This window comes from Saccharibacillus sp. JS10, assembly GCF_024436065.1.
Classification (GTDB): Bacteria; Bacillota; Bacilli; order Paenibacillales; family Paenibacillaceae; genus Saccharibacillus.
Genome location: NZ_JANFNS010000005.1, coordinates 285,894 through 343,564 on the forward strand (window position 1 = coordinate 285,894; position 57,671 = coordinate 343,564).

At 43.2% G+C, this 57,671-nt stretch carries 58 protein-coding genes (2 of these 58 cut by a window edge); 9 read left to right on the forward strand and 49 right to left on the reverse strand.

The genetic code is table 11. From position 1 onward, the window contains the following. The 27 genes from NOM90_RS16320 to NOM90_RS16450 form a co-directional block, all read right to left on the reverse strand. A protein-coding gene (locus NOM90_RS16320) for a hypothetical protein (protein ID WP_255943441.1) crosses the window boundary here: on the reverse strand, positions 1–327 show its 5' portion. The gene continues 36 nt to the left of window position 1, outside the view; only the first 327 of its 363 coding nucleotides appear in the window; the start codon lies at positions 325–327; the stop codon falls past the left edge of the window. 204 nt (positions 328–531) lie between these two features. Continuing rightward, a complete protein-coding gene (locus NOM90_RS16325) occupies positions 532–918 on the reverse strand; it encodes a hypothetical protein (RefSeq protein ID WP_255943442.1) in 387 nt (128 codons plus the stop codon). 108 nt (positions 919–1,026) lie between these two features. Beyond that, on the reverse strand, positions 1,027–1,983 hold the full coding sequence (locus NOM90_RS16330; RefSeq protein ID WP_255943587.1) for an aminoglycoside phosphotransferase family protein: 957 nt from the start codon (positions 1,981–1,983) through the stop codon (positions 1,027–1,029). A 53-nt stretch (positions 1,984–2,036) separates the two neighbouring features. Then, positions 2,037–2,717, reverse strand: coding sequence for a GNAT family N-acetyltransferase (locus NOM90_RS16335; protein ID WP_255943443.1), 681 nt, complete (start codon positions 2,715–2,717; stop codon positions 2,037–2,039). 132 nt (positions 2,718–2,849) lie between these two features. Then, on the reverse strand, positions 2,850–3,413 hold the full coding sequence (locus NOM90_RS16340) for an ATP-binding protein (protein ID WP_255943445.1): 564 nt from the start codon (positions 3,411–3,413) through the stop codon (positions 2,850–2,852). Positions 3,414–3,560: 147 nt separating this feature from the next. Continuing rightward, positions 3,561–4,172, reverse strand: a complete 612-nt coding sequence (locus NOM90_RS16345; protein ID WP_255943447.1) for a histidine phosphatase family protein — start codon at positions 4,170–4,172, stop codon at positions 3,561–3,563. A 221-nt stretch (positions 4,173–4,393) separates the two neighbouring features. Continuing rightward, positions 4,394–4,723, reverse strand: a complete 330-nt coding sequence (locus NOM90_RS16350; RefSeq protein ID WP_255943589.1) for a low molecular weight protein tyrosine phosphatase family protein — start codon at positions 4,721–4,723, stop codon at positions 4,394–4,396. Positions 4,724–4,820: 97 nt separating this feature from the next. Next, positions 4,821–5,258 (reverse strand): hypothetical protein, encoded by a 438-nt coding sequence (locus tag NOM90_RS16355; protein ID WP_255943449.1) that lies wholly within the window; start codon positions 5,256–5,258, stop codon positions 4,821–4,823. A 173-nt stretch (positions 5,259–5,431) separates the two neighbouring features. Beyond that, positions 5,432–6,502 (reverse strand): CHAP domain-containing protein, encoded by a 1,071-nt coding sequence (locus NOM90_RS16360; protein ID WP_255943451.1) that lies wholly within the window; start codon positions 6,500–6,502, stop codon positions 5,432–5,434. A 165-nt stretch (positions 6,503–6,667) separates the two neighbouring features. After that, positions 6,668–7,276: a histidine phosphatase family protein gene (locus NOM90_RS16365; RefSeq protein WP_255943453.1), complete on the reverse strand. Its 609-nt coding sequence runs from the start codon at positions 7,274–7,276 to the stop codon at positions 6,668–6,670. 194 nt (positions 7,277–7,470) lie between these two features. Then, positions 7,471–7,992 (reverse strand): GNAT family N-acetyltransferase, encoded by a 522-nt coding sequence (locus NOM90_RS16370; RefSeq protein ID WP_255943454.1) that lies wholly within the window; start codon positions 7,990–7,992, stop codon positions 7,471–7,473. A 156-nt stretch (positions 7,993–8,148) separates the two neighbouring features. Beyond that, entirely contained in the window at positions 8,149–8,439 is a 291-nt protein-coding gene (locus NOM90_RS16375) for a hypothetical protein (RefSeq protein ID WP_255943455.1), read from the reverse strand. 210 nt (positions 8,440–8,649) lie between these two features. Continuing rightward, positions 8,650–9,081 carry a hypothetical protein gene (locus tag NOM90_RS16380; protein ID WP_255943457.1) on the reverse strand — a complete coding sequence of 144 codons (432 nt, stop codon included), beginning with the start codon at positions 9,079–9,081 and terminating at the stop codon, positions 8,650–8,652. 271 nt (positions 9,082–9,352) lie between these two features. Beyond that, positions 9,353–10,027, reverse strand: coding sequence for a class I SAM-dependent methyltransferase (locus NOM90_RS16385; protein WP_255943460.1), 675 nt, complete (start codon positions 10,025–10,027; stop codon positions 9,353–9,355). A gap of 231 nt (positions 10,028–10,258) precedes the next feature. Next, positions 10,259–10,654 (reverse strand): hypothetical protein, encoded by a 396-nt coding sequence (locus NOM90_RS16390; RefSeq protein WP_255943461.1) that lies wholly within the window; start codon positions 10,652–10,654, stop codon positions 10,259–10,261. 169 nt (positions 10,655–10,823) lie between these two features. After that, positions 10,824–11,201 (reverse strand): retropepsin-like aspartic protease, encoded by a 378-nt coding sequence (locus NOM90_RS16395; protein WP_255943463.1) that lies wholly within the window; start codon positions 11,199–11,201, stop codon positions 10,824–10,826. Continuing rightward, positions 11,202–11,444, reverse strand: coding sequence for a hypothetical protein (locus NOM90_RS16400; RefSeq protein ID WP_255943464.1), 243 nt, complete (start codon positions 11,442–11,444; stop codon positions 11,202–11,204). It lies immediately after the preceding gene. A gap of 191 nt (positions 11,445–11,635) precedes the next feature. Next, entirely contained in the window at positions 11,636–12,145 is a 510-nt protein-coding gene (locus NOM90_RS16405; protein ID WP_255943466.1) for a hypothetical protein, read from the reverse strand. 202 nt (positions 12,146–12,347) lie between these two features. Then, on the reverse strand, positions 12,348–13,325 hold the full coding sequence (locus NOM90_RS16410; RefSeq protein ID WP_255943467.1) for a HEPN domain-containing protein: 978 nt from the start codon (positions 13,323–13,325) through the stop codon (positions 12,348–12,350). Between the two features lie 230 nt (positions 13,326–13,555). Next, complete coding sequence (locus NOM90_RS16415) at positions 13,556–14,404, reverse strand: hypothetical protein (protein ID WP_255943469.1); 849 nt, start codon at positions 14,402–14,404, stop codon at positions 13,556–13,558. A gap of 161 nt (positions 14,405–14,565) precedes the next feature. Then, on the reverse strand, positions 14,566–15,693 hold the full coding sequence (locus tag NOM90_RS16420; protein WP_255943471.1) for a DUF6602 domain-containing protein: 1,128 nt from the start codon (positions 15,691–15,693) through the stop codon (positions 14,566–14,568). A gap of 167 nt (positions 15,694–15,860) precedes the next feature. Then, positions 15,861–16,484, reverse strand: coding sequence for a hypothetical protein (locus NOM90_RS16425; protein WP_255943474.1), 624 nt, complete (start codon positions 16,482–16,484; stop codon positions 15,861–15,863). Between the two features lie 163 nt (positions 16,485–16,647). Beyond that, positions 16,648–17,733 (reverse strand): GTP pyrophosphokinase, encoded by a 1,086-nt coding sequence (locus NOM90_RS16430; protein ID WP_255943476.1) that lies wholly within the window; start codon positions 17,731–17,733, stop codon positions 16,648–16,650. A 488-nt stretch (positions 17,734–18,221) separates the two neighbouring features. After that, entirely contained in the window at positions 18,222–19,082 is an 861-nt protein-coding gene (locus NOM90_RS16435; protein ID WP_255943479.1) for an aminoglycoside phosphotransferase family protein, read from the reverse strand. Positions 19,083–19,232: 150 nt separating this feature from the next. Further along, the gene (locus tag NOM90_RS16440) at positions 19,233–19,739 is read right to left on the reverse strand and encodes a hypothetical protein (RefSeq protein ID WP_255943481.1); all 507 of its coding nucleotides are present in this window, start codon (positions 19,737–19,739) and stop codon (positions 19,233–19,235) included. A 158-nt stretch (positions 19,740–19,897) separates the two neighbouring features. Next, entirely contained in the window at positions 19,898–20,353 is a 456-nt protein-coding gene (locus NOM90_RS16445; protein WP_255943484.1) for an NUDIX hydrolase, read from the reverse strand. Between the two features lie 160 nt (positions 20,354–20,513). Further along, the gene (locus NOM90_RS16450; RefSeq protein ID WP_255943486.1) at positions 20,514–21,674 is read right to left on the reverse strand and encodes a tyrosine-type recombinase/integrase; all 1,161 of its coding nucleotides are present in this window, start codon (positions 21,672–21,674) and stop codon (positions 20,514–20,516) included. A 279-nt stretch (positions 21,675–21,953) separates the two neighbouring features. Between NOM90_RS16450 and NOM90_RS16455 the strand changes: the two genes are divergently transcribed. After that, positions 21,954–22,703 carry an alpha/beta hydrolase gene (locus NOM90_RS16455; protein WP_255943488.1) on the forward strand — a complete coding sequence of 250 codons (750 nt, stop codon included), beginning with the start codon at positions 21,954–21,956 and terminating at the stop codon, positions 22,701–22,703. A gap of 44 nt (positions 22,704–22,747) precedes the next feature. Here the strand turns inward: NOM90_RS16455 and NOM90_RS16460 are convergent, their stop codons facing one another. Then, positions 22,748–25,852, reverse strand: coding sequence for an alpha-mannosidase (locus NOM90_RS16460; RefSeq protein ID WP_255943489.1), 3,105 nt, complete (start codon positions 25,850–25,852; stop codon positions 22,748–22,750). A gap of 150 nt (positions 25,853–26,002) precedes the next feature. After that, a complete protein-coding gene (locus NOM90_RS16465) occupies positions 26,003–26,599 on the reverse strand; it encodes a YdeI/OmpD-associated family protein (protein ID WP_255943491.1) in 597 nt (198 codons plus the stop codon). Positions 26,600–26,780: 181 nt separating this feature from the next. Here NOM90_RS16465 and NOM90_RS16470 point away from each other — a divergent pair, with 181 nt between their 5' ends. From NOM90_RS16470 to nagA, 3 genes are read left to right on the forward strand one after another with little or no spacing between them, the layout of a single operon-like run. Then, a complete protein-coding gene (locus tag NOM90_RS16470; protein ID WP_255943493.1) occupies positions 26,781–27,647 on the forward strand; it encodes a MurR/RpiR family transcriptional regulator in 867 nt (288 codons plus the stop codon). Then, positions 27,644–28,369 (forward strand): glucosamine-6-phosphate deaminase, encoded by a 726-nt coding sequence (gene nagB, locus NOM90_RS16475; protein WP_255943495.1) that lies wholly within the window; start codon positions 27,644–27,646, stop codon positions 28,367–28,369. The genes NOM90_RS16470 and nagB overlap by 4 nt, the downstream gene beginning before the upstream one ends. Next, positions 28,366–29,592, forward strand: a complete 1,227-nt coding sequence (gene nagA / locus NOM90_RS16480; protein WP_255943497.1) for an N-acetylglucosamine-6-phosphate deacetylase — start codon at positions 28,366–28,368, stop codon at positions 29,590–29,592. Before nagB ends, nagA begins: the two co-directional genes overlap by 4 nt. Before the next feature lie 100 nt (positions 29,593–29,692). Here the strand turns inward: nagA and NOM90_RS16485 are convergent, their stop codons facing one another. Further along, positions 29,693–30,181 carry a VOC family protein gene (locus NOM90_RS16485; RefSeq protein ID WP_255943591.1) on the reverse strand — a complete coding sequence of 163 codons (489 nt, stop codon included), beginning with the start codon at positions 30,179–30,181 and terminating at the stop codon, positions 29,693–29,695. A gap of 125 nt (positions 30,182–30,306) precedes the next feature. Between NOM90_RS16485 and NOM90_RS16490 the strand changes: the two genes are divergently transcribed. After that, on the forward strand, positions 30,307–31,287 hold the full coding sequence (locus NOM90_RS16490; protein ID WP_255943499.1) for a helix-turn-helix transcriptional regulator: 981 nt from the start codon (positions 30,307–30,309) through the stop codon (positions 31,285–31,287). 83 nt (positions 31,288–31,370) lie between these two features. Here the strand turns inward: NOM90_RS16490 and NOM90_RS16495 are convergent, their stop codons facing one another. The 8 genes from NOM90_RS16495 to NOM90_RS16530 form a co-directional block, all read right to left on the reverse strand. After that, entirely contained in the window at positions 31,371–31,688 is a 318-nt protein-coding gene (locus NOM90_RS16495; protein WP_255943500.1) for a spore coat protein, read from the reverse strand. 13 nt (positions 31,689–31,701) lie between these two features. Continuing rightward, on the reverse strand, positions 31,702–31,896 hold the full coding sequence (locus NOM90_RS16500) for a spore coat protein (RefSeq protein WP_255943501.1): 195 nt from the start codon (positions 31,894–31,896) through the stop codon (positions 31,702–31,704). A 461-nt stretch (positions 31,897–32,357) separates the two neighbouring features. Then, positions 32,358–33,182, reverse strand: coding sequence for a carbohydrate ABC transporter permease (locus tag NOM90_RS16505; RefSeq protein WP_255943503.1), 825 nt, complete (start codon positions 33,180–33,182; stop codon positions 32,358–32,360). After that, positions 33,175–34,107 (reverse strand): carbohydrate ABC transporter permease, encoded by a 933-nt coding sequence (locus NOM90_RS16510; protein ID WP_255943505.1) that lies wholly within the window; start codon positions 34,105–34,107, stop codon positions 33,175–33,177. Before NOM90_RS16510 ends, NOM90_RS16505 begins: the two co-directional genes overlap by 8 nt. Before the next feature lie 233 nt (positions 34,108–34,340). Next, positions 34,341–35,654, reverse strand: coding sequence for an ABC transporter substrate-binding protein (locus NOM90_RS16515; RefSeq protein ID WP_255943507.1), 1,314 nt, complete (start codon positions 35,652–35,654; stop codon positions 34,341–34,343). A 273-nt stretch (positions 35,655–35,927) separates the two neighbouring features. Beyond that, on the reverse strand, positions 35,928–37,733 hold the full coding sequence (locus NOM90_RS16520; RefSeq protein WP_255943509.1) for a sensor histidine kinase: 1,806 nt from the start codon (positions 37,731–37,733) through the stop codon (positions 35,928–35,930). Between the two features lie 12 nt (positions 37,734–37,745). Further along, the gene (locus tag NOM90_RS16525) at positions 37,746–39,347 is read right to left on the reverse strand and encodes a response regulator transcription factor (RefSeq protein WP_255943510.1); all 1,602 of its coding nucleotides are present in this window, start codon (positions 39,345–39,347) and stop codon (positions 37,746–37,748) included. A 208-nt stretch (positions 39,348–39,555) separates the two neighbouring features. After that, complete coding sequence (locus NOM90_RS16530) at positions 39,556–40,128, reverse strand: AAA family ATPase (protein ID WP_255943513.1); 573 nt, start codon at positions 40,126–40,128, stop codon at positions 39,556–39,558. Between the two features lie 130 nt (positions 40,129–40,258). Here NOM90_RS16530 and NOM90_RS16535 point away from each other — a divergent pair, with 130 nt between their 5' ends. Next, positions 40,259–41,077 carry a class I SAM-dependent methyltransferase gene (locus NOM90_RS16535; RefSeq protein ID WP_255943514.1) on the forward strand — a complete coding sequence of 273 codons (819 nt, stop codon included), beginning with the start codon at positions 40,259–40,261 and terminating at the stop codon, positions 41,075–41,077. A gap of 38 nt (positions 41,078–41,115) precedes the next feature. Here NOM90_RS16535 and NOM90_RS16540 read toward each other — a convergent pair whose 3' ends face one another. The 4 genes from NOM90_RS16540 to NOM90_RS16555 form a co-directional block, all read right to left on the reverse strand. Next, positions 41,116–41,715 carry a restriction endonuclease gene (locus tag NOM90_RS16540; protein WP_370866630.1) on the reverse strand — a complete coding sequence of 200 codons (600 nt, stop codon included), beginning with the start codon at positions 41,713–41,715 and terminating at the stop codon, positions 41,116–41,118. Further along, positions 41,712–42,386 (reverse strand): TetR family transcriptional regulator, encoded by a 675-nt coding sequence (locus NOM90_RS16545; protein ID WP_255943515.1) that lies wholly within the window; start codon positions 42,384–42,386, stop codon positions 41,712–41,714. The genes NOM90_RS16540 and NOM90_RS16545 overlap by 4 nt, the downstream gene beginning before the upstream one ends. A gap of 94 nt (positions 42,387–42,480) precedes the next feature. Continuing rightward, a complete protein-coding gene (locus tag NOM90_RS16550; protein ID WP_255943517.1) occupies positions 42,481–43,638 on the reverse strand; it encodes a YhgE/Pip domain-containing protein in 1,158 nt (385 codons plus the stop codon). A gap of 290 nt (positions 43,639–43,928) precedes the next feature. Then, complete coding sequence (locus tag NOM90_RS16555) at positions 43,929–44,813, reverse strand: S-layer homology domain-containing protein (RefSeq protein WP_255943519.1); 885 nt, start codon at positions 44,811–44,813, stop codon at positions 43,929–43,931. Positions 44,814–44,981: 168 nt separating this feature from the next. Here NOM90_RS16555 and ytxJ point away from each other — a divergent pair, with 168 nt between their 5' ends. Together ytxJ and NOM90_RS16565 are read left to right on the forward strand one after the other, a co-directional pair. Beyond that, the gene (gene ytxJ / locus NOM90_RS16560; RefSeq protein ID WP_255943521.1) at positions 44,982–45,341 is read left to right on the forward strand and encodes a bacillithiol system redox-active protein YtxJ; all 360 of its coding nucleotides are present in this window, start codon (positions 44,982–44,984) and stop codon (positions 45,339–45,341) included. Position 45,342: 1 nt separating this feature from the next. Then, the gene (locus NOM90_RS16565) at positions 45,343–45,666 is read left to right on the forward strand and encodes an MGMT family protein (RefSeq protein WP_255943523.1); all 324 of its coding nucleotides are present in this window, start codon (positions 45,343–45,345) and stop codon (positions 45,664–45,666) included. Positions 45,667–45,672: 6 nt separating this feature from the next. Here NOM90_RS16565 and NOM90_RS16570 read toward each other — a convergent pair whose 3' ends face one another. Then, on the reverse strand, positions 45,673–46,578 hold the full coding sequence (locus tag NOM90_RS16570; RefSeq protein WP_255943525.1) for a leucine-rich repeat domain-containing protein: 906 nt from the start codon (positions 46,576–46,578) through the stop codon (positions 45,673–45,675). A 236-nt stretch (positions 46,579–46,814) separates the two neighbouring features. Here NOM90_RS16570 and NOM90_RS16575 point away from each other — a divergent pair, with 236 nt between their 5' ends. Continuing rightward, positions 46,815–47,570: a DeoR/GlpR family DNA-binding transcription regulator gene (locus NOM90_RS16575; protein ID WP_255943526.1), complete on the forward strand. Its 756-nt coding sequence runs from the start codon at positions 46,815–46,817 to the stop codon at positions 47,568–47,570. Between the two features lie 37 nt (positions 47,571–47,607). On the opposite strand, the gene NOM90_RS16580 is transcribed toward NOM90_RS16575, so the two are convergent. The 6 genes from NOM90_RS16580 to iolA all read right to left on the reverse strand — a co-directional run. Further along, on the reverse strand, positions 47,608–50,373 hold the full coding sequence (locus NOM90_RS16580) for a DUF5704 domain-containing protein (protein ID WP_255943528.1): 2,766 nt from the start codon (positions 50,371–50,373) through the stop codon (positions 47,608–47,610). A gap of 671 nt (positions 50,374–51,044) precedes the next feature. Beyond that, positions 51,045–52,265 carry an S-layer homology domain-containing protein gene (locus NOM90_RS16585; protein WP_255943530.1) on the reverse strand — a complete coding sequence of 407 codons (1,221 nt, stop codon included), beginning with the start codon at positions 52,263–52,265 and terminating at the stop codon, positions 51,045–51,047. A 294-nt stretch (positions 52,266–52,559) separates the two neighbouring features. Beyond that, entirely contained in the window at positions 52,560–54,473 is a 1,914-nt protein-coding gene (gene iolD / locus NOM90_RS16590; protein WP_255943532.1) for a 3D-(3,5/4)-trihydroxycyclohexane-1,2-dione acylhydrolase (decyclizing), read from the reverse strand. Between the two features lie 93 nt (positions 54,474–54,566). Beyond that, positions 54,567–55,550: a 5-dehydro-2-deoxygluconokinase gene (gene iolC / locus NOM90_RS16595; RefSeq protein ID WP_255943533.1), complete on the reverse strand. Its 984-nt coding sequence runs from the start codon at positions 55,548–55,550 to the stop codon at positions 54,567–54,569. 38 nt (positions 55,551–55,588) lie between these two features. Then, the gene (gene iolB / locus NOM90_RS16600) at positions 55,589–56,407 is read right to left on the reverse strand and encodes a 5-deoxy-glucuronate isomerase (RefSeq protein ID WP_255943534.1); all 819 of its coding nucleotides are present in this window, start codon (positions 56,405–56,407) and stop codon (positions 55,589–55,591) included. Positions 56,408–56,465: 58 nt separating this feature from the next. Beyond that, positions 56,466–57,671, reverse strand: partial view of a methylmalonate-semialdehyde dehydrogenase gene (gene iolA, locus NOM90_RS16605; RefSeq protein ID WP_255943536.1) — the 3' portion only. Its footprint extends 264 nt past the window's final position; the window shows 1,206 of its 1,470 coding nt (coding positions 265–1,470); the start codon falls outside the window, past its right edge; its stop codon occupies positions 56,466–56,468.

Genomic DNA, 57,671 nt, shown 5'->3' on the forward strand with positions numbered 1-57,671 from the left:
TTCCAATGATTTTATTCTTCTTTGCAGAAGTGTCTTTTGCGGGCTACCTTCTTTTGCCTTATCATAACTGGAGTTGACCGATGGTAATAATCCAGCAAGAACATTGCGAGCCGCTGTTATTTCTTCTTGGTTATAAGAATGGGGTGTTTTATTCCAAACCAATTCCAGTACGGATAGACCCACATATAGAGCTTGAAGTCTTTTCGTGACTAAAGTAATATTTGCTCCTTTCTCCGTCATCTGAGCCTTGGCATTTTCTAATTTACGGATTGTAGAATGAAAGGACTGGATAGACTCTAACTTCTCTGCATCAGTGACGTTTTCCATTCTAAGTAGTCCTTTCTTGAGTGAATCGATACATGTAGCATATCTAATGGATGTTTGAATACTTAAAAATACAGAGAATAAGACACCGAGGTTCATTTTCGATGACTTATGATTTATTACGCTGTATCTTTTTCATTTGGCGAGTTCTTTAAGTGCTTTTTTGTTCCAGGCTCGTTATAAGTGTAATGCTGTTCTAACTTTGAGCTATTCAGATGTAAGATAGGTTAATTTTCTGATCAATTCATCGATATAACTCATCTCTGTTCGCAAATAAAAATTAGCTTTATACTGATCTACTCCGCTTGTCTTCTCTATCATTTCAATTTCCAGAGCAATGTGCATACTCTTGTTATAAAAATAAGGCCTCAAAAAAAAGTAATTCGAAGTTTGATCGCTTTTATCGCTTACTATCCATTCAAATGTTTGTTGATGATTCACAAAACAAGAAAGACCTTCAATAAGATCATTAATCATCGTACTATCTACATAAACATCTATATTACAAGATATATTCTTTGATATCGCCCTGATCGATAGCTCAATAAGGTGTTCATCTTCCCAAATCTTCTGAAAAGATAAGACTGACTCCATATGCTCACCTTCTTAATTATTGATTTGAAAAGTTTATTTAAGTACCGCTTCTTTGAAATATTGCCAAACTGTATTGGTATTGGTCTGCCGTCCTCGTATACGGCTAAGTCAAAACGAAGAGTTCAAAAAATGATCTTTAAAGTTCCAATACATTTCATTATTCAAATTCTTTACACACCATTGATAATGACCGTCGCTACAATCTTCAGAATAGAAATTCGCAGAAATCAGACTGAAGATCAATACATAAAAATAAAGTTTGCCTCTGACTTCTTCACCGAGCGTACTAATCATTACGTCTAAATACCTTTCCAAAATATTCGCCTTCAATTCATCGTACATATCAAAAAATACCCAACCTGTCGCAATATCGAATAAGTAATCGCCATACATCGTCATTAATCCAAAATCGATCAAGCCGGTAATTTTGCCTTCTTGATTAACAAGTAAATTCCCTGGATAGAAATCTCCATGGATCAACGAATAGTTACCTTGATATTCAGACGATAAATTCGCCAGTATTATTTTTAGTTTTTCTTCATAATGCACAACATCCTTTGAAAAATATCTATTGACCTCATTTTGTTTTTTCATGACATATTGCTTTAACAGATCATGCCAGTCCTTTTGATGAGATGCTGGAATTCTGTAGTCATCGAATAACTTGTATCCTTCAAACTTCGGATTTAATTTCACCGCTTGCATTTCCAAACTTGCCGAAAGGTAAGTCTTCATCATAGAATCTATCTGTTTGTCATTTAGTCGGGATAACACATTCTGCATATTTTCCCCTGCGATTCGTTTTTCAATAGTGACCACTAGGTTATCTTCATCCGCAATATCGTAGATATAGGGAAATTCAAAACTAACATCGCTAGATTGAATAGAATCGTAAAGATGTTTTAAACGTTCCTGTTTTTCGTAATTGGATGTGCCATTATATATTTTTAATACTTTATTTTCACCATAACGATAGACTTCGGCTTCCATTCCGGAACCTATTAAATCGGTTTCGTTAATGTTGTATGTTCTCAGTACTTTTGATTTTGCGTCTGTATTAGGCATCACCGGGAAGCACCTCTTATCTTTTTAAAATAGGATGAGTGTAAATAAAGCTCTCATTCGGCACTTATACTAAAATCTATTCCATATTGAACAAATCCTAATTTTTGAGCTACTCTTTGAGAATGTAGATTGTCCCATGACGTACTATATAAAGGAATGTAGCCACGGCTTCTCACATCATCACTCCAAAATGACACCAATTGAGTTGCAATTCCTTTTCCTCGATAAGGTTCAATCGTATGTAAGCTGGCTTCAATCGCTTTATTTGTTTTTCTTGCGCTGCAACAAACTGAAACGGCATGATGTTGATCTACAAAAGCGATTATTGGACTTCTATATTCATATTCTTCGTTCACATCATTGAAATATCGATTTAAATAATGTCTATTCGATTCCGTAATGACGCAAATATTTTCATCTCGGATAGGGATGTTAAGTTCAGGAATTCTGTAGGCCGGTCCGGTCCATATACTTTTTAAACTTTTATATTTACTTAAAGCGTTGTATAGCAGAACGATGTTTAGATCCTTCTGAATGATTTGGTCAACCTCTTCTATCACTGTTTGAGGAAGATCGACGCTTGAGTATTTAAAAATTGCAGTTGAAGTCTTGCCCAAAAATAGAAGCGGAGCATTGGTGTGCTGCTTAGGTTCGTTGATACCAATGATTTGGTTGCCATTAAGCAGATATAAGGTTTCCGCTTGAATCTGCATTAAGTCATTGTCATTTAACAAAATCAGTATTAGCTCCTGTCTGTTTGTTTTTGTCTTGACGCTAATTTTTTGTGTTGTTCCTGTATTCGCTGCAGGACGTTTGCGGGATATGTAGCATATGTCCGCAACGTGAATATGATGTGATTGGATGAATTATTCTTCTTCGGATGCTCTAAATTCACTTATTTCTTTTATATGTTGAATAATTTTCGAAGTCTCACTAGGATCTTTAATTTCAAATACATAATTAGCTTCATTTTTAGCAGGTTGAACTTCTTCTATGTTTGTCTGTCTCTCTAACACTTCTAAAAAGTTTGAAGCATTTCTAAATATAGCTTTACTTCTTTGAGATCTTCCAATGCGTTCTTCCAATAAATCATTAGGCAAATTAAAGTAAACGATTACACTTTCAAATCCATTGTCGTGAAAGTTCTGGAGTATGTCGCTTCTTACTGTTTTATTTAAATTAGCGTTACTTAAGATCATATGCATATCGCTTTGCTCCATTGCGTAACGAACAACCGTATTTGTTATCGAAAATTTCAAAGTATTAGCGCCTTCTGTGGCTAGAAGTTTTTTATAGTGACTATTAATAAATTCGGCATGATTATCCTGATCGATGACTATGGCTTGTTGTAGGATGGACTCTAACTCTTTGGCAAACGTGGTTTTTCCACTATGAGTTTTTCCGATCGTCATAATTATTAGACGGTTCATCAAATATTCTCCAATCAGTATTTTGAAAATCTTTCAGATGGCGTTACTATGTTCATCGCTTGAAGGATATCGAGTATCCGACGATTACCGGATCAAAAGTATATGTACGGAGCACAAATTGTTCACTAACGTAAAAATCTACTGAACTTATACGTGTTCTAGAGAATTTTCTAAAGAGATTGTCCAGTGTCCGTCGATATTTTCGATTTTATGTATCCCTGTATTTGAAGCTGGGAAAGATTTATTTTTATTTGTCCATTCTAAACCTTTTAGAATATGATAGATTACGCTTATAACTCCACCGTGAGTAACAACAACTACATTCTCAAGAGGATTCTTCAATGATTGTTCTTCACATAAATGTCTGAAGGTCTTCTTAATCCGTAAATAAAAATCCTGTGGACTCTCTCCGCCAGGGTACTTCTCGTCCATGCGCAAGCTTGAAAAATATAAACCTGGGAACCGCTCATCAACGATTTCATTAGGCATTCCTGCAATTACGCCGTTATTTGTTTCTCTCCAGACATTGTTAGTTTCAATAGGCAAATCCAGAAAATTAGCAATTTCGTTTGCCGTATCCAGTGCTCGTTGCAAGTCACTACTTACAATACGATTTATTTGAAAAGAACTTTGATTATCCTTAAGATAACGACCTAGTTTTTCTGATTGCCTGTAACCTTCAGTATTAAGTCCTCTTTGACTCCATCCCCCACGATAACCTTCATCGTCCACACCATGTCTGACAAAATAAATAGCCAAGTTTCTTTCCTCCTAAGTATATTGTTATCTGGATTTAGTTGATTCGGATTTTAATCAGACTTGATTGTCATTGATTTCTTATAACGTTTTTACATTTATGAATCGACATATGTCTGGTGTCCAGCGACTGCCGAACCAATGAAGATTACAAGATATCGGGGTCTCCCTGAGGCTACTTACAACATGCTCTTTTACCTATTTCGTTACTCTTGTTTTAACTATTATTCTGGGACTTCAATGTATTCCGACACTCTTGATTTCAATACCTCTATTAATTCTTCATCCATATATTCATAATCATCCGGTATATTCAAGCATATCAAGCGTTTGTTTATTAGTTTATCTGAGAATTTATCTTTAAGCCTTCTTACGTGTTTTTTCTCCATTACAAAAATCATTTCTGCCCATCCAATGTGTCCTTCTGTGACTCTAATTCTAGCTCCCTCTTCTGTTCCAGCAGATCGTACTTGATATTCATTGTATGCATCAAAAATCTTCTCTGCTGTTAAGCTGCGCCATTTGTTTCGACTGCAAATAAATAGTAATTTAATGCTTCGTCACCTGTCTCTTATCTATTATTTTGGTTTATTGTATTTAGCTATTAACCGGATTTCTTATAAAATCTAATAAAATCAATCTTCCATATTCTCATTCAAGTAATTTTATATATCTAAACTCTTGCCTGCTTTTTCTTTCTACCCGTTCTCTTTCTGTCAGTTGATCTATTCGATCCTTCGAAGTTAATCCTGTTTCCTTAAAAAGATGTATTTCTACATCCACACTCCAATCTTGTATATTTACTTGTTGACTAGAGACTTTCCCCGGCTCTTCTTCTGCATTGACTCTTATCACTTTCCCCTTCTCAAGAAAAAACGAATATTCTAACGCTTCAGTTACTATTCCTTTTATTGGCCCTAAGATTTGATGAGAAATACTTAAAATCTTGGCTTCTACCTCGCGATCCTCTGTTGATGCAGGACCATTAGCGAAAGCCGGTTGTTCTCTTTGTAAATAAAAATAGTCAGTATCACCGACTACGATAGACTGATCTAGTTCATACCAACATGGACTCCATTTAGTCATCATAAAAGAGCTTCTTTCTTGAATTTGGTTTTATTGATTTCTGATAATGTCCCTGTATTGACGACTCGACGAATGCCAAAATGTCCGATCAAGCACGTATTCACGCAGCGTGATATTATGTATCGATTCCTTCTTCGTTTCAGCCAACATAAGATTAACGAATATCGCAAAAGCAGCTAAAGGATAGGGTTATAAACACCATCGAAATTAAATCGGTATTCATTGTCGATACGAATATAACCAAGAATACAGTCCTTTTTATTCCTTCTCAAAATACTAGAATAGTTCTCGTTATCTCTATTTCCCTCAGCAACTAAAATTTCATGTTCTTCGCACGAAAGTACGATTCCTATATGATCATGCGGGTGATCGGATAACAGCTTGTTATAGACAACGATATCTCCGCGTTCCGGCATAAAACCTTCCTCATTCTCAAGATGGAAAAATCCAGTCTCGGGTAGTTTCGCCCATTCTAATATTGCACCAACCCCCGCTAACCGATAACTTGCATTCGGATAACGGATAGGAAGAATAAATCCAGCTACCATGCAACAATGATAAACAAATGCGGCGCACCAATTGTTTTGGAGTACTTGATAGATTTCAGAGTCAGGCCAGTATTGGCAAATTTCACGGTATCGTTTATCCTCTGGAATCCCTATAATCTTTTTCCCAGCTAGATCTTCCGAAATGTCAGCCAACAATTGGCGCCTGTTTTCAACGTCACTAGAAGCATCAGACCTTTCAATTTTGCCCTCTACAAAATCTGCTTGGATTGCAAATTCGTCTAGTAATCTTGAAAGTCTTTTAGCATCCAGATGGACTACAGCTTGCTCCGTGTTCTGTAAGAAGTTATGCAGCACAATAGCATCTTTGATTAATTCATCGTATGGACCATGAGTTTGTCTTCTCTGATCTTGATAAAATATTGCCCGCAAAATAATAAGTTGCTCTTCAGTGGAGAAAACCCCGAAATCTCTTAGGATGGGCCTAACCGCCTCAGCGCTATTGATTCCAGGATAATGATGAATACCCGTTTTATAATTGTAAAAGCAATGAAGTAAACCTGCGATTGCGGCAATTTCCGGTTCAAGCCCTCTTTTCATTGCGATCATCGAGGCAAGAGAGGACACTCCATATAGTCGAACAGTAGCTTCCTGATTTTTTAGCGCACTGTTATCCGTAGTACATATCGTTTCCTTGATAAATGTACGAATACTTTCTAATCGTGATTGTAAAATAGTCAAAACGATCCCTGCTTTCTTGACTTGGTAATGTGTGACTATACTATTAGTAATGCAGCTCATTTGTGATTGGATTATGTATATGGATTTCCGATAACGTTCCTGTATTCACCTGATGTATATCGATTCCCTGATGAATGCTGTAAAAAATCTTTTGACGAAATCAGGTTAGTTTTTGTTCAAATGTTCGACTGATGCAAATTCTTGAAGATTCAAAAAGTCTATTCCGTAATTGATTTTAGTAATGGAACACTCAGAGACCAAGCTACTTTGTTCGACTACGAAGTTCGGGTAAAATTCATTTAGTATACTTTGATCAAAAGTATTAGTGAGGTAATCAGTTATTAGGCCGCCGTGAGTAACGAGAACGATATGACTACCTGATGGAAATTGATGTGCGAAGTCTTTTAAAAGAGACGAAAGTCTCTCGGAAGCCTGTCTTGCAGAGTCACCTATAGGTGGCAAAAAATCAGGATCGCGTGTACATCTTTCCCACATTTCTACAAACTCATCAAAGCTTTGCCCCGGTAAATCTCCCCAATTCGCACGTTCCCGAAGCCGATCATCAGTCAGGACTTTTGTGTTGGTTTCTGATGCAATATAATGTGCGGTTTCTTGCGCTCTTCTGAGGGGACTTGATAGGATGGCTTCTATTGGTATTTTTGAAAAGTATTTGGCTGTTTCTTGTGCTTGTTTGATTCCTGCCGGAGTAATTGAAACATCACCGATTGCTTTCTCCTTTATGCCATGTCTGACAAGATAAAAACATAAGTTCACAAACAATCCCTCCCAGAATAGATGAAGTTATTTATTGGTTTTCAAAAGTTTTTATGCTGATTTCTTGTAACGTTCCGGTATTCAAGGCCCGGCGCATGTCGGGTGTTTGGCGAATGTCAGATTAAGGGCGAATACACAAAGCGTGCATATTATGTTATGCGAAGTACCCTCTTCTCTGAATGATCCTTCATACACTAATTTTTTATCCAATATCTTTTTATTACGTTGCCATCATCTTCTATGAAATCCTCATCTGGTGTACCGCCATTTTTTATGATTGTTTTTTCGGATGCTACATTGACCGCGTCACAAACGACTAAAACTTTACTTATCCCTAATTTCTTTGCTTCCTTTAGAGCAAGTTTCAATAAAAGAGTGGCATAACCTTTTTGCCTTTCTGTTGGACGAATACCGTACCCAATATGTCCGCCCGCATGATTTAAATATTCCGACAATCTGTGCCTTATATTCACTGCACCTAACACTTTGTTGTCTTGATTAATCAGCCAATAGGTTGAATCTGGAACCCATCCTTCGGGCAATCCATAACCCTGTTCATTGTCCGATAAGGACTTCAACATACCTTGAAAGTCGCTTGGATCTTTACTAACGACCCAAGGGACGGTGTTCTCACCCGATTTGATCCATTCTTGATAGAATGATAAATATTCATTTTTCAATTCTATTTGCGGTTTTACTAATTTTAATTCGCTCATGATCATGGATTCCTTTTGGTTTATATTTTTAGGGCATTGCGTATGACGTGTTCAGCTTTTTATTAATCGTAGTTTCTTCGATTGAATATGCTTCCTTTTTAACTTAATAATAACCTCCTCTTCTAATTCATCAATATTCTTAAAATATTTTGTGAATTAAAGACAATCATATGGCTTATTAGTTATCCAGACCTTGTAGATAATTGATTTTTCAAGATATTCCTCATCGCAATGCACATCATATCTATGCCCAAAAATCGTGTTTGATCTTACTAGTTCAAATAATAGTGCATAAGCTAATTTTGAATCTTTGGTTTTATAACCATCAAACAAGTTACCTATTTCATTGTAAGCACCACTATAAACCCATTCGTGCGCCTCACGAATTGTCTCAAACTGCATTTCTTCAACAAACCAGGATATTAAGTCTTGATCATTCTGATTCATCTATTAATCAATCCCTTCTGGTTTTATGGCTATATAATTTTATAATCTTCTAGGGCTAGCAATAATTTTGGATAACGTTCCCGTATTCTGGATTCGACGTATGTCGAGTGTCTGGCATATGCCGGACTAAAGACGGATATCCGCAACTTGAATGTATTGTTATCAGATGTCTAAACCCTCATTGAATTAACTTTCATTCTTTGAATACTACTACTCCTGTTTAAATTCGTTCCAATAGTCTTGAGCCATTTGTTTGAGTTCGTTCAGTTCTAAATCCTTATGCTCTTGATCAAAGATTTGAATATCTTTTGCTTCAATTATCAAAAAACCATAATTATTATTTTCTTCATTCCCACAGAAAATGCTTATTCTCTCTTCTTTCACCTCTGTATGTAAGAATTCTAATTCCATTTCGTTAATCTGACTCACATCGTCTATAACACGATCTGATTCGCTATCTTTAAAGAAAATTGCATGAGTTTGTGTTAATTGAATATAAAATAAATCAAATCCTAATTTGACTCGCTCAGCTAAGTACTGGATTTCAATCTTAATTAAATAATCTTTACCATCTTTAATGATTTCAAATAGCGTTCCATCATGGAAAATGTTAAATAGCACTTTCTGATCTTCTAAATTCAATGTCTTTATTCTCCCTTATGAGATGGATGACATTTCTTTGTGTAGATTTCTGATAACGTTCCTCTATTCACGAACCTTCACTGCCTTAAGTAACCAGGGGGAACGGCCGCGACGCGGTTAAGCAGTTCAAGGTTGTTCGGCTGAAAAGACTTCCCTGCTGTTGAATTACTCCAATCTAATCCGCTTCTTACTGCTTCGGCCGGACCAAAGAGCCATAGCGACGCAGAGTGAATACGGTGTTAGATAATGTGGTTGGCTTCTTGAATTACTTTCAAGGCTTTAGTGCTTTCCAAATGTATTTATATTCTTTTATTTGAATTATTCCATTAGTCGTATTTTCTATAATCATTTTTTCCACTTCATCCTTATATCGATCTTCACTGTAATCTGGGTTTCCAGGAATATCAGAAACAAATTTTACATACTCATTTCGATTAGGAAATATAATTCTTGAGTCCTTATATTCTCTAATCTCAACATTTATAAAACCATTTTGTTGAAGTCGCTCTTTAACAAGTTCTAGTGCGCCTGAATGGATCCCAAACACTGTCCCTCCAGATCGAAGAATTCGACTATGATTTAGGATTGATGTTGGCCCTCTTCTATCGTATATAAAATCGAATTGTTCATCTTTAAATGGTAAATCTTCTTTTGTTGAGGTAAATACAAATTCAATGTTATCCCTTTTCAGTTGATTTGATTTAGCAATCTTTATTAATTCAATCGAATTATCAAATCCTACAATTGATTTTGCAAATTGTGACATTCTGATTGTAAAATCACCATGACCACAACCTGCGTCTAACACCTGATTAAAGTTAGGAAGAAGTTCAATTAATTCTTGTTCATAAATATTTTCCGCATTAATGCCTTCTATTAGAAATTTAGCATTTGTTTTATATCCGCCATTACGTATAGCGATAGAGTTATACCAATCTACTCCCATAAGCGACCTCCAAAGGTTTTTAAGTTTTCAGCCATTTCATCTAACGTTTCCGTGTTCACGACGTCCCTCCACCTTAAGCCACGAAGTGGCAGCCGCGATGCGGTTAGGTGGTGCGGATGTGTCCCGGCAATCACTTCTTCGACTTATCTTCCGGGACCAAGGCGGCTTGTCCGCCGATGCGTGAACATAGTGTTAGATGATGTTCGGGGCTTCGGAGCTTTACATTCAATTTCACTCATTAATCTTTAGTTCATAATTGTTTGCAGCTACCTCAAAGACGTCGTCATAGGTTTGAAGAATAAAGTGTCTTAAACTCCACCCTCGTTTACATTGTATATGTTTAATTAAATCCGAATCTAAGATCTCAAAGAAAGATGTTGAATTTGAAATATCATAGTTTATATATTTATCACTTATATCTAATTCGACCATATTAAAATACTTTACACCTTTAAACTTTAGAGAATATTTGATCCAATCCACGCTATCAATTTGAGTTAACCTTCCATTTATTTCACCAATAAGCTCAACATTATTTTCAATGTAATTATGATTAATTTTATCTAGAAATATACAATCTCTTCCTATTAGATCGCCGAGGCAAGTCTCAATCGGCTGTATTCTCATATTTATCTCTCCCGAATTTTATCTAACGTTCTTGTATTCATGACTCGACGTATGTCGAGTGTTCGGCGAATGCTGGGTCAAGGATGTATGTCCGCAGCGTAAATATATTGTTAAGTTATGTTCCAGTCTTCATCGAATTACTCACTCAATTTCCTATGTTCTTTATCTGTTATGAACGAAGTAATTTAAATGCCTTTAGATCAATATCGAATTCTCCTTTAGTTAGTACATCGAGTCCTAAAAGTCTGTTAATATTGTGATATTTGAATGAGGTAAAGTCTATGTATACATCTCTTAAAACGAAATCCCCTACCTGTATACCCTCGATTCGTTTACTGAAGGCATGCTCTTTGCCTCCAATTCCGTAACTGGTTATGATCTCATCTTCAATTCCTACATGAATTCCAATCTCATCGACTTCATCTTGTGAAATCAAGCTATGACTAGCTCCGGTATCGATCACAATGTTAGATATGATTTTCTTCTGCTTATTAAAATGGACCGTTATTTCTGTAAATAACAGTCCATCTCTATATTCAATGTTCATTTAAAGACTTCTCCTTAACCCTATATTTTTTCGCACCTTCACAATGACCTGGTCTTTAGAAGTATGATAGACCAAAGTCTTATCTCGACTGTTCAGTAATTCTCGGGTGGCTTCTTCATCACTGATCGGTCCAATCACAGCCACATCATCAATGATTTCTTGATGGTCCGTTTCTTCCGAATGAAGAACTTCAAACTTTAAGAACTGGTTCGGGAAAATCTGTTGAACTTCTTCCCATTTCATTATTATCACTCCTGTCTTTTGATGGTTATATTATACCATTTCATAAGCTTGTAACTCTCACTGGAATTTCACTTAACGTTCCCGTATTCACGACTCGACGCATGTCGAGTGTCCAGCGAATGCCGGTCCAAGGACGTATGCCCGCAACGTGAATATTATGTTATACGACGATTCGGACTTCTTCGAAATGGCTACAAAATTCTATTGAATTCTACTTCTTCACATATAATAAAAGACTTCCCCATAATTGCCACTAGAGATTTTTTAAGTTTTAGATCGAATTTTATCACAGATGGATGGAGTTGATTGATTTCTAACACTTTTTTATAAGTAGTAATAATTGACTCTGGACCTTTTGCTAAAAGTCCCTGGCTTTGCTTAAGTAACCATTCAAGATCTCCATTAAAATAATGTTGAAAATCAATCCAGTTATCCATTATCTTCTGATGCTGTATTAATAATTCTCCTATGATCTTAAACACATTTTTTGACTCGCCTTTAAAATATAATTCCTGAGTGGGTTCAAGATACTCCAGTAATAAAGGATGGTTTGTTTCAAGTTCAATATCATTAAAAAAATCTAATGTAATTTTATAATCTCTAACTTGTTTATACTCAACTTCCCACTTTTGAATAACGGTTTCGGTGGAATATAAAAAAACATGGAATTCTACGATCAGATCTGTATTCATCTCTTTCATAAAGATTGGACGAAGATAGACATCATCTTCAAATATTGCATCTTTAAACTCAGTTTGAAATTTTTCAAAAATAGTCCTTCACCTTCTTTACCGAATTGTCGTATAACGTTCCTGTATTCACGACTCGACGCATGTCGAGTATCCGGCGACTGCCGGATCAAGGACGAATGTCCGCAGCGTGAATATTATGTTATACGAAGGATCAGTCTCCTTTGAATTTATTATCAAATACCAAATCAAGAAAATACTTTTCCATATCCTTTTCCTCTTTATCAAAGATATCGTTTTGGGTAGTTAGTAATTCCCTTAAAGCTTGATCTAGATCTTCAGATATATTTTTTAATTCTTCACTGTTACCCTTCAAGCTTGATCCGTGAACTATGGTTGATCTGACATCATAAGTTTTCTTAATAAGATCAAAGTATTTCCTTTTGTCAGATTTATTATTCCCCAACATCAATGCGACTCTTTCAGCAATTCTATAATTCATTTCAGTTTTTGCAGTTGAAAACAAACATTCTAATGCTGTGCAATAATAAACTATTTTCATAGGAAAAATAGAACTACCCCTAGCAGATAAAACAAAATAATGTGCGCGGTCTATTCTAGTTGACTTTTTATTTTTAAAAAATACTTCATCAGTAGGAATTTTATAATCGGTATTTTCATTAAATAAATTTTCTTTTTCGTTTTTTTTGAATTTCTCAATAGCTACATTTAATTCACTGTCTTTATACAATGTTTTATCATTACATAAAGTAGATTTACTAAAAATTGCTGATAAAGAGGCTTTATAAGTAAATCCATTTTCAATATCATTCTCATACGCAATTAGAAAACCGTCTCTAACATAAATATTATTATCTTTGACTTCCCAAAGTTCTGTAAGAAAACTTTGTACAATTCTCAAAAGGTGAAATGTCAGGTTAGAACCCACTTGATCCATATCTTCTTTAGTTTTTATATACTCTATTTCATTTTTAACATAACAATAGACTACTCCTTCAAATTCATCTACTGAATGAACACCAACATTATATTTAACTAAATCAGAATTTAATAATTTTTGTATTACTCCTGTTCTATTAGAGAAACGAGCTCTGGAAAAAAATTCAACTCCTTTATTCTTAACGCTCTCAAATTCCAGATTGTGCAGAATTGTTATAAATGTATATTTCAATTTAATTCCTCCTTAAATTTATTTATTATCTATAATTTTTATGTTTTCGATATTGCGTATAACGTTCCTGTATTCACGACTCGACGCATGTCGAGTGTCCGGCGTATGCCGGACCAAGGACGTATGTCCGCAGCGTGAATATTATGTTAAGCGTTGCTTCTGTCTTCTTGAACTAAAGACAAATTTCACGCATGTGAACTTATGTTTTTATCTAAAAAAGGATTTCTAAATTACTCCTTTGATTTTCCTTTCATTTTCAAAGCGTCTTTTATAATTTTGTTCTTCTGTGATTCTGACATACTTTCTGCTGCTGCATTAATTGAGTTAAATCCAAATTGCATAGTTTGTACTATTAGTTCAGGTACTTTAAAAGGTTCTCCAAATAAAATTCCGCTCACTTTTGAGATTATTGGAACTTCCATATCTTCAACATTTGAATTTTTAAAGTTTATACATCCTGCTACAAACGGCATCTTTACATAAACAAACCCCCAAGATCCGTTATTTTCAATAGTTTTATTTAATTCAATAGTTCTCGAAAAATAGTTTTTCGTAAGTTCATCCGGATATATTTTTGAATTTATATATTTAGTTGTAAATGGCAGTAAAGTTATCATTTCTTCACATTCTTTTTCCTCGCCATTTAGATATGCTCTCCACTGCTCTACTTTTTTCTTTATATCTCCTATTTCATTTTCATGAAAATCTTCGAATTCATTTTTCATAATACATTGATATAAATATCTCCAAGCAATTGAAAGGTAAAATTTATAAAGCCAATCACCTTTATATTCAAGAACAAAATTGTTATCATTTTTTCTGATTGCGTGAAATACTTTTTTAGCAAACAAAGTTTCTAACTCACCAAATTTTAATTCACATGTTTTACATAACATATACTCCTTGTGTCCATCTTGAACTCTTTGATCAGGTTTATTTGCATTTCTCATATTTTTTGTTACACCAGAGTTTTTTAGATACTTAAATACGAATTTCGGCATAATATGACTGTTTTGTAGAGTCTTTTGTGTATTACAAAGTGCGCATTTTCCGGTTCTTATTTCTTGTTTTATTGTCATTTCATCACCCCTAATTTATTTTATTGTTTACAGAAATTTCGCTTAACGTTCCTGTATTCACGACCCGACGTATGTCGGGTGTCTGGCGAATGCCGGACCCAGGGCATATGCCCGCAGCGTGAATATTTTGTTAAGCGATGCCGCTCTCTATTTTAAATTTATTATAAATCTTTAGATTTTACTCCTTCTCTAATTTGCATGTCTTCTTCATTGAAATATGCTCTAGGAATGATGAAATTTTCTCCATCAATAGTAATTGTATGACTAGGAACATTTGATTTGACTTGCATTATATAAGTATCACCATCTTTTCTAACTGGGTTCTCTACTTCATGGTAACCAGGTAGGTTATCTGGATTATAATAATATACTTTGTATGCAACATCTTTTTCTTCTACTCCTTGAGGTAGGGAACCAAATTGTAATAACAGTACTTGCTTGTATTCTATATTTCCTAGAGAGGTGCAATGGTTATATACTTTCTCAATGAATTCTTCTTTCAATTCAAATACGTTCCCTGAACCCCTATCAACAAACTTATCATGACCTATTACGTAATGGTTTCCTACTTGCTTTGGTAATTCTTTATACTTTCTTAAGTTCAACTTCCCTAATCTGCTATTTGTAAGTAAGTCAAACAATGATAAATAGAATTCAAATAAAGTATCCTCCTTAAAATGAATTGAAATTAATCGAGTATTTATATTGAATTCTTCGCTTCTCAAACTATTCTTGAGTCGGTTCATATGAAATATGATTCCTTCATTAAGTACTACGACCATATTAGGCCATAAATCACAATCTACTTTAGATTCATATTCTTTAAGATTTTTTTCAAGGGATTCTAATGAATTTCCTCCCAGGCTATATGCAAATATTATTCCAAAAGGACGTGTAGCTGAATTGTTTTTCGGTACAAGCTTCTTATAAGAAGCTATATTCTCAAGCCCCTCTATTAGTTTTTGCTTTGAAAGTTTTGATTTGACTTCAATTACTCCATAAACCGACTCGCTCGGAAAAACTTGAATGGATTCGCCAAATACGATCACTGGACAATTTTCTTTATCATAAAATATTAAATCTGCTTGTTTTGAAGTATCACTATTCGATCCCACGATTTCCCCAAACCCTATAGAATATTTGCGAGGTACCCTTCCATCCTCAAGAAATCTTTTGAGTGATCCTTCTCTATAAGTTCCAGTAGACCCTGAATGGTTTATCTGTGCAGAAATATTAAAATCTGATATTAATTTTTTTGAGGCTTCTCTAAATATTAATTTTACGTTCATAAATTAATCTTCCTTAATTTATTATTTGTGTTAACGGTTTCGCTTAACGTTCCTGTATTCACGACCCAACGAATGTTGGGTGTCCGGCGAATGCCGGACCGAGGACATATGTCCGAAGCGTGAATATTATGTTATCCGAAGTTATCTACTTCTACGAATCACATTCATTATTTACTATCTAATTTTAATTCTTCTTCTAATTTTCTCGTCTCAAAAAAACCATTACTCTCAACTTCACGCCATACGACTGTATCAAATTCTCTCCATTTAGGCTCTTTCAGGTCATTATATTCAATTACTGCGACCTCATTATTATTGATCCATAATCTAATATTCAAGAAAAATTCATTTCCGAAGATATCTTCATAAATAATTGTCGTTACATAGGTGGCATAACTATATTCAATCTCATCAGCTCTAGCCACTCTTATGACAAAAGGAATTGAAATACCTTCTGGAATACGTATGCTATTTGAACCTACTCTAAAAATATGTGGCTCTTGATCTTGGCTATAAAACTTCAATACTCTTACATTATTTGCAGATCCCTTTCCTATATTTTTTATACCGAAGAAGACTAACTTTGGCTCTCCTAAACAGTCTTCAGTAATAGGGTATTCAAAATTACAAGCAAAAAGATTATCATCATTTACAAACTCTTTGATTCTACTAGGAATAAATAAAGGTTTAACTGATGTTCTTCTAGTAATAATAAGATTACGAAGGGTGATTATTGAAACACCGAACGCAAGGATTGGAATTCCACTTGTAATTAATGTTGTGATTATCATTATTGTTCCCTATCCCTTTGTTTTGATAATTTCGGATAACGTTCCTGTATTCACGACCCGGCGCATGCCGGGTGTCCGACGAATGTCGGACCCAGGGCGTATGCCTGCAGCGTGAATATTATGTTATCTGATGCTAGTATCACCTTCGAGTATGCTTAATAACTCAAGAAGCATTAGGATCATAATTACCAATCTCAATACCAGCTTCTTCAAGCTTTTTAAATCTACTATCCCAAAAAGAGTACCACTCTTCTCTGTTCTCCCTTTGTGCATATGGGTGCAATCTTTTAAAGTTTTCACCCATTCCAGTTAGAAGTGCATCTTCGAATCTAGAAAGCTGTCCTTGTCTCTGACCCCAAATTGTTCTGCTAATAGAAATTGAATCAAGGCCATTAATGCAATCATCTATTTGTTTGAAATCACTAAATCCCATTTCGATAAGATGTGAAGCAAAATACTTATAGGAAAAATCAGTCATTCGACCATCAATTCCGAACTTTTTATTTAGATATTCCTTTAACGCATCTGGAGTAATCTCCACTTCTGCTAATCGACCTTCTCGAACATTTGCACGAGATTCATTTCGAGATTTCTCGTCTTCTTCTTGAATAGATTGAAATTCTCTATCCGCTATTTCTAGTAAGCCTGCTAGGTCCGTAAAACGTCTCCTTATTGATTTTGTAATTGCGACTTCCGATTTATATTGGATGTCATGTTCAATTTCTGCCCACGCATGTTGCAGTATAGTTCTAACTTGTATCTCAGCTATTAGCTGGTTAAACCTTGAATACTCAAGCAAATTATTTCTATTATGATTGAGTGTTACAAGATAATGAATACTCAAGTAGCCCAACTTTTCATCAAGCAATTCGCTTTTGTCACTTCGTTCCAACACAACAAATTCTCTTTTTATTATTTCGTCTACCTGTTGAAGAGTACTTGTAAAAAATGTGATGATTCTTACCCCTGCTAAATCAGTAATTTCTTTTAGTGGTTCAGTATACCTCGGTCTATTAGGATCACTTTTAGATGGCCTGGCTGATTTTTCTCCAACACTTTGAATTGATTTTGCACGTGCCTCTATTGAATGGTAATAAACTCCACTTTGTTCTAGACAATGTTCTAGAATACTTTTTAATGACGAACTAAAAGCTTCATATTGAGGTTGCAGTTGTAAATATTCCAAAATAGTTTTTTGTTTATGTTCTTCAAAATCAAATTCTATTTCAGAAGTTAAATATTCACTCATATCTTTATTCTCCTCGTTTTTAAACTAGTTTCAGATAACGTTCCCGTATTCACGACTCGACGCATGTCGAGTGTCTGGCGACTGCCAGACCCAGAGCCGTATGGCTCGCCGCGTGAATATTATGTTATATGTCGTGAAATCGACGGGCTTCTCTGCTTTCTCCCGCAAACTCACATCCCGTCTGCTTCCGGATGGAAGCGCACCTTCTTCCCTCAGTCAATCCGCATTCCTTCTTCATGGATCAGTTTCCGTATGGAAACGTTCCTTCTTTGGCGCTCCTAAACTTCCAATCCAAGATTCGCGTGAATCCACTTCCCGTTTTCTTCGTTCTTTCCCTATACTTGTTCTTCCGTCGAATTTCATGCTCGTATAACGTTCCTGTATTCACGACTCGACGCATGTCGAGTGTCCGGTGTATGCCGGACCCAGGACGTATGTCCGCAGCGTAAATATTCTGTTATAAGATGTCCCCGCCTTCTTCGAGTTACTTAAAGCAAGCTTTCATTTATATATTTATTGTTCTTCAATATGTTTCTCACTCTATTAATTGTATCCTTCTCTTTTGGTAAATCATCAATCCTATTCAGTAATACCCATCGTAGACTAGCTATTGCTTCATATAATTCCATTTCTTCAAATGTGTATTTGTTCTTCGATAAAAAAGATTGAAGATAAATAGAACCCCATCTTTCACTAGCATAAATCTTCATTAAACTTACCGACCAAGCAATATCGTACCTTGGATCTCCGAGCTGGAAGTTCGTCCAATCAATTACTGTATATTTCCCATCATCCAATAGAACATTACCTAAATTAAAATCACCGTGAATTATTCTATCTTGTTTCATATCACATAGCTTAACCAGTTCCCTTAGTATTTTCTTGATATCATGGTGTTCTTCAATAGAAGGGTAAAAGTAACTGAAAAACTCATGTCTACGAAGCAAAGAAGAATCAATCTCTTCTATAGGTAGCCTATGTATTTCAGACAATATCTTAGATAACGTAGTTATTGTAGGCTTATTAACCCTCATAATCGGAACGCCGTCAAAACTAGTCAGCAATACCGAGTTCATTTCTTTATCTAACCCCCATCCCAATGGACGTGATACAGATAAACCTCGAAAATAAAGCTCTTTAAGTAACTTATATTGAAGTTCAACATTTGGCTTTGAAGTTCTATTCCAAATCTTAAGTACAAAACTGGAGTCGGAAAGCTTTATCTTATGCACCTCTGCTTCAAGCCCAGATTCTAAGGATTCCACAGCTAATACGACTTTAATATCGGATAAAGCAGCTATCGCTTCATTACCTTCCATCCAAATAATATCTCTGATTAGATTGCTCATGTTTTTCAGCCTTTCGCGGGGATTTCTTATAACGTTCCTGTATTCACGACCCGACGCATGTCGGGTGTCTGGCGAATGCCAGACCAAGGACGCATGTCCGCAGCGTTAATATTATGTTAAGTGAAGTTACTAGCCTCTCTGAAATTCTAACTAGGTATTTATCAGCTTTATATATCTCTTTGCTACAATGGGTAAAATGTCTTCTGATTCCGATTCGATCTGTTCTTCATCAGTCTCATTCTCTATAATTTCTAATCCATTAAAACAAGCATTTTCTTTATACCAATCAATCAGTTCAGTCAAGGAGCTGCTTTCTTTTAAATCCTGATCTCCATAATAAGAAACCAATGTCATTGTAAATGCCGGTACTAAGGCATCTGCATTCAAATAGAATATAAATTCCTTATCTTTATAATGTTTTTTGAGATATTCCACGATTTCTTCCTCAAGGTATGAAAAAGCTTCAATCAATTTCTCCGAAGATATTCGATTATTCTTAATCAATCTGTTGAACCCATGTATGTATAAGTAGTTATAATTAGCTTCATTTTGAATAAGCTTAGGGTCATTGGAAAATAAGAAATGTGGAGAGGTCGTTATCGTGTGAATTTCTCTGTATGCCTTCTGGGCATACTTCTTTAAATAATCTAGGATCAAGAACTCACTCCTCTTTAGTAATTTCACTTAACGTTCCTGTATTTACGACCCGATGCATATCGGGTGTCTGGCGTATGCCAGACCAAGGACGAATGTCCGCAGCGTAAATATTATGTTAAGTGATGTCGGGAGCATCTTTGATTGACTATAAAATGCTTTTATGATCTTACTTCATTTAAAAATCTTGTTACAACGGGTAGGTCTGGAGGGTTTATTTGGTCGGGTAGCTTGTTTAATTCAAAAAATTGTATATCTCGTACTTCAACTTCATCCCCTTTGATTGTTCCATTGAATTCTTTACATACGTAAGCTGCTACAACGTTATATACTTCATCACCATGTGGATACTGATAATAAAGTTCTGATCCTGAAAATATATCAAGTAATTTTAATTCTTTAGCTTCTAATCCGATCTCTTCAAAGAGTTCTCGTCTTGCCACTTCTTTCATTTCTTCTCCCGGCTCCATTGAACCTCCGGGTAAGCCCCAAAAACCATTATCCGTTCTTTGTTGCAATAATAATCGACCGGCTTCATCTATAAGGACGACACATGCTCCTGCCATAATAATAGGACGAGTCCCTACGAGCTCTCTTAATTCTTTTATGTACGTCAATATTTTCACGTCCTTTTAGTCTTAATAGGTTTGACACTGTTTTTATTCAGATCTTTCCCGATTTCACTTAACGTCTTATTCCTGAACTTCCCTTATACCCCTCTCAACCCGATATTCCCGAACTTCCCAATACCCACTCCTACCGGGTTATTCACGAACTCTATTCCTCTCCATCCTCCTCCACCCCACCCATCCGATCCAGCGGACTCTGAATCCGTCCAATATCTCTCCGACTCACATGCGTGTATCTCTCCGTCGTCCGAACGCTCTGGTGCCCGAGCAGCTCCTGGATATAACGCAGATCGATCCCGTTCTCCAGCAAATGCGTCGCAAACGAATGTCTCAGCGAATGGATACTCACTTCTTTTGTAATCCCCGATTGTAACAACGCTTTTTCAAATACTTTTTGCGCGGATCGTTCAGTCAGATGGCGTCCTTCTCGCTGACCGGGGAATAACCAACCTTCCGGCTTTTCCTGCTCCATGTAAGGCTTCAATACCGCACTTGCCGTCTCGGATAGCAACGTCTGGCGGTCTTTACGCCCCTTGCCTTGACGGACTTTCACCACGTTGCGCTCCCAATCGCAGTCTTCTGGACGTAGCCGGACGACTTCGCCGACGCGCAGCCCGGACGTATACGTAATCACTAGCATCGCTCGATGCTTTAAGTTATTCACACTTTTCAGAAGTCTCGCCACTTCTCCAAGCGACAACACATCCGGCAATTTGCTTTCTTTTTTCGGACGCACATATCCATTCGTATTCGACCGTTTTAACACATAGCGAAAATAGAACTTGAGCGCGCTGATCGCTTGATTCACATACGCATGAGATAACTCTTTTTCCAGTAGCTTTAACGAATACTTTTGCACCACAGCATCGTCAATTCCGCCCTCGTTAACCATCGTTTCGGCAAAAAACCGCTGCACTTGAAGCGTATACGCTTTGATCGTTTTCCCGCTGTATCCTCTTGCTCGAAGCGCATCTTCCAACTGCTTTTTCCGAGCTGGACTCCATAACTCCGCTTCTTCAATCGGCACAATCGCCTGCTTCCTCTGACGCTGCTGTCGATGGCTCTCCAATTGCTCGCACAAGTACAAGTCTTCATTTTTCAAATGTTCATCACAGACGAAAAAGTCTTTCGGATAAGCCTTCAGCAACGCCTCCACGCTCAAAATCGTATACGGAATTGTCCAGATTTTCTCGTCTGCCACATACCCTCTACCCGGCACGCTACGAATCCCTTTCAATTGCTCCGGTCCGTACCGTTCCAGCTTCACTCCCACAGTCTGCGCATCGCGATAAACCAACTCAATCTTCATCTTGCTTGCCTCCTCATATTATCATCATCTGGAAATTTTGGAAGACGTATTTTTACGCAAAAAAGGGCCTCAAGATGGAAATCCATCTCAAGGCCCCGATTCTTTCGGCGCTGATCAATACTTATACAATAATCCTATCACAAAGCTTTGTTTTTCTCACGGAATGAATCTTTTATCGCTCACTACAATGAACTTTATTCTGTTTTTCAATACCGTTCAACGTTCACAGTCTCCTCGAAATATGATTAGATAGAACCAGCAACCCACACAGGAGTGAATATGATGAAAATGATCCCGCCGCAGTCTTTTACTTACGAAGCTGGCAAGCGCGCGGTACTGCTGCTGCACGGTTTTACCGGAAATCCCGCCGATGTGCGTAAGTTAGGTCGATATTTGCACGAAAAAGGTTATACCTGCCATGCTCCGCTATACACCGGTCACGGTCATCCCGCCGAAGAACTGTTGGAGCTACACCCGGAAAATTGGTGGCGCGACGCGGAAGAAGGCTACCGACTACTGATCGCAAAAGGATACACCCAGATCGCAGTCGTCGGCGTATCGCTCGGCGCAGTATTTGCGCTACGACTCGGCGTAGAATATCCCGTAACCGGCGTAGTCTCCATGTGCGCTCCGATTCAAGGCAAAAGCGCAAACGAATTATACGAACGTGTCGTAAGCTACGCGAAGTCATACAAAACATTCGAAGGCAAATCACCGGATATCCTGCAAAAAGAACTGCAAGAACTAGACCAACGCCCGCGCGAGCAACTTTCGCATCTCCAAGACCTGATCTCGGACGTCGGCAACCAACTTCAATACCTCCAAGCTCCGGTAGCCGTGATGCAAGGCGCGTTAGATCAACCTTTATATGTAGAAAGCGCTGCCGTAATCTACGAAAAAGTTCCCGATCCCCGCAAAACATACACTCTCTACCCGAACTCCGGTCATATCCTGACACTCAGCCCCGAGCAACAGACCGTTTTCGAAGATACCGAACATTTTCTAAACACATTAGATTGGAAAAGTTAAAAAGACGCAAAGCTCTAAGCTTCGCGTCTTTCCCCTGACCTATTTCACTTCACTTGCACACGCAACGTTTTAATTTCAAAAGGCGTAAACGCAAGCTCTATTTGCGAAGTCTCACGTCGTACAGCCGCTTCCCTACTATCCGGCTCCAACGGCTGCTCCATCAGATCCGTCTCCGTAATCTCCGCGCAAGGCGTAGCGAATTTCAACTGCGCCTTCGCATCCGTACCCGACGTCTCATACAGCCGCACAATCAGATGATTGGAATCTTCCGCCTTTTTTACTGCTTCAATCATGACATTCGGATGTTCCACTTCGATCCAAGAAAATGCAGTTCTACCTGCTCCGTTAACCGCCGTACCTTCTCCGAACACCGCAATCGGCGTATTCAATTCATATCCTTTGCGGTAAACGCCGCTTTGCACCATATCTCCCGCGTGCGGGTATAGCGCATACACAAATTCATGCTCCGCGCGATCCGCGACCGGGTCGGGATAACTTGGGCTGCGCAGCAGATTGATATCCAGCGTATGCCCTTCCGCGCTATAGCCGTATTTACTGTCGGATAACAGCGCAATGCCATAATCCGGCTGCGACAGATCGATATACTGATGCGCGCAAATCTCGTCTCTTGCAAACTCAATCGCATTGTTGCGCGTCGTCGGACGTTTGAGCATTCCGAACTGAATCTCGCAATTCACATGATCGCTCATGATCTGCACCGGGAACGAAGCACGCAGCATTTTAGAATCTTCATTCCAATTCACCACCGTCTCAAAACGCAGGACATCACTACCCGCTTCCAAAATAATTTTTTGCGTCAACGAGGATTGTCCGAAAACATACTTCTGCTCCAACACCGCACCATTTCCTTCAATATAAGCCTGACTTTCCTCAAGTTCCATCACACCCGCGACCGTATCCCGGTAATCCCGCGCGAAATCCCAGGCATCGCCGCGATCATGGTACACCGTCAACACATTTGCTTTTGCGCCAGGCGCAATCATTTCGCGTTCGCGAACCAACTCCGAACCCAAAGCCCCCTGCGAACGATGAACCAGCGAAGTGATCGCGCCACTCTCATCGAACACGACCCGAAGCTTTTTATTCTCCAAAAGCTGCTCCTGCGCAACTAACCCCACAGTCAATTCTGCCCCCGCTTCCACATCCACCCGATCTTCGGCAGACAGCACCGCATAGCCCATCGACGGAACCGATACCCGGTAATACTCGCCGCCATGCTCAATCACTTCTTCGCGCGTCCACGGCAATGAATTCAGCAGCAACGTCCCGCCTTCTGCCAAGACATCTTCGCCATCGCCGCCACCTTGTAACTCCAACACTTTACGCTGCGCCGATTCCAATAGCTCCATCGTCTCCGCATATAACGCCGCATACCGCTCAAGCGATTCATCGAATACCCGCGTAATCGACGAACCCGGCAAAATATCATGGAATTGATACAGCAACATCTCTTTCCAGATTCGATCCAGCGCTTCGGTCGGATACTGATCATTTTCTGCCGAAGCATCTAGAGCAAGAACCATAGAAGCCGTAAACTCCAATTCGCGCAGCGCTTTTTCCATTTTGCGATTATAGCGTTTGTTCCGGGCTTGCGACGTCAGCGTTCCTTGATGCTTTTCCAAATACAATTCGCCGCGGTACGTCTCGAACTTTTCGCTTTCGGATTCGAGCTTATGGAAAAAATCCACCGAATACTCTTGCACGACAGGCGGCAATCCAAGCAGATTATGTTCACGCGTTAGCCGCTCCAAATGTTCTTCGCCCGGACCGCCTCCGCCGTCGCCGATCCCGAACAACATGAGCGCATGTTCCGAGACGTTTTTGTCCAGATACGATTGTTCGATCTTCGCGAGAGAACGCGGCGCAGCCGGGCCGTTGTACGTATCTTCCGGCGGCAAATGCGTCAAAATCCGGCTTCCGTCGATCCCTTCCCAAAAGAAACTATGATGCGGATGGGTATTGTACACGCTCCACGACAACTTTTGCGTCATCATGTAATCCACGCCGGATTTGCGTAACAACTGCGGCAGACTGCCGCTATATCCGAATACATCCGGTAACCACAGCGTCCGTACGTCTTGACCGAACTCTTGCCGGAAAAAGCGTTTGCCGTACAAAATCTGCCGTACCAAAGCTTCCCCGCCCGAAATATTCGTGTCCGGTTCGACCCACATCGCGCCTTGCAATTCCCAGCGTCCTTCGCGCACCCGCTCGCCGATCTGCGCATACAACTTCGGATCATATTCTTTCATCCATTGGTAGAGCTGCGGCTGGCTGGCACCGAAGATATAATCCGGGTATTTCTCCATATTGCGCAGCACCGTCGAGAACGTTCGAGCGCCTTTGCGAATCGTTTCCCGAATCGGCCACAGCCACGCAAGATCGATATGCGCATGACCGATCGCACTGACGGTAAGCATGGCATCGCCGCCGCGTTTGTCCAATTGAGGTTGCAAAAGTTCATGGGCTGCGTTTACCGAATGGTCGTCGATGATCGAGAGCTTGAGCGACGCTTCGTACAGCGCTTGGATCACGCGGGCGCGCCGGGCACTTTTAATATCGATCTGCTCCGCAAGTTCAATCAACACTTCAAAGTCGTAATACAACTTGCGTACCCATTCGCGGCAGATCGCTATCTGAGCTTCTTTGAGCGTGCCGCTGCGGTAACTTCCGAACAGATCGTTACATCCGGCGTCTGCCCATAGATCGATTTTTTGCCCGGTTTCGGCGGATTGCAGATCCACGACCCTTTTGCCCGGCAGACCAAGCGCCAACTCGAACTCCGAATTGATATTGGTCAATCCTTGACGCGGCGAACCTTCTTCGTCCACTAAACATAATTCGCCGTTCACATCGATCAGCAGCACGATCCGGTTACCCGGTTCTACAGCATACGCAGGAATTTCTCCTTCAAAATGAAACCATGCGCAATCCCATAATTCGCCCCATTGATCGCCCGGCTGTAAAGATTTGCGAACGCCAGACATTCGATTTTCGTAAGCCACGGGCTCCTTGGTCACCCAAGCGGTAGTGCGCAAAGAACCGATCGATTCATAGATGGCGTCACGTAGCCGATTTAGCGTATTTTTAGCTCGATCCAGCATGATTTTCGTATTTTCGTAAGGCATATCTTCAACTCCTATTCACTTTGGATAAAAAAGCCCCACCTTTTTGGCGAATAGTATCAGTTCGTGTTCGGAGTTGTCGATCCTGCCTACAAAGTAAAGAAAACCTGTTTATTTTAAAGAAACATTATAATCTTTGCTTTTACCCTCTATTTAGCGATCGTTTAACCCAAGACCGGATAAAATTCGCGGCGTATGTTTGTCGATTCGAGCTTCGCGCGTTTTGGATTGCTTCGGTTCGGTAAAATGGATCAAATACGCGCGTTGCCGTCCAGGCGTAAGGGATTCGAAAGCTTTTTGCAGCTCCTTGTCTTGATCCAAACGGGTTTGAAATTCAATCGGCACCGCGTATTCTTGCACGGGTTTCAACTCTACTTTTTGCCCCGACTTCTCGATCTGGATCGCTTCTTGCAAATATGCCGCAATCATAGCCGATTGTTCTTCGATCTCGTTCATATCTTTAAAACGTAGCTGACGTGCCGCTTGAACTTTATCCGTTTGCTGGATCAGAGCCGCTTGCGGATCGGTCATCAAAGCACCTTTCATAAACAAAATCGCGCAATATTCTTTGAATCCATGAATCAGAAATACATTATGACCGTCAATGGTGTAGCAAGGCTGACCCCACTTCAAATCTTCTGTCGCGCCGCTCTGCAAAGCCAAATCTCGAAGCGCTACAAATTCAGTATTCCACTGCTTGGATTTTTCCAAAAAAGTATCGACTTTCGGATGCTTGGAATAAGACTCCATCGTTATCCCTCCTGATCTACGATCTCAAACTCTGAACACTTCAAGTATAGGTGAAAAAGGCGAAAAAGAGACTTGTCCCAGCGAACTTTTTGCTTTATTCTGAATCTATAAGAAAATATTTTTCATTTATTATAATTTAAAAAGAAAAAGTTTTTCATAGTATTTCTTAAGGAGGTTTGTGATGTCTGCGCTACTTTCTCTTTTGCACGAACAACTCCAGCACTTCTCGCCTCAAGAAAAACGTCTCGCCGATTATATTTTGCATGATCCTGAACGGGTTCAGCATCTCGGGATTACCGAACTTGCCGCTGAATGCGGCACGAGCCCTGCGACCGTCACCCGGTTTTGCAAATCGCTCCGGTTCAAAGGCTTTCCCGATTTTAAAATGCGATTAATCAGCGAGCTATCTCGCCCGGCGGAAGCCGCGACGTATCAAGATATTGTAGCCGGTAAGCCGCTCAAAGAAATTGCGCTTGCGATTGAAGCGAATCATATGGCATCGATTGTCGATACGACTCGGCTGCTTGATCCCAAAGCGTTGGAAGATGCGGTAACCGCTCTGCAACATGCTCGTCGAATCGATCTGTACGGCATGGGCACTTCGTCGATCGTGACATTGGACTTTTATCAAAAATTGATCCGTATCGGCAAAAGCTGTACGGCATTTTCCGATTCGCATATGCAAATCACATCCGCTTCTACGTTGAACGAAGGCGATGTGGCGCTTGCGATCTCCTACTCGGGCGAAACGCCGGAAACGATCGCCGCGCTGCAATGTGCCAAAGACGCCGGAGCGCTCACATTGTCGCTCACGCGTTATGGAACGAGTGCTTTGCGAGATCTTGCCGATATTCCACTGTTTACTTCATCGCTCGAAGAAGGCGTTCGGCGCGGCGCGATGGCGTCTCGAATCGCCCAACTTCATGTGATTGATATTCTGTTCACCGGTATGGTGAGCGAAGGCTTCGAAGAATATGTTCCGATGTTGGATCAGTCGTATCACAATGTTCGTCAATATCTCAAACCTTCTGGAGGTGCTTCACGATGAATCTATTAACTTTTCGTACCGAACAAGATTTGAACCGTGCCGGAGCGGGCATGATCGCAAGTTTGCTGCAAATTAAACCGAAAGCGGTACTCGGTCTTGCGACCGGCAGTACGCCTATTGGCATCTACGAAGAGTTAGTGCATTTATATCGGAGCGGCAGTTTGAGCTTTGCTAAAGCCAGCTCGTACAACCTGGATGAATATGTGGGATTGTCGGGCAGCCACCCGGCGAGCTATCGCTGCTTTATGAATACGCATCTGTTCGACCAAGTCGATATCGATCCGGCAAATACGCATGTGCCGAACGGGCTTGCGGTAAATTTGGAGCAAGAATGTGCGTATTACGATGCAATGATCGAAGATGCCGGGATCGACTTGCAAGTACTCGGGCTTGGGCATAACGGGCATATCGGATTTAACGAACCGGGCGACGTGTTGGTTGCCGGTACGCATGTGACGGATCTTCAGCAGCAGACGATTGAAGCGAACGCACGCTTTTTCGATTCCGAAGACGATGTACCGAAACAAGCAATCACGATGGGCGTCGCCGGAATCATGAAAACTCGTCAAGTGATGCTCGTTGTACGCGGGGAATCGAAAGCCGCTATTGCAGAGCGCGCACTGACTGGACCGATCACGACCGAATGCCCGGCTTCCCTGCTACAACTCCATCCGAACCTGGTTGTATTGATGGACGAAGGTGCAGGAGCGTGGGCAAAATGAGCAATTCCCGATCAGATCGACAACATTCGCAACCTGACGATAACGGAAGCAACTTGCGCTTTGTGAATGCAAAGATCGTGACGCCGGAAGGCGTGATTGAAAACGGGGTATGCGAAGTGATCGACGGAAAGATTGATTGGATAGGTTCAGTCGATGATATATCGGACCAAAAAGAAATAGATGTTCAATCGCAACATGTGATCGACGCGCAAGGTGGCTGGTTATTGCCGGGGTTCGTGGATATTCATGTTCACGGCGGCATGGGCGAAGATTTTATGGACGCTTCGAAGCCTGACGTATTGGCAAAAATCGCAGCTTTCCACGGCGCGAACGGTTCTACTTCGATGCTTGCGACGACGATGACGGCATCGCACGCCATGATAGACGACGTGCTGGAAGCGGTATGGCATTACCGCAAGCAAGGGGAAAAGCACGGCGCACATATCGAAGGCGTGCATTTGGAAGGGCCGTTTATTAGCCCGAAATGGCCGGGCGCGCAGAACCCGGAGCATATCTCGCCGCCGCGCACCGATTGGTTGATCGACTGGGAAGCTCGCTTTCCCGGTCTGATCCGCCAGCTTACGCTGGCGCCGGAGCGCGAAGGCGCTTTGGATACGATCGCGTGGTTACGCGCGAACGGCATTACGGCGGCGCTTGGTCATACCGACGCCAGTTACGAAGAGGTGTTGGCGGCGATCGATGCCGGCTTGACCCATGCGGTGCATACGTTTAATGCGATGACGCCGCTGCATCATCGCAAGCCCGGCACGGCGGGAGCGGTGCTCGGACAAGGCGAGATTGTCGCGGAAGTGATCGCCGACGGGATTCATGTGCATCCCGGAGCGATCCAGCTTCTTGCGAAGGTGAAGACGGACGGGAATCTCGTCCTCGTCACCGACGCGATGTCCGCCGCGGGGCTCGGCGACGGCGATTACTTTTTGGGCGACCTCCCCGTGGTCGTCAAAGACGGCGTCGCCCTTACGCAGGGCGGCGCGCTCGCAGGCAGCCGCCTCACGATGGCGGAAGGCTTCCGCTTTCTTGTGCAAGAAGCGCGCCTCAGCGTGGAGCGCGCTTCCGACGCGGCGAGCGGCGCCCCGGCTCGGCAAGCCGGCTTGTACGAATTTACCGGCTCGATCCAGCCGGGCAAACGAGCGGACTTCGTCCTTATGGACGCCGCGCTGGAACTGCGCGGCGTCTGGGCGGAAGGCGTTAAGATCGGCTGAGCGAATGGTATATAGGAAGAACCCCAGACTTTTCAACCGTCTGGGGTTCTTTTTTCCTTGGATTCATTTCGATTTTCTTTATGTTCTAGTCACTTCTCAATCAAAATTCATGCCGCGTCACCGTAAACTGAAACACCACGCCAAAAGGATCGCGCACCGCTCCGTATCCTGTACTAAACGAGTTCGCCGCCAAAGGCGCTAAAATTGCCGTTCGAGAATCGGACGTTAATCGCTCATACAAATCCACAATGGCATCGTGATTGCGAGATTGGATACATAACGAAAATTCGTTTCCGCTACTCCATGGCTTTGTGAGATCCAACGCTTCTTCCGCGATCATCAGTTTGTTAGCTCCGATCTGTAGCACCGAATGCGTAATCCAATCTTTCTGCTCCTCTGCATACTCAAAACTTTCATCCATCTTCGCCATATCGGCGTAGCTTACTTTCATCCATACTTTGGCTCCCAACTTCTGTTCATAAAAAGCAATCGCTTCTGCCGCTCGTCCATTCAGCGACAGAAAAGGAATGACTTCCGTTTGCCACTCTGTCATACTTCCATTCGATTGTGCTACATCTTCGTTTTTCATCTTATTCATCTTTTATTCCTCCTCCGATTTCGGTTACACTGACAGCATAATGATTAAAGGTGTCAGTTTATGAACCCGATAAGGAGTTTACTTGAAATAAATCTTCAAAGATCGGAGTACCTGTTATGAAAAAAGCCGAACGCCTGAACGCGATGCAACGTTACGCTTACCGCAAACGCCGTTTTACGCTCCGTGAGTTAATGGATGAATTTCAGATTTCGCGCAGTACCGCTTTGCGCCATATTCAATCGCTCGAAGAACTCGGTCTACCGCTGTTTGCCGAACAGGGTCGGTACGGTGGATACCGCGTGCTTGAGACGGCTTCGCTGCCGCCGGTATCGTTCACGACGAATGAAGTGCTGTCGCTATATTTGGCGATCCAGACTCTACGCGGTTTATCGGGCGATCTTTTCCGTGGTTTGTTTGCTTCCATTGATACAAAGTTTCTGGATGTCGTCTCCGAAACGCAGCGGCAGCAGATCGAACGTATTCAAAACAGGATATCTTTATATCCCAACGAAACCGCCGATCCCGGCGAACATTTGGAGTCTTTGCTACAAGCAGCGGTCGAAAGTCGCGTACTGCAGATTCGGTATGTATCGGGAAAAGGAACCCGCAACGCTATCGATTCTGCATCCCTTCCGCTTCGCCTTATTCAACCTTTTGCCGTCTATGCTTCTCAAGGATTCTGGTATTGCCGCGCTTATGATTTGGATAAACGAGAGTACCGCGTATTTCGCTGCGACCGGATTATCTACACCGAAGCTTCTAGCGAGCCGCCTATCGAAGACTTGCTAATGTACGATTTGCATACCGCGCAAAATCTACGCCAGCCTTCGCCGGAAGCGACTTTTTTCACTTGTTACGTCGCTCCCGACTGTGCCGAGCAATTACGCCTTCAGTTATATCCATCGATGATGCTCGCAAAAGAATCCGATTCTCATCATAACGGATGGTTCCAGTTAAGCGGCAGCTACGAACCTCAAGAAATCGAATTTATCTGTTCGTTCTTATCCCGCTTCGGATCGTGGATCAAGATTACAGAGCCATTAGCGTTGAAAGAACAACTTCGTGCGTATTATATGCGTTTAATTGCCGAACTTTAGAACTTATATTAAGCACAAAAAAACGCTCAATCCCTATCTATTGATAGGAATCAAGCGTTTAATCATTTTATTGAATCCAACGACTATTTCGTCTCCGTCAAACTCCGGGCGATCTCCGACTTTTTCATATCGTGTTCGATCTGTTCGTCGAGATCGTAAGGATGGTACATTTCGTTTTCGATCATATAGTCGGCGATTTTTTGATGCGTTTTAATCGCGGTGTCCAGTTGGGATTTGAGGACTTTGCGCACTTTCGGCGAAGCCGCTTCAGTCAGCGCTACCGCATACGAACGTACCGCAGTTTTCGCCGACAATAACATATCCGTCGCAATCGCCATATCGTCCATCGGCGTAACGGCTTTGACTAACGTTTCTTTGGTCATCGATTTAGGTGTAGTCATCTGTAATCCCTCCTTAGCTGATTAAAAGTGCTTTCAGTTCGTCGACCGCTTGCGCTGAATTTTCGATATCTTCTTCGATCAAGGCTTTCAATTTCTCGTCTTGCACCAATCCGGACATTGCGACCGCTTTTGTCACGCAAGACGTTTTGAGGATTAACAATTCGTGGACTTCGAGTTTCTCGTGTAGCGCTAGCTCTTTTGTTGCCATCTCGACGCACCTCCAAATGTTTTGAGCAGATTATTCAACCTGCATTTTGTTCTTCCTTTTTGTACCCGTCCCTCCAGCAAAATAAACCATCATTTAATTAAATTTTTCCAGTTGTCGATTTTGGTTTGAACGATCCTCTTTTCGTCTACATATATTCGTTAAGCCCAATTATTTTTGATCTATTTAAGACGTTCTTTCCATTCCCTATCCCACAAATATTGGAGCACAAAAAAAGCCCTCCCACCTTCCTCCGAAGGTAAAAGAACTTTTTTGTCGCCTCCCGAAAACATGAGGACGGAAGGGATCGATTCGCGTAGAAACGAAGTACTCGCCTTTGAAAATGGAAAACCTCCTATCACTTACTCCAATCAAAGTTTCCCATTTTCAACAAGCGATCGAAACGAATCGACCCCTTCCCTAGACGCACATACCTACCTCAATGCTCATTAGAAACAAACCAGTTATTTAACCGACCCCACCATACCCGCAACAAAGTGTTTCTGCATCAAGAAGAACACCAAAGCCGTAGGAATTGTCGAGATCACGATTGCCATCATGATCATGCCGTAATCCGGTGCGTATCCCGAACCGAGATTCGAAATGAGCAATGGGATCGTTTGATTTTCAGGCGATTGCAAGATAACGAGTGGCCACATGTAGTTGTTCCAGCTCGCCATGAATGTGATGATTGCAGCTGCCGCATACGTTGTTTTCATCGTAGGCAAGTAGATACGGAAGAACAATCCGAGTTCCGTCAATCCGTCCATACGTCCAGCTTCCAACAGTTCACGCGGGAACATTTTGGTACTTTGCCGGAAAAAGAAGATCAAGAACGCGGTGGTAAATGTCGGAATCACAACCGCCGCCGGTGTATCGATCCCGAATGTCGGGAAGAAGTTGGTGATCTTACCGAACATGCGATACAAAGGAACCATCAGTGCCGCGAACGGAATCATCATCGACAGCAGCAAGATCGAGAATACAACGTCTTTTGCTTTACTGCGATAGATTTCGAACCCGTAACCTGCGAGCGAAGCGATCAGCATTGCCAAGATCGTGGTCGAGATCGCGATTTTAGCCGAGTTGCCCATCGCGCTCCAAATATCGACGCTGGACGTTAACTTTTGCAAGTTGTCTAGAAAGTGCGTACCTGGAAGCAGACGGCCTTTTGTAACATCAACCGATAAGTTCGTCGAGCTTACGATCATCCAGAAGAACGGGAAGATCGAGACAAATGCGGCCAGAGACAAGAACAGATACATAGAGGCTCTTTTTGCTTTAAGCATTTCGATCACCTGCCACTTTGAATTGGATGAACGCCAAGATGACGATCATGATTACGATCGAATACGATACCGTTGCCGCATAACCGAAGTCTGCGGAGTATTCGAACGACAAGTTGTAGATATATTGCGAAATGGTGGTCGTTGCGTTACCCGGACCGCCTTTTGTGATGTTCATAACTTCATCGAACAATTGAAGCGTACCGATCGTCGATGTAATCGAAGTGAACAAAATGATCGGTTTGAGCAGCGGAATCGTGATGCTGAAAAATTGACGAACTGCCGAAGCGCCATCGATACGTGCTGCTTCGTAGATCGATTGGTCGATATTTTGCAGACCCGACAGGTAGAAGATCATGTTGTAGCCTGTCCAGCGCCATGTGATCGCGATGATGATCGTCACTTTTGCCCAGAACGGATCGGAGATCCATTGAATCGGCGCGCTGATAATATGAATATTCATCAGCATTTCATTGACCAGACCGTTCGGTGCGAACAGGTATTTGAATACGATCGAATACGCAACGAGCGAAGTGATCGCTGGCAAGAAGATCGCGGTACGGAAAAATCCTTTGAATTTCAAGTTACGATCGTTTAGGAGTACCGAGAAGAACATCGCCAAGATGATCATGATCGGAACTTGGAACAGCAAATAGATAAATGTGTTGGTTACAGCAGTCAAGAACATTTTATCCGTAAACAGCCTTTGGTAGTTACCAATGCCGTTAAATTTCATATTGATGCCTGTTCCTGTCTGGAACGACAAGATCAGAGCTTGGATCATCGGATAGAAGTAGAAAGCGGCAATCATAATTACAGCTAAAGCGATAAAGAGCCAGCCAACAATACCGGTTTTAAAACGGTTGCTGCGGCTAGAGCGAAATACATTACTGCTGCCCGGACCGGCTGCGGAATTTGTAGTTTTCATCCGACATTCCTCCTTAAGGATAGACATTAAATGCTGCGAACTCGTGTTACAAAGACATAATAAATCATGGCGGAAAAGCCCCGCGCCCGTGTTGTACATCCAAGCTAGGCTTGAATATGCAACGCGCAGGCGGGAATTCGCCGCTTGCTTTAGAGCCTAAGCGAAGAAGGAGGAACGCGGCGCACCGGCGAGCGGCGCGTTCGCGTTCCTTCTTTTTTTGCGCTTAGTCTATCTTATTTCAATTGAGCTTCTGCTTGTGCTTGAGTATCGTTCATAACTGCGTCTACGTCTTTGCTACCGTTCAGGTAGTTTTGAACTTCTGCGGACAGGATATCTTCGATTGCGTAAGTGTGCAGACCGAAGTTAACTTTAGGAACTTCTGTTGTCCATTTTGCGAAGTCGGAGTAGATTTTTTGACCGCCGAAGAATTCGTCTGGTTGCTCGTAAGCTTCGCCGCCAGCAGCTGCTTTAAGCGTACCCAGTACACCGATTTTGCTCAGCAATTCTTGGTACAGTTCTGCGTCAGAACCGAATGTGTCAGCCATAAAGTCTGCAGCTGTGTCTTGACCGTCTACGTTCATTACGTACCACGAGCTACCGCCCGAGTTCGATGCGTTTACGGAGTTCGGTGTATCTTTCAGACGAGGAATCGGAACAACAGCCCATTTACCGGATTGCGAAGCTTCAGCTTTCACGGAAGGCGTGATCCAGTTTCCTGTTGGCACGGAAGCAACGTCGCCGCTGTTGAATGCAGCTACGAATTGGCTCCAGTCGGAGTTCAATTTAACAATATCAGCGTCGAACATCGATTTGTACAGTTCAAGAGCTTCTTTGAATGCTGCGTTTCCAGCGATGTTAGGCGTTACACCGTCTTCTTTCAAGTACCACGAACCTGCCGATTGCAGCATGACGCGCAGTGTACCCAGATCGTTAGGATCTTGAGTCAGCATGTCTTTACCTGTTGCTGCTTTGATCTTTTTACCGATTTCGATAAATTGATCCCAATCGATATTCGTTACGTCTTTCAACGTGTAACCCGCTTGCTCCAAGTAGTCCGTACGGATGTAGAATCCAGTTACGCCGGAGTCGAATGGAATACCGTATTGTTTGCCGTCGAAGCTTGTTGGACCTGCTTTGTAATCTGCGAAGTCTTCAGCTTTGATCTTGTCGGACATATCGCGGAAAGCATCTGGATACGCTTGCAAGAAGTTTTGAGCACGGTAATCTTCGATCAAGACAACGTTAGGAAGACCTTTTGTTGTACCGGAGTTCAGACCTGTGTTCAACTTTTGCACGATATCCGCTTGTGCGTTTTCAACGATGTTGATTGTCACGTCTGGATGATCTTTCGCATATTTTTCTTTAGCCAAGTTCAGTGCTGCGATGTTGAAGTTCGGGTCCCATGCCCAAATTGTAATTTCTTTCTTCGCTGCATCGCCGCTGCCGCCGCTTGCTGCTGTTTCCGTATTACCGCCGCCACCCGAACAAGCCGAAAGCATCAATGCGGATGCTGCCAAAGGCAACAAAATCTTTTTCCAATTCTTCATCTTTTTCTCATCTCCCCGTAGGTGATAGTAATATGACCCCTAGTCATTGTGGTATTACTGTGAAAATTAATGTTGTAAGCGGTTGCTTTACGAGAATTATCTTAGCACTATCTAACATCGCGAAGTTAGGAATATCTTTACACGGAATAGGGAAATCGTTATATCTAATAAAAATGATAGCGTTATCATTAGTAATATATTTAGAAAAGAGTAAATTTTAAAGTTCGATTGTTTTTTTAAAATAAGAAAAAGAAAATCATGGAAGCGTTTGATTTAAACGTCTTCCATGATTAAAGGTAAAGTGATTTTCACTTTTGTGCCTTCGCCTTTACGGCTTTCGATGGTCACTCCATAGTCGTCGCCATAGAGCAGCGTAATCCGATTATGCACATTTTGTACGCCGATTCCGCTAAATAATTGTCGTTTGCTTTTCGGATTTGGCAAAGAAGTCCCCATATCGGTTCCGGTCCATTCTTGCGTGCTATCCATCCCGTCTCCATTATCGCTCACTTCACAAATGAGCTTGCCATCTGCTTGAGAGACAAGAATATAGATCATGCCGGATTGTTTTTCATTAAACGCATGGAAAAACGCATTTTCGATAAACGGTTGAATAATCAGCTTAGGAACTCGGTACTGCATACAATCCGGCGCGGCAAATACATTTACACGAATCCGATCGCCATAACGCGCGTGATTGATAAAGATATAATTTCGCATATTTTCCAATTCATGCTCGATCGTAATCGTTTCGCTCACATTGCTAATCGTATTTTGTAATAACGAAATCAGTGCATTGATGGTTTCCCCTGCGGCTTCTTTGTCGCCTTTTTGCACCAAAATTTTGATCGAAGCCAAAGTATTGTACAAAAAGTGCGGATTGATCTGACGTTGCAGCGCCGCAAGTTCTGCGTTTCTGCGTTCTTTTTGCGTCTGTAGCAGCCTTGCAATATAGTCGTTCAGTTCATCAAGCATATAGTTATACGCTCGACTGAGTTCTTGTACTTCATATCCCGATGATTCGGTGACTCGAATATAATTATCGAAATCTTTTTGCGTCACGGTGGACATTTGCCGAACCAGCACGGTTAACGAACGCGTTTGACGCCTTGTAATGATAAATACGAGCAGCAATGCCGCACCGACAATCAGCCCGCCAACCAATACAAGATCTCGAAAGTTCACGATTTTGCCGGCTGCGTAATTTCGATCTATCAAATTTACCAAATAAAAATCGTATTCGGGAATATAGCTGGACAATATAATCGAACTCCGCCCAAACACCTCGCCGTTTCGTCGCACGACTTCTTCACCTTTAGACGCGGATTCGGTGTAACTCAGCAATGTTTTGGATACGGTACCGATCCACTTCGTCTGGTTACTGGACACAATGCGTCCCGTAGAATCCATAATGACAACATCATTACCTGCATTCGTAAAGTTGCCGTAGAACCTTCGAAACTCGTCTTCACGCATCGAAATATACAAGTTTCCATAGATATAACCTGTCGTTCGTTCCATTAAAGCTTTAGACGCAATAATATACGGAACCGGTCTGCCGTCTTCGCCGCGTTCCATATCGTACTGATAAATCAGCCGCCGTGGTTCTTTTTCTATACGCTGGGACAAAGGATGTCCGACTAATCGATCAGCAGGAACAGGCCAATAGTTACGATCTGTCGAATAGTTACGTCCATTGACACCTACCGCGGTTAAGCCGACGCCATACGCATCCACATTAGATTTGGCACGTCTCATTTGTTGATTCATCCCAAAATACGTATTTGCCATCCGTACGGAGTTCGATTCGCCGCCGCTCAGATACGTTTTGATCGTGCCATTTTGCGCGGCATAGGTCGCTGCATTGACTACCGAGTCATTAAAAGACTCCAGTCCAGTCCGAATTTGGTTCAGCACCTTCGAGTTCGTGATGCCAAACGTTTCGGTAAAAAGTCGCTCCGACATCCGGATCGTCACAAGCGATGTTACGATCGAGACGGTCACTGTACTTACGACCATGACGAGAAATAGCTTCACGAAAAGACGCTGCGCGTGAAACCTTCGCCAATATGCTTTCATCGATAATCCTCCTTATCGCCTTGCCGGATGCTGCCTACGATATTGGCTCGGCGAAAAGCCGGTATGCTTTTTAAATACTTTAGTAAAATAACCGGGATCGGAATAGCCGACTTGCCCGCTAATTTCGGAAATACTTAATTCGCCTTCCCGAAGTAACTTTTCAGATTTCGCGACCCTGATTTTGTTCAAGTATTCGCTAAATCCTTCTTTGTTATGTGCGGTGAAATAACTGGATAAATACGACGGATTAAAATGAAAATGTTTGCCAAGACCCGTCAGGCTTAAAGCTTCCGTATAATGCTCATCGATATACGCCAGCAACTTTTTCATATTGGCGCCGCCCGGCTGATCGGTACGTTCGGTGACTTTCATTTCGGCTTTTTGCAAAAACTGCTCAAGTAGCAGCGTTGCGGTCTTCGCGTTGCTTGCTTCTTCAATCTCACGGAAAAAGCCGTATTTCGCTTCATCCAAATCAGACGCTTCATATCCCATATTGCTCAGTAACGTAATCAAGTTGAATACGATATTGCCGAGAAACGACTTCAATCCTACCGCTGTCGTGCGGTGATCCTCAGCCATCTTCGCCGTGTATTCTCTCAAATCGCGAAAAGCTTCGCCAAAATGCTCGCGCTTGATCTCTTCGGTAAAATTACGCAGATCAAAAGCCGGCAAAGCTTCGGTCACTTCCGGTAATTCTTCCGGAAGCATCAGCGTGCGATTCGAGAAAAAGAATCGCAACTCCAGCAGTTCGCGCAGCCGCCGATAAGCAGGGCTGAGCTCTTTGAGCGAAGCAAAGGCCTCGCCGACTGCCCAGAATACGGGGCGGTCGACGAAGCTCGGCTGTGCCTCGCCGCTGCGCAGCGCGGCGATCAGCCCTTCGCGCCCTCGGCTTGGCAAGCCGACCAGCGCAGCTTCGCTGCCTACGGCGCTGCCGAGCGCCGCCGCAGGCAGCCCGTACACGCGCGCTGCGCCGAGCAGCGCAGGCGGGAGCATGTCCCGCAGCAGCTTCGCAAGCTGCGGCTGAAGTTCGCCGGCGCCCGAGCTTGCGCCGGCATCTCCCGCACCTTCAAGGTTCAACTTGCCGACGAGCACGAACTCCTCGTGCGGAAACAGCTCCGCCAGCACGCCGGGCGGAGCGACTTCGTCGGCGTCATAGCCCGACGCCAACCGTTCCAGCAGCGATTCGGCGTCCGGTCCTTCGCCGACGCTTTCGCCCGTATAGCGAATCGCGGAAATTCGCTTCGCTGTATTTTGCAGCACGCGCAGCAGTTCTTGCGCTTCCAGCTTCGGCTTCAAAATATAATCGGCGACGCCGTTTTGGAAGGTCGATCTGACATAATCGAATTCGCCATAACTGCTTAGCACAATGACTTCAATATCGGGATGATTTTTTTTGATCAACCGGGTAAATTCTTCGCCTTCCATAATCGGCATAACGATATCCGTTAATACGATATGAGGCTGAAGACGCCGGATCGCTTCTAAGCCTTCTCGCCCGTTCGAAGCTTCCCCTACAATGCGAAAGCCGTATTGTTCCCAATCCAAATAATGCTTGATGCCTTGCCGAACCAGCACCTCGTCGTCCACGATCAAAATTTTACAAACTCGTTCCATAGATGAGCCCCCTTCTCTATGCGTCGACCGCTTAACCGTATATCCGTTAGTCGACGTGCTCGGTTATCTGGTAACGTTTACAACATCGTATCACATAAATTCGGTCAAACTCTACCCTATCAAACAGACCGATGAGCGAGATTTTATTCCCACCCACCGGTCTATGAATCGAATCCGTTTTCGAAATAGTTCTCTGCTTTATTTCAAATCATTTTTCCATTTTTTCTATAATAAACTGAATTCGTTCTTCGACGGTCTGCGATCCTTCAATCTTCCAAATCGGACAATTCAAATCTTCCAACCAGCGCTCATGCAGTTCCAGACTCCGCACTTCTTCACCCGAGTGATCGTAAAGGGACGCCCATTCGAGGAAAGCTTGCGATTCTTCGTACATCGAACCTCCCGGCAATACTTTCTTACCGTAACGATCGTATTCACGTTCTTGCAATCTTTTTAAACGCTCCGTTTCCGGCACATACAAAAAAATCACCAAATCAAAACTAGACTTGAGCACGTCTCCCCACTTGCATACCGATCCGCTCAAAATCCAGCGCTCATGCTGTGCCAAATCCGGTTGTAGTTTTGCAATTCGCTCTTCTGGCGAACGTGCGACATCGAATTTGCGTTCCCAAAAATAATCGTCACTATCCAACAATTCATAATGGGTATTTGGATAGATTTCATTTAGTTTTTGCTCAAGCGCTTTCCCCAATGTCGTAGCCCCTGACCCCGATGCACCGAAAATATGGATACGACGAAACGGTTCCTGCTGGTCACTCATATTAACGTCCTCCTTTTCGAAATGAAAGCTTGCTCGTTTTAAGGCTGGTACCTTCTTCTTTCTATCATAACGTTTGCTTCAAGAAGATCGTTAACGCAAAATAAAAGATAAGTCAAAAGGAGGGGTTTTAATGTCGGAACAGATTCGCAGCAACAACGTAGAGCGTTTCACGGGATTTGGTTCTTTGTATGATCACAGTCGCCCTGCTGCGCCGCCCGAAGTCATTCAAATCTTGGAGATGTATTTGCAGCGTTCCCCTGAGCATATCGCAGATGTAGGCTGCGGAACCGGGCTGTCTACTTTTTTGTGGTTAGATATTGCCAAGCAAATCATCGGAATCGAACCAAGTCAAGATATGCGGCAAGTCGCTGAAGACAAAAGACAAGCGCTTGGTTATCCTGCTCATCTAACTTTTCGCGAAGGATATTCGGATGCTCTGGGCTTGCCGAACGAGTGGGCGGATCTGATTACGTGTTCGCAATCGTTCCATTGGATGAATCCGCAGCCAACTTTGACTGAATTTGCTCGCGTATTGCGACCAGGCGGCATATTCGCTGCTTACGACTGCGACTGGCCTCCTGTCATAAATCTGGAACTTGAAGAAGGATATAAGGAATTATCTGCGTTAGCCGAACGCCGAGTTGCCGAATTATCGGAAGCCGCCGATCAAGCATATAAATGGAACAAACACCACCATTTGCAGCAGATGATCGACTCTGGACATTTCCGCTACGTTAAAGAAATCGTCTTTCATCATTGGGAAACTTTCGACGCGGCTCGGTATGTCAATCTGGCACTCAGTCAAGGCGCGACGCAAGGAGCGATCAAGCTCGGTGCAGAAGATGTGTTACTCGCTGCCGAACAGTTCCGAAGTCATACCGAAGCTTTTTTTGCCGGAAACTCCAAAGACATTTTGTTCAGTTACCGGATGCGGTTAGCGATGAAATAAATCCAAGCGATGTGCCGATACGCAAAAACCCTTTACGTTTAAGTCAGTAAAGGGTTCGGCATATCTTCCGGTTCGCGTTCGATCATTTCCATCGCCGCTTCGAATTGTTTGCTTTTAAATAAGTCGATAATCTGCTCCAGATCTTCACGGTCAAGCAGCACGACACCATTGTAAGCCGCAAGCTTGCGGCAAGCTGTGGTGTATCGACCGGAGGTAAGTACGACTGCACGCTGCGCCTTATACACGTTCATCGAACCATATACTTCTTGCACCGCAGACAATCCAACCGGGTTGCTCACCGCATAACGCTTGGCTTGCAGTACGGTACGTTCTCCATATCGATCTGCAAAAATGAGATCAGCCCCGAAATCTCCGCTGGTGTTTGTTTTGTACGCATCTTCATACCCGAGCTCAGTAAACAATCGATATAAATAACGTTCAAAATCCGATCCGTCCAGCATACCGTCAATATCTTTGATTGTAATTCGGCGCGGATCAAGTTGTCTGCGAATCCGGCGACGACGCAGCACCAGCACACGCGAAGCTACGACGATAACCAGCAAAGCTGTTCCTAATGAAATCCACAACCAACCATACGTATTCATATCCAAAAGATCAGACACCGAAAATAACGTCATTGTTCATGATCCTTTCTTTCTGCCGGGCAACTTGGTGTCACCAATCCCGGAATAATCGCTTCACACGCAAATTTCAATTCTCCCCTATATCCAACTCCGCCCAAAACAAACGCCAGCACATCCGCGACTTGCGTATCAATATCAGGAAACGTTTCAAGCATGATCGGCATTAAGCCACTACGGTTATCGCTGAATAAGACGCTGCCGAGCAATTGAACGATTGTCATATCTAACGAACGAAAATGAAATTCGCCTCGCTGACGTCCTTCTTCCAGAAATCCACGAATCAACACCCAAGCCGGGATAATTCGTTGTTGCACAAGAGTGGTTCGCGGCGTCTGACGCACCATCTCTTGATGAATGATGCGAGAAATATCAGGGTCGGAATCTCGAAACAAAACAATCTCGCGCACCAATGTACATATGCCTTCGACCGGATCTAGCTTGAGTCGACTCAAAATCTCACTCACTTGATTAATCGGAATAAACGCATCGAGCAGCGCTTCGAAAACATGCTCTTTGCCTCCGTAGTAATACGATACGAGCGATACATTCGCTCCGGCTTCCGCGCAGATGTCCCGAACCGTCGTTGATTCAAATCCTTTGGTTGCCATCAATTTTTTAGCCGCTTTAACGATTCTGATCTTTACATGTTCGGCTTCCTTGCTCATAGCTGCTTCCTCTCCTATCAAAAAAAGAACCGCCGCTTTCGCGGCAGTTCTGCAAGTTCCGTTCTTTTTGCACGCTTATGCGTTTATCATACCATCAAGATTCGGCAGCCGCCACAACCGGAGATACCGGTGTTTTGTCACGGCGAAGCGCAGTGGCAATCACGATCAATACCAGCGAAACCGCGATAATAAGCAGCAATGCGACGACGTCGCCGGATGTACCTGTACCGCCGAACAAAACATTCATCAAGCCATCTACCGCATACGTAGCCGGGAAAATATGACCGAGTGCTTGATAGAATTCAGGCAACAATTCACGCGGCATCATTGCACCGGACGATACCAACTGCACAGACAATACCAAGATGTTGAACAACATGCCCGCCATATCGAATAGGAACAAGAATGTTTGCGCAACAAACATAAAGGTCAACAAGAACAACGCTTGGAATCCCCACAGCGACAAAAATCCTTGCGCCATCTGACCGCCGAACGCTGCTACCAGCGATGTTCCGACCAGCGATACCACGATCGACGAAGCCGCCGTGATGATCAGACGAACCGCCATACGCTGCCAACGTCCGAATCTAGCGCCTAAAGCTTTCGACGAAATTTGGAAGTTTTGTCCCATGATCATCGCGCCGACATACGAAGCCAATACCATCATCATCGGTACCATCTGATTGTTCATGCCTTTTACGATATTCACCGATTGAATATCCGATACGACGCGCTCAGACATTACGGCAGCCGCGCTTTGAGCCGCTTCTTGCGGCAGCTTCGCTTGCGAAGACAAAATACCTGTCAGACCGTTCGTAACGGCTTGCTTATTGACCGTAGACGTAATGCCGTCCGCAATCGACGTCATCATGTTTTTGATCATGACCGGATTCGATTCATTAATGAAGTAATGGATCGATGCCGTTTCTTGCGATTGAGCTTTGGAAGCAAAATCCGAAGGAATTTGTACGATCATCTGCACTTCACGAGCTTGCAGCATGTCTTGTGCTTCCGCCAAGTCCATTCCCGTTTTTACATGCACAGGCAGATTGCTTTGAAGATTTTTCACAATGGTATCGCCCATCGCTTGATCTTCGTTCACGATCGCGACATTCAATCGATCAATGCGGTCATTAATTCCTTGATAGCCTGTCATCCATACGACAGTGAAAATCAATTGAAACAATACCGCAGTCATAATCCCGACTTTGGTCGTAGGCAGCTTGAGAAATGCTTTAAAAACTTGACCCATTTTATGATTCTCCTTTTCTCGGTTGCGCCGTACGCGACCTGTTAAACTTTTGTTTAAAACAAACGTTTTAAACTTCGCTTTGAAATTATATATGAAAAAATGAACACAGGTCAACAATTATTTTCAATTTTACATAACAACTACAAAAAGGCTTTGTTATCGCATTTTCCGAACGAAAAAAAGATTTAAAGAAGTAATCTTCTTCAAACCTTTTTCTTATCTTTTATTTATTTTTTGAATACTTCATGATTCTTTTCATAATTTCCAATACATCTACGTGACATGAATATCTACTGTGCTTTTACTGTAATATCGTAGACAGTAGGCACGTAAGCGACTGCGGTAGCCGGATATGCTGCAGCCGAACCTGTCGGTGGGTTAGTTGGCAGATACGTAATCACCGCTTCGGTATCGGATACAAATTCGATTTTTTGAATCCGCAATCCGTAACCGGTTCCTGGAAGATTTCCGCGAGTCAGCGTCACTTTGTTGAACTGGGTATCCACATTTTCGACTTTATAAGTCACCGTAGCCGCTCCAGAAGACGCGTAACTTTTGTTCACCATTCGCTCCGCGTAGTAGATCATCTCTGCCGCTTCCATCCGTTTAATCGCTGCGGTCGGACGGAAATTTTTGTTTTTATCCAAAGAAGCGACTTTCGTCATCAGCAAGTATTCTACCGCCACGCGGTTTTTTGCCGCAATCTGCTTCGCGTCCGAAATCGATGTATATTTAGTCACGTTTGCGTAATTGCCTTTTTGTAGCAACCCTAAATAAAGCAGCTTAGCGAATTGCTGCCGCGTCGGATTACCATTGGCGTTCCATGTTCCGTCAATCGTCACGCCGCGTTCCAATGCTGTTTTTAGCGCATCATTATACCAAGCGGTTTTGGGAACCGAAGCAAACCAGCTTGGAGCATTCGATTTCTTTTTTGCTGTATCAAGCCCAATAGCATCAACGATCAACTGCACCGCTTGTGCATTTGTTAGTTTATTATTGGGCGCAAATTTGTCGGCACTGACGCCTTGAATCAATCCTTTGTCTTGAAGGGACTGAATGATCGCTGCTTGGTTGGAATCCGTAATATCGGAAAAAGCATAGATCGGCGCGGCACCGAAAAGTAGACTTACCGCAATTGCCGCTGTGCCTATTTTTTTTTGCATTGGATTTTTCATTGTGATGCCCCCTCTGAGAATCTTTGTCTGTGGGTCTTCGGTTTATCATACCATTTAAATGAAAGAAATAGGGAGCTGTACTTTATTCGAATCTGGCGCAAAACGGGTATAATACAAACAGTTCATCGATCTGTAGATTCAACCCCAATTTGAGAGGAGCTTCATCTAATGAAACCGAATTACCTGGAAATCGATTCTGTCGAAGAGTGGGAAAATTTGTTTGAAAAATCCGGCGAACAAGCCATTTTGCTACTTAAACATAGTACCGCTTGCCCGATCAGCGGAGCGGCGTTCAAAGAATTCAAAGTCTATACACGCAAACCGAAACGTCCGATTGTCTGCGTACTCGTTAAAGTGATTGAGTCTCGCCCGGTCTCAAACGATATCGAAACCAAGCTTGGCATCAAGCATGAGTCTCCTCAAGCGCTACTGATCCAAAATAAAGAAACGTTGTGGCATGCGTCGCATTGGGATATTACGTTTGAACGGCTTGAACAGCAAGTCAACGAACGGATTGCGAAAAATTAGGATGGACGAACAAGAACTGGCGCACCTCAAACCGTTCACCCGCGAAGTGATCAAAACAATCTTGAATATCCCGGAAGGCAAAGTGATGAGCTACGGTCAGGTCGCCGCTATGGCAGGAAGTCCGCGCGGTGCCAGGCAAGTCGTACGGATTCTTCATTCGATGAGCCGCAAATACAATTTACCGTGGCATCGCGTCGTCAATATTCGCGGCGAGATTGCATTGAACAAAGACGAAGGCGGCGACGAACAGCGAATATTGCTTGAAGCAGAAGGTATCGAGTTTAAGCTAAGTGGGCAGATCGATATGCAGAAATACTCGGATTGATTGTATTCAAAAAAGCCCGTCGCGTTGGAAAGTAACTTGTGTATGAGGATTCAGCTCGGCAAGTACAGCAGGTTGTTGATCCATTTTGTGATTCGTCAGACTTAGCCACTTTAACTTCTGTAAGTGTTTGAAGCTTGTTGGCAAGTCGGTCAGACCTGTGTATGTCAAATCCAGTTCCTGCAATTGCGTCAGTTGACCCATTTCTTCAGGCAAAGAAACCAGCTTCAGTTCTTCTTTGGCTGGGACTTTCCATTCTGGATCTTGATTGGGAGCAGGATGAGAACCATTACAAATCTTTAAATGTTGTAAATGCCTAGCTTGTCCGATCGAAGATGGGAGCGGGTGTAGATTACTCGTCCAAATCGTCAACGATTGAAGATGCGGCAATTCGAACAGCGATTCAGGTAATTGCTCCACTCCAGCATCGAATAGATCGATCTTGCGCAAACTTTCGATTTCGTGCAACCTCGGCAATATAGCCGCACTTCCGCTTCCCGTATATTCGAAAATATCGGATTGATGGAATTTTGCAAGTTCAAACAATTTTTCGGGCGAAAGATCGCTTTTTGGCTCGACGAGCATCGTTCCGCGCAGCGGTTCTTTTAAATTTTCCGCTTCTGCTGCTGTTACAAGTAGCTCGGCGTATCGTTCATGCGTGACCGTGCGTAGCCATATTTTGCCGTCTGCGTTCTGAAAAGAAAGGTCTTCGGGTAATTCTCCACCCATCCATCCCAGCAGATGATCCGTATACGTTTTCAGAATAGTTCCGGCTTCGGGGCAACATTTCCATACATAGATAGGCGCATCGTATATAATAGTTTCGTACTCTGTGCCGATATTTTGTTTTTGCGCTTTTTCTTCGATCAGATAAGGTTTTAATTTTTCGACAACCGGTAGTAAGGAAGTAGGCATTTGGTCAAAACGTTCATCTCCCAGAATACGAGAATCAAACAACGAGAATGTCGCGCAATATTGCATGGCATAATCGATCAGACGTTCATACGCTTCTCCCGTTGGATTATTATAGATTTTAATGAAAGTAACCTCCTTAATAAAAACAGAACTATCTACCGACTTAGCAAATCTTTTCGTTCATTATGACAGAGAAGAATCATGCACAGCAAATCAATCTTCTAGGAGAATATCAGATGATCAAATCGCAACGCCTCAATCTAATTAAAGAATATGTATTTGAGCACGAATCGGTTTCACTTGAAGAATTGGTTCAGCATTTTGACGTTTCGATGAATACGATTCGCCGCGATGTCAAAGATTTGGTTGATTCCGGTGTGTTCCGTAAAGTCTACGGCGGGGTGTCGGTCAACCATTCGACCTTAGTTGTATTCGATGAACGCAAAGACCGTAACCTCACGAAAAAGCAAGAAATCGGTCGCCTTGCTGCGCAGCATGTTCAAGACGGCGATGTGATTTTTATCGATTCCGGTACAACGACGATTGAGATGCTTCCTTTTCTTACGGAAAAACAGATCACGATCGTCACCAATCATTTTGACTTTATCCATCAAGCAAAGCCTTATCCGGGGCTTAGCATCTTCTCGACAGGCGGTATGTTTGAACGCAAAACGAATTCATTCGTCGGATTTCAAAGTATCGAATTGCTGCAAAAATACAATATCAACAAAGCTTTTATCGCTTCGACCGGGATTTCATTGACGAACGGCGTCACCAACTCTTCTCCGCTAGAAACGGATATCAAAAGCACCGTGGTACAAAAAAGTTCACGCGTCTTTTTGTTAATTGATGATAGCAAATTTGATCGCTACGCGTTAACGACATACTGTTCGCTCAGTGATATTGATGTTCTGGTCACGAACAGTATGCCGAGTAACGAGTATATACAGTATGCGAAAAAGCATGAGATTGAACTTGTGACACCTGATTAAAGTCGCTTGGACGAATCGTTACCATCTATTATCAAAGTTAACGATTCACTTGCGCTTCGAAATCGTCTTTGTAAGATTTGTCCGCGTTGTAGAATACAATATCTCCGTCTCGAAGCGTAAAGTTATTTCTCCATGAATCTTGTACCGTTCGTTTGAACCCTTCCAGATTCCACTGGTTCATGAGCGGTGCGTGGATGTACTGCAAATGAGGTTCTTTTAAATTGCCATTTTGGATGCTTTCGATATTAAAGTTCAAAATGATGTACCCATCGCGTAAAAAGATCGGCGAACGACGGGTTAGCCCGCCATGCGTGCGTCCGTATTCCGCAATATTCGTTCCTTTTTCCACAACGTAAGGATCGCCCGGCAGACTGTATTGCCCGTACCATTTTTGCACGGCTGCATTCACTCGCGGGTAATCGACGGAGTTCGGGATATTCGATTTTGGTCCGATGAACGTACGAATCTGTTCAGGCAGTAGTAGCAGATCGAATCCGCCCACAGGCGTCTTTTGCTTCGTAAATCGGTTGATATAATCGAGGACAAACACATCTCGGTTAATACCGCTCATTTCGGCGAACGTGTAATAGTGATTGTATTTGTAACGTGCGGTATCGATGAGTTCTTCCTCAGGCACATTTCGTAATCGATCGTTGAGAATGACAAAACGTTCTTCGGTATCTTCCGGTGAACCGACTTTGATGAAGCTGCGATGATCGTTGTTGTAATACAAATCAACAGGGGTTTTCGTTTGACCGTCACGGCTGACAAAAGTGAAGCTTGGCGTCAGGCGAATGCCGTCGGTTTTACCGAACATATTGCCTTTGGTTTTCAGATCAAATTTGATATGGTAGCCCGTTTTGACGGTGATATTTTTGTATCCAGGCAGAGGATGACTGCCGGGTAAGATTGGCAAGGTAAAGGGTGCTGAATTGCCACGGGTAGCACCATCGATATTTTGCAGCCCTGTCCAGTACGTATTGCCGGTGTGCACGGCACTGCCTTCTTCTTTGCGGAACGCTAATTCCCAATTGTAATCGGCAATATCGGTGATCTGGAAATCGTAAAGTCGTCCGATGACTTCGACGTCAACCGTATCGCTTGCGACGTGATTGATCAGATCGAAGTTTGCGTCTTGCTGGGTAGGCTGTATGCCCGGTGCGTTTTCGGCGGTGTTTCGGAACGTGACCGTATAGTCGCCTTCATCGACCCAGACCGGCAGGAAAAATTCAGTTGTCAGTTGCCCGACCGGAATGTTGATCCATGTCCCTTTCGGGTAGAACGTGCTTCGATCGGCGGCGTACGTATCAAACGGGAAGTACACTTCTTTGCTTCGATAATACTTTGCGTAATCCCGGTTGCCGTAGCCCGGATAGTTTTGGTGTTGTCCGCTCGTTGGCATGGTGATGGTAAATGGACGATCTAAAATGAACGCTTGCCGGCTGTAGTTTGGCGCCGTTTTCTGATTATGCGCGGCATCGTCGGATGTGGATGAATAGTTCACGACGGGAGTGTGAACCGTAACGGGATTGATATTTGGAATTGGATAGGTATCGCCGGGATCCGAATTGTGGTTATCGTCGAGTTCTGTGTACGTAATCGAACCGCGACTTCCTTCGGCATACCGATTAATCTTCGTTTTAGGAATGATATGATCGGGACTATACAGCACATCGCGACTGATCGGTGTGCCGTTAGGCAATTTCGTCGGTACAGGTGTATTCTCTATCGACACGGCGTCGCTCATCTGCGTAACACCTTTGAACACGACTTTATCATTATTTACTTTGACTTGTGGAATTTTTTCTTCCGCGCGTTGATTGGCAAGGTCTTTTTGATCGGTGGGTTCAGGTCTTGTTTCTCCACCAGGTACAGGAACAACATCACTTGCGGTAAAGTTACCTGGACCTTTATCTGCATCGACTTTCCATTTTTGCTCGAAAGTAAGTGTAGGCGGCGTATATCCTTTTGGATGAATGGTTATGATTTCGCCTTGGAACGCATAATTTTTAAGTTCTGCACTGTCGACTTTATAGACCCCTAGCTCTTCAACCGTCCAATACGTATATCTTCGTTCAATATGAGTCGGGAATGATTTAGAATCGGTATCGGTCTGTGGATCAGGCACGGTTTTGGTTCCGTCTTCTCCGTCAGGTACTTCTTTACCGGGATCCCAGCTGAGTAAGTAATTAATTGTCACTTCTTGCTCATAGATACATGTACCGACATGTTCTTGGAATTTGAATTGGTTGAGATAATCTTTAGCCAATACATTGCCGTATAAACTTTCGGAAGTTGGGATCCCTTGGAGTACGTCGAAAATCTCGCGGTCGCGTTGATCGGCTTTGATCATGGCACTTGGACTTGGCTTCATTCCATCTGCATCGCCTTCGATCGTACGACCTGGGCGAACATTACAAAAGCTCAAAGGTTCTTCTTGCGATCCGTTTTTGATGAATACCCGGTATTTGTCTGGGTACTGGTATGTGTATGAAGTAATCGAAAAGCTATATGCCGCATAATAGAACATCATAGCTTGTGGTTTGGGTTTGGATTCTTGGTATAGCTCCATAGGTTCATTGCTATTTGCGCGTAGGTAGTACTTGATGCCTCTTTTGTCATGTTCTTGTGTAAATTGAAGTGTGGCATAATCTAGATTTCGTGTGCCACCGTTGCCTGTTTGTCCTTTTGTTACTTGATCAGAAGTAAGACCGACTAGGATTTTTTGAAGTTTAGTACTGCCGTGCGTATAACCTTCAATGCCAAGTGCTGTATTTTCAACAAAGGTATCGCGAAGTATCATTGCTCGCTCATCGGTATCGCTCGTGGGTGGACTTGATGGATTCTCCGCTATAATAGTACTGGTCTTGTTATCGATAGCTTCAATAGGAATAGATAAGCTACCATTGTTAATATCATCTGCAAAAAAGCCATTACTTCTTGCATATTGAACTGTCATTGATATTTTTTTACCCGGTCCTGCACTATAATAGGGCGAATTCGCTTCTTTTCCTGCATCAAAAACTCCGAGATTTTCCCAGCTCCCCTGCCCAGGCTCCCAACTTTGACCATTCATGAGACGATTCCATGCAAAATACGAACCTTTGGAACCATTCCCCTTTGATTCTACTTTAGTTTTTAGTCCATCAAGTTCAACATTTCCAGTATAGGATGGAGCATTAACATTAATTGTTTTAATCTGCTTTGTGCCTTGATAAAAAATGATTTTCTCAATCGTATTGTTTCCTCCTGCGTGCTCATCTAATTTAGCAGTTGCTTTCTCATTTTTACTGAGTTTAAGCGCATTTCTTTGTTCGTGACTGATGACTTGAGAGTTTACTGTGTAAACGACATCTTTAGGCGATGGTGTTGCAGCTTCGACATGTCCAACAGGAAAAAAAACACTCAGCACACTACTCACAAGGAGTAATGTGCTGAGTCCAACAACAGTAAAATGTATTCGATTTTTTTTCATTAGCGCGTACCACGTATTTTAAGTAATTCGACTTCTGTACGTAAACTTCCGCTAGCAGGTGTATTTAGCAAGATTTGAATGTCAGTTGCTTGGATGCTTCCTCGTTTTGGAATTATCATTGCTGGAAAATCGCCGCTATCTTCTAAATAGACATGAGCAACTTTATTCATTTTTCCTTTTTTATAAAATTCATCGAAGTCAGGAGTATCAAATCCAAGAATGTTATACCTTAAATATTTCGTGTTGTTGTACTTCTTCGTATCTTTGTTATAAACCGGCTTACCTTTAAAATAAACCACGTAACTGTTTTTCTGATCTTTGATAAATAGACTTTTATTTGTGGGATCACTATTAAACCACTTCAACTCATTCACATTACCCAACAGTCCTCGATTCGGATCATTCACATCCGCAAGATCAATCGCAATGAGTGCTTCCAGTTTACCTTGATACAGACCGTCTTTCGACGTGATCGTCATATTCTTCTCATTCCACATCTCTTCAATCGAAGACTTCCCTTTGCCTTTCCAATCCGAATCCGGTGTAACCAACATCTCCGGCATTACCGTGAAAATGTTTGTACCGTGCCACAAGATTTCTGCCGCTCCCACCGCATATCGATCGGAATCAAGCTTCCCGCCTTCGTTGGTCGTCAAAATCCGCTCGATAATCACAACCGATTGCGCTCTCGTCGTCAGACCCGAAGGCGCCAATGCACCTTTCCCAACCCCTTTAATCAGTCCCGCTTTCGTCGCGAGATACATCCATTTATCGTCTTCCGATGTTTTCTCGCCGACTGCACGTGCCGCTACTCTCGCCATTTCTTCGCGCGTCATCGTTTTGTTCCAACCTGCGTCGTTATTTGCAAAGTCGCTCGGTGCGTATAATCCAGCTCCTGTCGCCGCTTTCACATACCCGGCATACCATTTCCCGCCTATCGTTGGAACTTCCAGCTTCATCGCAGCCACAATCATTTTCACAAACTCGGCGCGGCTTACTGAACTTTCCGGCTTAAACGTACCATTCGTATATCCATCGACGTACCCTTTCGCTACAGCCGTTTGCACGGCACTAGATGCCCAATGACTAGATTTCACATCCGAAAATTGTATACCTGCTGCTTCAGTCGATGGTAGCGAACGGCTTCCTCCAGCCGCTGCTCCTACCATCACAACACCTATGACTAAAGTTCCAACCCATTTTTTCCAACTACGATTCATTTCATGCTCCCCCTAAAAATATAAAATCTGATTTCCCTATAAAATCCCCTAGTACCTAACCTCTTCTTCTATTGTCGCTCGCTTACTACAATTAGGAAAGACCCATTTTTTGTTTTCAAAGAACATTCCAGCCAAAAAACCAAATTAAGCACAAAAAAGCGGACGAATCTCTCCCTTAAACTAAGGAAAAGAATACGTCCGCGTGCTTCGCGAATATTTCGATATAACGCTGTTGTTCTCACTTTATGAGAATCAAGCACAAAAAGCAAGAAAAAATGATAAAGTGAATGATCTTTAATATTGCTTCGCTTTTTTCAACATTTCTTTGCGACTTTCATTTGCCGCTTGTACCGCTTGATTCTCCGATACTTCAGCCACGCCTACGTTCCACCAATTGTCGTAGCCTTCACTCATCGTTTTGGGCAATACTTTCATCTCGATCAATGTAGAGTTCGGTTGGTTTTTCGCATCTTCAATCGCTGCTTTCACTTCTTCAGCCGTATTGGCGCGGTACACTTTCGCTCCGTATCCTTCTGCAATCTTCGCGTAATCGATATTCATGATCGATCCTTCGTGATTGCGGAATTCGCATTGGAAGCTACCGCCGCCGTTACCCATTTGAAGATTGTTGATACAGCCAAAGCCGGAGTTGTCAAACAACATGATGTTGATCTTATTTCCAGTCTGGAGCGCCGTTACGAGTTCGGTATGCAGCATCAGGAAGCTACCGTCACCGACCATCGCGTATACTTCTTGTTCCGGCTTCGCAAGGCGAATCCCGAGCGCACCCGCGACTTCATAGCCCATACACGAATATCCGTATTCCAGATGGTACGTATTCGGCGATTTCACATTCCATAGACGTTGAAGATCGCCCGGAAGCGAACCCGCAGAGCAGACCACGACGCTGTCTGGATCGACCGCTTCATTGATCGCGATCACAGCCGCCGTTTGAGCAAACTCAGTGCCGAGTGCATCTGCATATTCGTTCATGGTCTCTTGCGAGAAATGCCCTTTGATCTCTGGATCGAAGCCTTCGCGCTGGAAGGTTACGCCGCCCAGACGGTTGCGCTCGGCATCCCAAGCGGCTTTCAATTCGGTAAAACGCGTTCCGTACTGCGCTTGGTATCCGCTCAGACGTTCATGCAGCGCGGCAATCGCAACTTTCGCATCCGCAACGACCGGTACGCCTTCGAGTTTGTAACCTTGCATACGGCTGACATTGATATTCAAAAAGCGGGTTTGATCAAAATCAAACGCTGTTTTCGAAGACGTCGTGAAGTCCGTATACCGTGTCCCGATCCCGATCACCAGATCCGCTTCGCGCGCTATCGCGTTTGCAGCCGATGTACCGAGTACGCCTGTACCGCCCAGATGATTGACGAAGCTGTATTCCACTGTCGATTTGCCCGCATGGGTTTCGACCAAAGGAATCCCGTAAGCTTCGGAAAACGCGATCAGTTCTTCGCGTGCACCGGAATATTTGGCGCCGCCGCCGACCAACATCAACGGTTTTTGGCTAGCGCGGATCAATTCTTCAGCGGCATCCAATTCACGGACGCTTGGTTGCAACCGGTCCATATAATGAACGCGCTTGCGGAAAAATCCGGCATCGTAATCGAACGCTTCGCCTTCGGTATCTTGGCAGATACAGATCGTTGCCGGGCCGCTTCGAGCCGGATCCGTCAACACTTCGAAAGCACGCAGCAGACTGCTCATCAATTGCTCGGGACGCGTAATCCGATCCCAGTAGCGAGATACCGGCTTGAGTGCGTCGTTTGTCGTAACCGCAAAGCTATACTCTTGTTCAAACTGTTGCAGCACAGGGTCAGGCTGACGCGAAGCGAACGTATCCGCAGGAAGCAGCAGTACCGGAAGATTGTTCGCGAGTGCTGTAGCAGCCGCTGTCACCATATTTGCCGAACCGGGACCCGACGAAGCGGTAACCGCGTAGATGCTTCGGCGCAGCTTTTCTTTCGCGTAAGCGATTGCGGAATGTGCCATCCCTTGCTCGTTTTTACCTTGAAAGACTTTCAAATGACCCGGATCTTGCTCCAAAGCTTCTCCGATTCCAAGTACGTTGCCATGTCCAAACACCGTAAAGACGCCTTCGACAAAACGTGTTTCCACGCCATCGACGGAAATATATTGCTGGTTCAAAAATTTAATTAATGCCTGCGCTGTCGTTAACCGGATTGTATCGCCCATGTAGACATCCACCTTTTGGCTCATAAAATTGATACGCCGCCTTCGGAAAATCTCACTTTTCCGAGGCAGCGTCGTCCCTTGCAGCTATTCCGACTAGGAAACCGGTTGCTCCGCAATCAGAGCTTCGATCTCGTCGACACCTGGCATCGCATCGGATGAACTGTGTCGACTCACTACAATAGAAGCCGAAGCGCTGCCGTATTTGAGCGCCGTCTCCAAATCTTTGCCTTGTACCAGTGCATACAAGAATGCCGAAGCATACGAATCGCCTGCGCCGAACGTTTTGAGTACATTCGTTTTGTACGCGTGCGCGCGGTAGGTCTGACCTTCTTTCGTATACGCATACGAACCTTCGACGCCGTGTTTGATTACGACGATCTTCGGCGTATGTTTGAACAATTCAGCCGTTGTCTCTTCATTAGAGCCATCCAGCCCATGCTCCATAATATCGTACTCGTCACGCGTTCCGATCACAATATCGGCTTGCTTTGCCACGAGCGTGTAATACACGGAAGTTTCTTCCGAAGACTTCCATGTATACGGACGATAATCGAGTTCGAATACAATTTCGACGCCATGCTTTTTCGCCAAATGAACCGCTTTGAGTACCGCTTCGCGCGAAGGGCTTTGCGCAAGCGCCGTACCGGATACGATCAATTTGTTTGCGCGGCGAATATAGTCTTCGTCTACTTCGTCCGCTTGCAAATACAGATCGGCTACATCATCGCGGTACATGAGAATACTGCACTCTTCCGGGCTTTTGATTTCGGTAAACGCAAGCCCGGTTTTGTGCCCTTCCGTATCAATGACCATACCCGACACATCGATGCCTGCTTTTTTCATGTAACTTTGGATAAAACGTCCGTGTTGGTCGTCCGCGATCTTGCCGATAAATCCGGCTTTGAGCCCGAGTTTCGCGGAACCGATCGCAATGTTTGCGGGAGAACCGCCTACGTATTTGGTAAACGTCATCGTTTCTTCCATCGGTCGATTGTATTCGGTTGCGTTCAGATCGATACACGCCCGTCCGATTGCGATCAGATCGAATTTTTCGCCGCTTGCTCCTGCACTACCCATCTATGTCACCGCTCCTTTGGCTTAACTGCTGCGTGATTCTATTTGCGATTCAAAATCCATTCATGATCCGGGTCGTTGTGGAATTTCCAGATTCGCTGCGGCCCTGCCATCACGTTCAGATAATAAGAACTGTATCCGTCCGGCACGCCTACCGGGTGATAACCGACAGGTACGATCACGACATCGCCATGCTCCACCGCCATCGTTTCGTCCAGACTGCGATCATCCGTGTATACACGCTGGAAAATGAACCCTTGCTGCGGATCGATTTCGTGATAATACGTTTCTTCCAAAAAGGATTCATGCGGCAAATTGTCTTGATCGTGCTTATGCGGCGGATAGCTGGAGAAATTCCCGCTCTCCGTATACACTTCAACAACGAGCAGACTGCTTGCCGTCGGATCGGAATCCGGCAAAATATTGTTCACCGTACGCTGATTCTGATATTTACCGCGCTGCTCCGTTCCGACTTCCGATGCCGCAATTAATTTGGTTGGAAGCGGCTTGACCGAAGGCGAATAACAAAGCGCGACTTTCGCTGTCGAACTGCCTTCGACTTTGAAATGGCGACTGCCGGATACGAATACGCTGTCCGTCGCTTTACGGTCAAATACGCTTTCGCGCGTCCCGATATTTTCAAAAGTATGCTCGCCTTCCGTCACATGAATTTTGCCCGTCAAAGCGACGATGCAGCATTCATCTTGATCCAGCGTCTCTTCATAGACCGCGCCCGGAGCAAGTTCGATCAATCGAAATCCTACATATTTCAGACCGGAATCGTTTTTCATCACTTCTTGTAAAATGGTCACTTCTCCGCGTTGTTCATTCAGCGGTTTGCGTTGCAAATGACTTCCCACGTTCACGCCTCCTTTTGACTCCAAAATCAGATCACTTCTATAGGTAGATTATATGATTTTATTCGAAAGTCGGTTCGGTATAACGCGCCGTTACGACTTTTTTGCGTGTGTAGAAATCGACGCTGTCTTTACCATTGGCGTGCAGCGTACCGTAGAACGAAGATTTCCAACCCGAGAACGGGAAGAACGCCATCGGAGCCGGAACGCCAAGGTTGATGCCGAGCATCCCTGCATCGATATTTTCACGGAAGTAACGCACCGCATGAGCATTACCGGTAAACAGACATGCGCCGTTCGCAAATTCCGATTGGTTCGCGATGTCGATCGCTTCTTTGAGGTTCTTCACGCGAATGACGGACAATACCGGCGCGAAAATCTCGTCTTTCCAGATCGTCATTTCCGGAGTTACGCCTTCGAAGATCGTAGGGCCGATAAAGTAGCCGTCTTCCGACATCCGTTCGCGTCCGTCTGTCAGGAGCGTCGCACCTTCTTCGATGCCTTTTTCGATATAAGATAAGGTACGTTGTTTGTTTTCTTCGCGAATAACAGGTCCCAAGAAGACGCCGTCGTCTAATCCGTTGCCCATTTTCACGCCAAGCGTTTTTTCTTTGAGCTTCGCGATAAATTCATCGGCAATGCCTTCTTCTACCGTCAATACCGCGCAAGCCATGCAACGTTCGCCCGCCGAACCGAAAGCTGCGGATACAACGTTCGTCAGCGTGTCTTCGATATTCGCATCGTTCAAGACAATCGTGTGGTTTTTCGCTCCGGTCAGAGCTTGTACGCGTTTAAGGTTTTCGCTGCCTTTTTTGAAGACATATTCGCCTACAGGCTTCGAACCGACGAACGATACGGCTTTGATCTCTGGATGCTCCAAGATTCCGTTCACGACATCATGCGCTCCGTATACGATATTGAATACGCCAGCTGGCAATCCGGCTTCGGTGAACAGTTCTGCAAGACGTTCTGTCAGCAGCGGCGTACGTTCCGAAGGCTTGAGGATAAACGCGTTACCGAGCGAGATTGCCATCGGGAACATCCAGCAAGGGACCATCATTGGGAAGTTGAACGGAGCAATCCCGCCGACAACGCCGAGCGGATAACGATAGTTTGCCGCTTCTACGTCTGTTGCGATCGAAGCGAGCGAATCGCCCATCATCAGAGTCGGCGTACCTGCCGCAAACTCGACATTTTCGATACCACGCTGGACTTCGCCGCTTGCTTCGCTCAAACTTTTACCATTTTCAATGGTGATCAGTCTTGC

What these genes read in the sequence shown, in the direction of transcription:
- NOM90_RS16325 (WP_255943442.1), bottom strand. Translation starts at nt 918, where the DNA reads ATGGAGTCAGTCTTATCTTTTCAGAAGATTTGGGAAGATGAACACCTT.
- NOM90_RS16330 (WP_255943587.1), bottom strand. Translation starts at nt 1,983, where the DNA reads ATGCCTAATACAGACGCAAAATCAAAAGTACTGAGAACATACAACATT.
- NOM90_RS16340 (WP_255943445.1), bottom strand. Translation starts at nt 3,413, where the DNA reads ATGAACCGTCTAATAATTATGACGATCGGAAAAACTCATAGTGGAAAA.
- NOM90_RS16355 (WP_255943449.1), bottom strand. Translation starts at nt 5,258, where the DNA reads ATGATGACTAAATGGAGTCCATGTTGGTATGAACTAGATCAGTCTATC.
- NOM90_RS16370 (WP_255943454.1), bottom strand. Translation starts at nt 7,992, where the DNA reads ATGAGCGAATTAAAATTAGTAAAACCGCAAATAGAATTGAAAAATGAA.
- NOM90_RS16375 (WP_255943455.1), bottom strand. Translation starts at nt 8,439, where the DNA reads ATGAATCAGAATGATCAAGACTTAATATCCTGGTTTGTTGAAGAAATG.
- NOM90_RS16385 (WP_255943460.1), bottom strand. Translation starts at nt 10,027, where the DNA reads ATGGGAGTAGATTGGTATAACTCTATCGCTATACGTAATGGCGGATAT.
- NOM90_RS16390 (WP_255943461.1), bottom strand. Translation starts at nt 10,654, where the DNA reads ATGAGAATACAGCCGATTGAGACTTGCCTCGGCGATCTAATAGGAAGA.
- NOM90_RS16395 (WP_255943463.1), bottom strand. Translation starts at nt 11,201, where the DNA reads ATGAACATTGAATATAGAGATGGACTGTTATTTACAGAAATAACGGTC.
- NOM90_RS16400 (WP_255943464.1), bottom strand. Translation starts at nt 11,444, where the DNA reads ATGAAATGGGAAGAAGTTCAACAGATTTTCCCGAACCAGTTCTTAAAG.
- NOM90_RS16405 (WP_255943466.1), bottom strand. Translation starts at nt 12,145, where the DNA reads ATGAAAGAGATGAATACAGATCTGATCGTAGAATTCCATGTTTTTTTA.
- NOM90_RS16415 (WP_255943469.1), bottom strand. Translation starts at nt 14,404, where the DNA reads ATGACAATAAAACAAGAAATAAGAACCGGAAAATGCGCACTTTGTAAT.
- NOM90_RS16420 (WP_255943471.1), bottom strand. Translation starts at nt 15,693, where the DNA reads ATGAACGTAAAATTAATATTTAGAGAAGCCTCAAAAAAATTAATATCA.
- NOM90_RS16425 (WP_255943474.1), bottom strand. Translation starts at nt 16,484, where the DNA reads ATGATAATCACAACATTAATTACAAGTGGAATTCCAATCCTTGCGTTC.
- NOM90_RS16430 (WP_255943476.1), bottom strand. Translation starts at nt 17,733, where the DNA reads ATGAGTGAATATTTAACTTCTGAAATAGAATTTGATTTTGAAGAACAT.
- NOM90_RS16435 (WP_255943479.1), bottom strand. Translation starts at nt 19,082, where the DNA reads ATGAGCAATCTAATCAGAGATATTATTTGGATGGAAGGTAATGAAGCG.
- NOM90_RS16450 (WP_255943486.1), bottom strand. Translation starts at nt 21,674, where the DNA reads ATGAAGATTGAGTTGGTTTATCGCGATGCGCAGACTGTGGGAGTGAAG.
- NOM90_RS16455 (WP_255943488.1), top strand. Translation starts at nt 21,954, where the DNA reads ATGATGAAAATGATCCCGCCGCAGTCTTTTACTTACGAAGCTGGCAAG.
- NOM90_RS16460 (WP_255943489.1), bottom strand. Translation starts at nt 25,852, where the DNA reads ATGCCTTACGAAAATACGAAAATCATGCTGGATCGAGCTAAAAATACG.
- NOM90_RS16465 (WP_255943491.1), bottom strand. Translation starts at nt 26,599, where the DNA reads ATGGAGTCTTATTCCAAGCATCCGAAAGTCGATACTTTTTTGGAAAAA.
- NOM90_RS16470 (WP_255943493.1), top strand. Translation starts at nt 26,781, where the DNA reads ATGTCTGCGCTACTTTCTCTTTTGCACGAACAACTCCAGCACTTCTCG.
- nagB (WP_255943495.1), top strand. Translation starts at nt 27,644, where the DNA reads ATGAATCTATTAACTTTTCGTACCGAACAAGATTTGAACCGTGCCGGA.
- nagA (WP_255943497.1), top strand. Translation starts at nt 28,366, where the DNA reads ATGAGCAATTCCCGATCAGATCGACAACATTCGCAACCTGACGATAAC.
- NOM90_RS16485 (WP_255943591.1), bottom strand. Translation starts at nt 30,181, where the DNA reads ATGAAAAACGAAGATGTAGCACAATCGAATGGAAGTATGACAGAGTGG.
- NOM90_RS16490 (WP_255943499.1), top strand. Translation starts at nt 30,307, where the DNA reads ATGAAAAAAGCCGAACGCCTGAACGCGATGCAACGTTACGCTTACCGC.
- NOM90_RS16495 (WP_255943500.1), bottom strand. Translation starts at nt 31,688, where the DNA reads ATGACTACACCTAAATCGATGACCAAAGAAACGTTAGTCAAAGCCGTT.
- NOM90_RS16500 (WP_255943501.1), bottom strand. Translation starts at nt 31,896, where the DNA reads ATGGCAACAAAAGAGCTAGCGCTACACGAGAAACTCGAAGTCCACGAA.
- NOM90_RS16505 (WP_255943503.1), bottom strand. Translation starts at nt 33,182, where the DNA reads ATGCTTAAAGCAAAAAGAGCCTCTATGTATCTGTTCTTGTCTCTGGCC.
- NOM90_RS16510 (WP_255943505.1), bottom strand. Translation starts at nt 34,107, where the DNA reads ATGAAAACTACAAATTCCGCAGCCGGTCCGGGCAGCAGTAATGTATTT.
- NOM90_RS16515 (WP_255943507.1), bottom strand. Translation starts at nt 35,654, where the DNA reads ATGAAGAATTGGAAAAAGATTTTGTTGCCTTTGGCAGCATCCGCATTG.
- NOM90_RS16520 (WP_255943509.1), bottom strand. Translation starts at nt 37,733, where the DNA reads ATGAAAGCATATTGGCGAAGGTTTCACGCGCAGCGTCTTTTCGTGAAG.
- NOM90_RS16525 (WP_255943510.1), bottom strand. Translation starts at nt 39,347, where the DNA reads ATGGAACGAGTTTGTAAAATTTTGATCGTGGACGACGAGGTGCTGGTT.
- NOM90_RS16530 (WP_255943513.1), bottom strand. Translation starts at nt 40,128, where the DNA reads ATGAGTGACCAGCAGGAACCGTTTCGTCGTATCCATATTTTCGGTGCA.
- NOM90_RS16535 (WP_255943514.1), top strand. Translation starts at nt 40,259, where the DNA reads ATGTCGGAACAGATTCGCAGCAACAACGTAGAGCGTTTCACGGGATTT.
- NOM90_RS16540 (WP_370866630.1), bottom strand. Translation starts at nt 41,715, where the DNA reads ATGACGTTATTTTCGGTGTCTGATCTTTTGGATATGAATACGTATGGT.
- NOM90_RS16545 (WP_255943515.1), bottom strand. Translation starts at nt 42,386, where the DNA reads ATGAGCAAGGAAGCCGAACATGTAAAGATCAGAATCGTTAAAGCGGCT.
- NOM90_RS16550 (WP_255943517.1), bottom strand. Translation starts at nt 43,638, where the DNA reads ATGGGTCAAGTTTTTAAAGCATTTCTCAAGCTGCCTACGACCAAAGTC.
- NOM90_RS16555 (WP_255943519.1), bottom strand. Translation starts at nt 44,813, where the DNA reads ATGAAAAATCCAATGCAAAAAAAAATAGGCACAGCGGCAATTGCGGTA.
- ytxJ (WP_255943521.1), top strand. Translation starts at nt 44,982, where the DNA reads ATGAAACCGAATTACCTGGAAATCGATTCTGTCGAAGAGTGGGAAAAT.
- NOM90_RS16565 (WP_255943523.1), top strand. Translation starts at nt 45,343, where the DNA reads ATGGACGAACAAGAACTGGCGCACCTCAAACCGTTCACCCGCGAAGTG.
- NOM90_RS16570 (WP_255943525.1), bottom strand. Translation starts at nt 46,578, where the DNA reads ATGCCTACTTCCTTACTACCGGTTGTCGAAAAATTAAAACCTTATCTG.
- NOM90_RS16575 (WP_255943526.1), top strand. Translation starts at nt 46,815, where the DNA reads ATGATCAAATCGCAACGCCTCAATCTAATTAAAGAATATGTATTTGAG.
- NOM90_RS16580 (WP_255943528.1), bottom strand. Translation starts at nt 50,373, where the DNA reads ATGATACTTCGCGATACCTTTGTTGAAAATACAGCACTTGGCATTGAA.
- NOM90_RS16585 (WP_255943530.1), bottom strand. Translation starts at nt 52,265, where the DNA reads ATGAATCGTAGTTGGAAAAAATGGGTTGGAACTTTAGTCATAGGTGTT.
- iolD (WP_255943532.1), bottom strand. Translation starts at nt 54,473, where the DNA reads ATGGGCGATACAATCCGGTTAACGACAGCGCAGGCATTAATTAAATTT.
- iolC (WP_255943533.1), bottom strand. Translation starts at nt 55,550, where the DNA reads ATGGGTAGTGCAGGAGCAAGCGGCGAAAAATTCGATCTGATCGCAATC.